This window comes from Streptomyces sp. NPDC058371, assembly GCF_042723265.1.
Classification (GTDB): Bacteria; Actinomycetota; Actinomycetes; order Streptomycetales; family Streptomycetaceae; genus Streptomyces.
Genome location: NZ_JBHXJC010000003.1, coordinates 409,815 through 466,314 on the forward strand (window position 1 = coordinate 409,815; position 56,500 = coordinate 466,314).

Here is a 56,500-nt window from a genome sequence, read left to right on the forward strand (position 1 = left end):
CTATATGCGAGGAAGAGGGGAGGGGTTGGTCGGGTGTTTTGGGGTGCGGGGACCACTGGTCCCGCCGGGCCTGAAGGGGGGAGGTGGTTGCTCTCCGGGGAGAACACCCGCTTCCCGTTTTTTTGTGCGTCGGGGGCAGCGGGTCGCATGGCTGCACGGCCGTACGGCTGCCCGGCTGTTCGGTCGTCCGGTCGTCCGGTCGTTCGGTCGTTCGGTCGTCTGAGGGGGCGTCGGTGCGAGGTGCCGGGAGCGGTGGCTGGTTGAGGTGCCGGGTGGGGTGCCTGGTTGGGGTGCCCGGTTGGGATCCCCGAACGGCGTGCTCGGTTGGGCTCCCGGAATGGGGTGGCCGATTGAGGGGTGAAAGGGAGTGCCCGGTTGAGGAGGTGAAAGGGAGTGCCGGGTCGGGGGGTTGGGTTGAGGTGCCGGGTCGGGGTGTCAGGTTGGGGTGCCTGAAAGGGACGGCTGAATGGGGTGCCGATATGGCGTGCCCGAATGGCGTGCCCGAATGGGGCGCCGGGAGGGGATCGCGGAATGGGGGAGTCGTCCGGCGTAACTTCCCGGCGTGACTTCCCGGGGTGGCGGCCTGGTGTAGCCGTCCGGCGATGTCGAATGCGGTGCTCCAAAGGCCCGTTGTGAGTGGCGGCGCGCGCTCATAGGCTGGATCTCGATTCAGACGGAATGGTGTTTCTCCCGTTTGATGTCATGCCCTTTCTCATACGGCGGTCCACGGATCGCCCGGGGGATATGGAGAACAGAGTGGCAAATTCACTGACCCATCGATTGTCAGGCTTCGGCGCCGCCGATGCCGTTGTCTTCGACGACCGCACCTACAGCTATGAGCAATTGCTCGGCATGGTCGCCGAATGGCAGGACCTGCTGGACGCGAACAACGTGCGGGCCGGCGAGGTGGTGACCCTGGAAGGGGCCTACTCGCCGAAGGCCTGCGCCGGCATGATCGCGCTGATCGAGCGCGGTGTCGTGGTCGTACCGCTGACCACGCTGCCCGACGCCAAGCGCGCGGAGTTCCTCGACGTCGCCGAGGTCGAGGTCACCATCACGGTCGACCACGACGGTGCGGACGTCATCCGGCGCACCGGCCGCTCGGCGGAGCACGCCCTGTACGAGCAGCTGCGCGCGGCCGGCCGTCCCGGACTCGTCCTGTTCAGCTCCGGCACCACCGGTCGCAGCAAGGCGTCGGTGCTGGACTTCAGCAAGGTACTGGCCCGGTACGGCGAGGGTGGGAAGGCCCACCGGATCCTGTCGTTCCTCAGCCTCGACCACATCGGCGGCATCAACACCCTGCTGCACACGCTGACCCAGGGCGGCACCGTGGTCACCGTCGGGGAACGCACCCCCGACTCGGTGTTCGCCGCGATCGCCCGGCACGACGTGCAGATCCTGCCGACCACGCCGACGTTCCTGAACATGGTGCTGATCTCCGGTGTCCTGGAGCGCTACGACACCTCGGCGCTGCGGCTCGTCACGTACGGCACCGAGCCGATGCCCGAGCGCACCCTGCGCCGGCTCGCCGGGCAACTGCCGGACGTACGGCTGAAGCAGACGTACGGCCTGTCCGAACTCGGCATCCTGCCCACGAAGTCCCGGGGCGACGCGACCCTGTGGGTCAAGCTCGGCAACTCCGGCTTCGAGCACAAGATCATCGACGATGTGCTGTGGATCCGCTCGGACATGGCGATGCTGGGCTATCTGAACGCGCCCGCGCCCTTCGACGACGAGGGGTTCTTCAACACCCAGGACGTGGTGGAGACCGACGGCGACTGGATCCGGATCCTCGGCCGCCGCTCGGAGATCATCAACGTGGGCGGCGAGAAGGTCTACCCCAGCGAGGTCGAGAGCATCGTCCTGGAGGTACCCGGCATCGCCGAGGTCACCGTCAGCGGCCGCCCGAGCCATGTCACGGGCATGGTGGTCAAGGCGACCGTGCAGCTCGCCGACGGGGTCGAGGAGGACGCGCGCTCGGTGTCACGGCGGGTGCGCGAGCACTGCCGTACCAAGCTGGAGGGCTTCAAGGTCCCCGCGCTGGTCGAGGTGTCCACCGAGCAGCACCACTCGGACCGCTTCAAGAAGACCCGGGCACTGGCATGAGCGGCCCGCAGCAGGAGCCCGTCGGCACCGGCGATGTCAGTGGGGCGCAGCAGGAGACCGTCGCCACCGGCGATAGCAGCGGGTCGCAGCAGGAAGCCGCTCGCACCGCCGTCATCAGCGGTCAGGAGCAGGAGACCGCTCGCACCGCCGTCATCAGCGGCGGCAGCCGTGGCCTCGGCCGGCTGCTGGTGGAGCGGCTGCTGGCCGACGGCTGGCAGGTCGCCACCTTCAGCCGGTCCGCGAACGACTTCGTCAAGGACACGGTGGCCGAACGGCCCGACCACTTCATCTGGGAGTCCGTCGACCTCGTCGACCGTAAGGCGCTGCGCACGTTCGTGAACTCGGTGGCCCGCCGGTTCGGCGGGATCGACCTGCTGGTCAACAACGCGGCCGTGCTGAACCGGCAGGAACTGTTCCTGACCACCTCGGCCCGTCAGGTCGACACCCTGCTTGCCAGCAACCTGGCCGCACCGATCGCCCTCGCCCAGGCCTGCGCCCGGGTCATGAGCGGCTCGGGCGGCGGCCAGATCATCAACGTGTCGTCCATCAACGCCGTACGCGGTTTCCGCGGGGTGGCCGTCTATTCCGCGACCAAGGCGGGGCTCGACGGATTCAGCAGAAGTCTGGCCCGGGAACTCGGCCCGCTGAACATCCGGGTCAATTCCATTGTGCCGGGCTTCTTCGACAGCGACATGACGACCGAAGTGACCGAGCAGAACCGGGAGCGCATCGCGCGCCGTACACCGCTCGGCAGGCTCGCAGACGTCGAGGAGATTGCCAACGCCGTCCTGTTCCTCGCTTCTCCCCAGTCCTCTTTCATCACCGGACAGACGCTCGTCGTCGACGGAGGCATCACATGCTAGACACCACCGCCATCAAGGCCATTGTGCTGGAGCACATTTCCGAACTCCTCAAGGAGGCGGACGTCGAGCACGGTGAATTCACCGGCGCCGAGGCGCTCAACGCGATCGGTCTCAGTTCGCTGCTGCTCGCCCGTCTGATCATCCAGCTGGAGATCGACCTCGACGTGGACCCGTTCGCCGAGGAGGACCTGGTGATCTCCGACATCCGCACCGTCGACGAACTCGTCGAGGCCTACGCCAGGGCGCTGAGCGCCTCCATCGCGGTCTGACGGCCGTCCCCACACCGTTGAAAGGAGTGCAAGCGATGTCGGACACGACCGTGGAACGAGGCGTGGACCGCGCGTCCGTGGTGGTGGTCGGGGACCGCTTCACGGAGTTCCTGGCCCTGCGCGGCACCATCGCCGCGAGCGACCTGCTGGCCCGGCTGCGCACCGGGGACATCCCCGGGGAGCTCACCGTCTCGGTCGGACAGGGGCTCAGCGCCGACCAGTTGAGCGAGCTGTCCGTGCTCGCCGCGATGAACCGCGGCAGCGTCTTCATACGCCAGGGTGAGGTGCCGGCTCATGTCGAGCAGCGGCTCACCCACAAGCACGACGCGAAGAACGTCCTGATCGGACCGGTCGAGGAGACGGGCGACGGCGGATACCGCGCCGCTCTCCTGCTCGACCAGCGGGTCGAGGTGCTCGCGGACCACCTCACCGGGCTGCACATTCCCGCCGTCACCCTGCTGGAGGCCGCCCGCCAGACGTGGACGGTGGTGACCGAGCAGTTCCTGCTCGACGACGAACCGCCGGCCCGGTTCGTGATCAGCTCGGTCGACTCGGCCTTCCACCGGTTCGTCTTCCCGCTGCCGGCGACCGTCGAGTACCGGCTGCGCGGACGGGAGCGCACCCCGGTCGGACAGGCCATCGCCTTCACCGTCTCGGTCCGCCAGGGCGGGGAGATCGCCGCGGAGTTCACCGTGGAGATCCGAGTCATCCCGCAGCGGTTCGCCGAGAAGCAGGAGCTCATGGCCGCGCGTGCGGCGGTGCGCCAGGGGCTGGCCGCCGCGGAGGCCGTCGCCGCGGAACCGGTCCTGGCCGGCGCCGCCGCGGGGCGGTGACCGCCGTGCTGTGGACCGTCCACTGCACCGACGGGCCCGGCGCCGCCGAGCGCCGCCGGGCCCTGCGCGCCGAGCACTCCGCCCGCCTCGGCACCGCCGTCCCGCGGCCCCTGCTGTACGGGCCGTTGCTCGCCGACGACGGTGAGCGCCAGGTCGGCAGCCTGTTCGTCCTGCACGCGCCGGACCGGGCGACCGTCCGGGCGTGGGTCGACGCCGATCCGTTCCTGACGGGCGGTGTCTGGCAGGACGTACGCATCAATGTGCTGCGGCTGTCGGATCGTTCACCCGTACGCATCCCGGAGGCGTCGCCGGTCACGGATCCGGTCCAGGCCGCCGTCACGGATCCGGTCCGCTGACGCCGACGCCCTCGGCGATCCCGCGTCCTGATCCCACTCGGCGCAGCCCCGTTCCCGCGCCGCAGATTCCTCAGAATGCCCAACCCCTCAGCTTTCCCAGAATCCACAGAAGGGTTTACGAACCATGTCCGCACGTCTTCTGCTCGTCACCGAAGTGCCCGTCCGGCCCGCCGACGCGGAGCAGGCCGCCAAGGCCTGGCTCGGGCAGCACACGGCCCGCCCGTCCGGCGCCCGGCTCTACCGGTCCGCCGAGGGAACCGACACCCTCCTCGAACTGCGCCCGCTCGCCGGCCTGGAGGAGCTGATCGCGCTGCGCGAGGAGTGGCGCGAGCTGTGGGACGCCGTCGCGCCGTACGCGGCCGGTGACTTCCGGCGCCAGGTCCAGGAGTTCGTCGAAGCCCCCAAGGACACCGACGACGACCTGCCCGCCACCCCCTACGTCCAGCTGCGCCGCGTCGAGGTCAAGCCGCCGGTGCTCGCCGACTACCGCGAGTGGCGCGACCGGACGATCTTCGAGACGGTGCGCGCGGCTCCCGAGTCGGAGATATTCCTCGCGTACCACTCGCTGCTCAGCACCGAGCCCGGCGTGCTCTTCGTGGCCGGCTTCAGCTGCGAACCCACCCAGCACAACGGCGTGTTCAAGACCCCGGCGTACGAGTCGATCCTCGAAGAGGTGCGCGAGAAGTACATCGTCCCCGTGGGCGGCCAGGGCGGTCTGTTCACCAAGACGTACGCGCGCGTCGAGGACTGATGCCAGATGCGCTCGAACACCTATGAACTCAGCCTGACCACCCAGGGACCGACCTATCCGCCCAGCGAGGTGATGGACCCCGACGGCAACTTCGTGGTCATCGGGCGCGTCAACCGGCCCGGCCCGGACGGGTCCGTCACCTCCGAGTGGGGACGCGCCATCGTGTCCCCCGACAGCCCGATGCCCCCGCACGGCGAGAACACCCCGTACCGCATCGTGCGCGAACTGCCGGAGCAACTCGCCCCCGCGGACCGTGACATGGTGCTGCACACCCTGCCGCTGCCGCTGCCCATCAACAACTACCCGATGCTGTTCGCCCCCGAGCAGTCCCCGCAGGCCAACTCCCTGCGCCGGCCCAGCTATCCCTTCCACGAGGTGCCGATCCCCGACTTCCGCCCCGAGGACGGGCGGCGGGTCACGGAGCCGGTGACGCTCGGACAGTGGGTCCAGGCGCAGGGCTGGCTGGAGGTGGCGCTGACCGACAACGGCCGCGCCGCGGAATTCCGTTTCGAATTCTCCGGTCTCGTACCCGACAGCATGTACACCGTGATGTCGCTGCGCGAGAACGACCTCGCACCGGCTCCGGTCGGTCCTTCCCGACCCGGACCGCTCGGCGTGCCGAATGTCTTCATGGCGGACGCCGGCGGCAAGGGGAATTACCGTGCGACGCTGCCCAACCCCTTTCCGGCGAAAGGCGCGCCCGGCCCCAAGCGCATTGTCAATGTGGTGCTGCTGTGGATGAGTTATCAGCAGAACTACGGCGGTGCGATCGGCTTCTTCGGGCTCGGCGGGGACATCCATGCCCAGCTCAAGCTGCAGACGCCGAGTTTCCACGAGTTCGTCACGACCGCCGGCTGACGTCGCCGCGCCGGGTGAGGTGGCCGCGCCGGGTGGGGTAGCCGACCGGCCACCCCACCCGGGCAGGCCATTCGGCCACACCCATTGGACAGCCTTTCCGGGGTGCCCGCCCGGGGTACTTGAATTCGGCGTTGTACGCCACCCGCCGCCCAACTACCGTGAAATAGCCGACAGGTGGCGCGGAATTTCCAGCAACTCTCTCATCGGACCGAGAACACTCGGAGGTACTGCCATGCCTGTCATTCACGTCACTGTCTGGAAGCAGAGCGACGAAGCCGCGAAGCAGCTGATCGAGGAGATCACGGCGACCACCCAGAAGGTCCTGGGGCTGCCGCTCGACAAGATCACCGTCTATCTGACCGAAGTACCCGCGAACCGCTGGGGCGAGGCCGGCGCACTCGGCTCCGACCCGGACTTCGCGGAGCTCAGCAGACGGCGCTGACCGCCCGGCCCACCCGCTCCGCTCCCCCCACGAAAGAGGAATGAAGACCATGACAGACACAGTCGCCGAGGTTCCCGCCCTCGCCGGACCGCAGCGCCGGATCGGTGCCGAGGGGCCGCTCGTCGGAGCGATCGGCCTGGGATGCATGGGGATGAGCGGCGGGTACTACGGCCCCGCCGACGACACCCGCTCCATCGAGGTGATCCAGGCCGCTCTCGACGCCGGCACGACGCTCATCGACACCGCCGACATGTACGGCGTCGGCCACAACGAGGAACTGGTCGGCAAGGCCGTCCGCGGCCGCCGCGACGAGGTGACCCTGGCGACGAAGTTCGGCATCCGCCTGGCCGACGGCAAGCGCTGGAACGACAGCGGCCCCGCCTACGCCCGGCAGGCCGTCGAGGCCTCGCTGCGCCGCCTCGGCGTCGACACCATCGACCTGTACTACGTCCACCGGCTCGACGGCACGACCCCCATCGAGGACACCGTCGGCGCACTCGCCGAGTTCGTCGCCGAGGGCAAGATCCGCCACATCGGGCTGAGCGAGGTGAGCGCGGCCAACCTGCGCCGGGCGCACGCCGTGCACCCCATCGCGGCCGTCCAGAGCGAGTTCTCGCTGTGGACCCGCAACGTGATCGGCGACGGGGTGCTGGGCGCCGCCCGCGAGCTGGGCGTCGGCCTGGTCGCGTACTCGCCGCTCGGCCGCGGCTTCCTCACCGGTGCCGTACGCACCCTGGACACCCTGCCCGCGGACGACTTCCGGCGCGGCAACCCGCGCTTCGCCGACGGCGGCCTGGAGGGGAACCTGCCCCTGCTGGACCAGGTCGGCGAGATCGCCGACGCGCACGGTGCCACGCCCGGACAGGTCGCGCTGGCCTGGGTGCTCGCCCAGGGCGAGGACATCGTGCCGATCCCCGGCACCAAGCGCCTGACCTACCTCGCGCAGAACACCGCCGCCGCGGCCGTCGAGCTCAAGGCTGACGAACTCGCCGCGCTCGACGAGGCGTTCCGTGCCGAGCACGTGGTGGGCGAGCGGTACCCGGCCGCGATCATGCCGGCCACCAAGTAACCCGCCTCCCCCCCACCGGCCCTCGCCTTCCCGGTCCCGGCGCTTCAGTCCCGTACCCCCGCCCGTATGCCGGCCCCCGGCACGTCCGTCCCGTACGCCCCCGCCCCTGTGCGGCCCCCGGCACGTCCGTCCCGTACACCCCGGCCGTACGGCCCACGCAGTTCCGTTCAGTTCTGCTCTGCCCAGTCACCCCACGAAGGGAATCCCATGTCCACCGAGGCCGCACCGGTCGTCAGCGAGCGAGAAGCGCACGGCGCGGAGGTGATGCGCACGCTGGGGATCGACCCCGACGCCGTCATCGCCGGTGTCGCGCCCCTCGACGAGCGCTTCGGGCACACCGTCGTCGAGTACATCTTCGGCGACATCGTCGGACGCCCCGAACTCGACCTGCGCACCCGCCAGTTGGCCACCCTGGCCATCCTCACCACGCTCGGCGGCTGTGAGCCCCAGCTGGAGACACATCTGCGCGCCACGCTGCGCGCCGGTGCCACCCGGGCCGAGATCGTCGCGCTGCTCACCCACGTCACCGCCTACGCCGGCATCCCCCGCGTGATGAACGCGCTGAACGTGGCCAAGCGGGTCCTGCCGCCGGCCGACGCCGCCTAGCCGTCCTCCCCTTCTTCTCGTGTCTCTTCCGTCTCTTCCGTCTCTTCCGTCCCCTCTTCCTTCCGCTCCCTTCTGCCGTCCTTCCACCTCCTCGAAGCCTTGGAGAACCCAGTGACCACCTCACCCACGGAAATCCGGGCGACGCTCGACGAAGCGCCCGCCCGCGCGTCCGCCGGTGTCGCACCCGCCGCCGGACAGGACCCCTCGGCCCGCAGCGCGCTCGTGCGCTGGCTGTCCGTCCTGACCCTCGGTCTCGGTGTCTTCGCCATCGTCACCTCCGAACTGCTGCCGGTCGGCCTGCTGCCGCCCATCGCCAAGGACGTCGGCGTCTCGAACGGTGTCGCGGGCCTGACCGTGACCCTGTACGGAGCCGTCGCCGCGCTCACCGCGGTGCCGCTCACCGTGCTGTTCGGCCGCATCGACCGCCGCTGGCTGATCACCGGCCTGATGTCGGTCGTCGTGGCCGGCAACATCGTCACCGCCATCGCCCCGAACTACACCGTGCTCATCGCCGCCCGCATCCTGATGGGCTTCGCCCACGGTGTGTTCTGGTCGACGGTGCCCGGCACCACCGTCCGTCTCGTCCCCGAGCGGCACTCCGTGAAGGCCACGGCGATCGTGCTGTCCGGCATCTCCATCGCCTCGGTGCTCGGCGTCCCGCTCGGCACCTTCCTGGGCCAGCAGACGCACTGGCAGGTCGCGTTCTACGCCATGGCCGGACTCGGCGCCCTCGTCATGCTGGGTGCACTGACCCTGCTGCCGAAGCTGCCCTCCCAGGGACGCGCCGACGTCCGCGCACTGCCCGCCCTGCTGCGCCACCGTCCGCTGGCCACGGCGCTGCTCGTCACCACGCTGACCATGATCGGCCACTACCTGGCCTTCACGTTCGTCGCCCCGTACCTGGAGGACGAGACGGGCATCGACTCCGGCCTGATCAGCGTCCTGCTGCTGGTCTTCGGCATCGCCGGCGTGCTCGGCAACTTCGTGGCCGGCGCCACCGTCGCCCGCTCGCTGCGCAAGTCCCTGCTCGGCGCGGTCGGTGCGATGGCCGCGGCGCTGATCGTCTTCGCCGCCCTGAAGGACGTCTCGTACGTCGCCTACCCCGTGCTCATCGTGTGGGGTCTGGCCTACGCGGCCCTGCCGGTCTGCCTGCAGACCTGGGTGATGCAGTCCGCCAAGGGGCAGACCGACTCCGCCTCCTCGCTCTACATCACCTCGTTCAACGGCTCGATCGCGCTCGGCTCGCTGCTGGGCGGCCTGGTCGTCGACAACATCGGCCTGGCCAGTGTCACCTGGATCGCCGGCGGGTTCGCCGTGGCCGCGCTCATCGCGGCGGCCGTCGGCAATCAGCGCTCGGACGCGTAGCCCGACGCACCTGGGCCCGTGCCGCTCCGTCTGTACGACCGGCACGGGCCTGTGGTGTGCCCGCCCACCCCGCACGCCCGCGCTTCCGGGTACGTCCGCGCCCCCTGAGTACGTCCGCGCCCCCTACGTACGTCTGCACCCCTGCGTACGCCGTCGGTTTCGAGTACGCCGTCGCTCTCGCGTACGCCTGCACCACCCGCGCGTGTCCACAGCAGCCGCGCGCGTCTTCACCCGCACGCCCGGCGTGCACTCCCGTACCCCCGCGTGCCGAAACCTGTGCACGCCCCGCGCCTGCCCACATATGCGCTTACGCCCGCGTGACGAAGCGCATGCACGCCCTGTGCCCGCCCACTCGCGTCGGGCGTGAACAAGTCTGCACGCGCCCCCAACTACCCACGTGCGCCCGCGTGACGAAGCCCGCGCCCGCCCCCCGTACTACCGAAGCCCAGCCCGACCAGACCAGCCCAACCAGCCCGACCAGGCCGGACAGACCGAGGACCGACAGGAGACCCGCCGTGCCGCACCCGACGCCGTTCCAGCCCGACCACCACGACCACCACGATCACTCGGACCACCAGGACCACTCGGCCCGTCAGGACCACCAGGACCTTCCGGCCCACTCGGCCCACTCGGCCCATCCGGCCCGCCCCGACCACTCCGTCCGTATCGAGCCAGCAGTCCGCCCCGATCACCAGGTTCTCGAAAAACCCGCCGCCGTGGCCGCGTCCCCGCCCCGGACGCTCGGGGTCGTCGGTGGTGGAGCGGCGGCGACGGCGCTGCTGTGGTCGCTGGCCGAGCGGGCCGAGCGGTCGCCGGCGATACGCCGTGAACTGCCGGACAGCGTGCTGGTCTTCGAACGGTCGCGGACCACGGGCCCAGGCTCCGTCTACCGCGACGACCTGCTGTCCGCGCGTATCAACCGAGAGGCCGCCGCGATGTCGGTGTCGGCCACCGACCCGGGGCACTTCGCCCGGTGGCGGGCGGGAGAAGGGCCGGGTCCCGGGGCGGCCCTGGACGAGGCGTCCGGGACGTTCCCGGCGCGGAGCACCTTCGGCACGTATCTGGGGACGCAGTTCACCACGGCCGTGCACCGGCTGCGCGCCCTCGGGACCCGGGTGGACGTCGTCCACGACGAGGTCGTCAACCTGCTCGCGGCGCCCGACGAGCCGATCCAGCTGCTGACCCGGGACCGGCAGACGTGGGCCGTCGGCCGGCTCGTGCTGGCCATGGGGGCGCCCCCGCAGCCCGATCTGTACAACCTGGAGGGCACCCCCGGTTACCACCGTGACCCGTTCCCGCTGACCCGGCTGGTCCGGTCCGTGCCCGCCGACGCGTCGGTGGCCGTGCTCGGCACCGGCCTCACCGCCGTAGACATCGCGGTGGCGCTGACCGAGGCGGGCCTGCGCCGTCCCCTGCACCTGCTCTCCCGCACCGGCATGCTGCCCCGGGTGCGCGCCGAGCTGCCCGCGGTCCGGCCGGTCCACTTCACCGCGGAGCACCTGACCCGGCTCGCCGCGGCCCGTGGCGGGCTCGAACTCCACGACCTGGCCGAGCTGTTGCAGCGCGACGCGGAGGGGCTGCCGCCGCTCGCCGACGTACTGGAGCGAGCCCGGCGCTGCGACGATCCGGCCGGGGCCCTGCGGCGCCAACTGGCGGGCGCGGACGCGGACATCGCCGCCTGGCAGCAGGTGCTCGCGGCAACCAACCCGGCCGTCGAGACGGCCTGGCGGCTGCTGAGTCCGGCTGCGCGCCGGCTCCTGCACGAGCGTTACCACCGGCCGTTGATGAACCTGCGCAACCCCATGCCACGGGTCAACGCGCACAAGCTGAGCACCCTCCTGGACAGCGGCGCGCTGCGGGTGAGCGGCGGCCTGCGTCACGTCGGCGCCTACTCGGACGGCACCCACTACGCCGTACTCAGCGAGGGCACACGCGCCGAACCGGACCCGTACATACAGGAGTTCGACGTCGTCATCAGCGCCATCGGACCCGACCCGGGGGTGGACGGACTGCGGGCCATGCCGCTCACCGCGGCCCTGATCAACCAGGGCCTGGCCACCCCGCACCGCTTCGGCGGTGTCACCGTCACCGACGACCACGAGCTCGTCAGCGCCGCCGGCACCCCCGACGCGCGCATCCACGCCCTCGGCAACCTCACGGCCGGCAGCTTCTACTACACCAGCTCCATGGAGATGGTCGCCCGCCAGGCCGAGCGCATGGCCCGGCTGCTGCTGCCCGCGGCCCGTCCGGCCCGCGCCCCCCTGGAGGTGGCGGCGTGAGCCCCGGTGTCCGGACCGTATCGGTCGCGCCGATCGCCGTACTCGTCGCGCTGGTGTGTCTGCCCCAGCTGGCCGTGGGCATGTACGTCCCCGCGCTGCCGCGGATGGCCACCGACCTCGGTTCCACGGAGGCGGCGATCCAGCAGACGCTGGTCGCGTACATGGCCGGGTACGCGCTCAGCATGCTCTGCGCGGGACTGCTCGCCGACCGCTACGGGCGGCGCCCGGTGCTGCTCGGCGGGCTGGCCCTGTTCACCGTGGTCACCTGCGGTTCGCTGGTCGCGGACCAGGTCTGGCAGCTCGACGTGCTGCGCTTTCTGCAGGCGCTGGGCGGGTGCGCGGGCACCGTGGTGGCCCGCCTGATCGTCAAGGACGTCATGGAGCCGCGCCGCCGGGTGGCCGCGCTGACGTACCTCTCCACCGGGCTCGCGATCACGCCGGCCGTGTCGCCGCTGCTCGGCGGGGTGCTCGTGGCGTCGGGTTCGTGGCGCTCGTGTTTCGCGGTGATGCTGGTGGCCGGCGTGCTGATGTTCGCCGCCGTGGCCCGGGCCGTGCCGGAGACCCTGCGGCGCGAGACGGCCGTACCGCTCTCCACGGGCCATGTCCTGCGCGGCTGCCGCGAGATCCTGCGCAACCGCCCGTTCCGGGCCGCCGCCATCACCATCAGCCTCGCCTGGTGCGGCTACTTCGTCTTCACCCTGTTGTCCTCCCTGCTGCTGCAGGGCCGGATGGGCATGGGCCCGATCGGGTTCGCGACGGCGTACGGATGCGTGGTGCTCGGTTACGTGGCCGGCAGCACCGCGGCCCGGCGGGCGGTGGGCCGCTGGACGACCGTACGGACCATGCGGACCGCCGCCGTCTGGGCGGGCTGCGCGGCGGCGGGACTGGTCGCGCTGGCCGCCGCGCTGCCGGCCAGCCCGGTGGCGTTCACGGCCGGGATGGCCGCGGTGATGGTGGGCGTGGGGGCCGTCTTCCCCACCGCACAGGCCAGCTCCCTGGAGGCGGTCGGCGCCCACGCGGGACTCGCCTCGGGCCTGTTCTTCGCCATGCAGATGGCCTCCGGCGCGCTCTACGGCCAACTCGCGTCCCTGGTCCACCACCCCGGCGCCGTACCGTCCGCCCTCCTCATCGCCGCACCCTGCTGGGCCCTGGCCGGCTACGCGCTGCTGTCCCGCGGGGGACCGGCGGCGTCGGGGACGGGCGGGGTGGCCGCCTCCGCCGCGAAGGCGCCCTCGCCGGCACGGCGGCTGCGGGCGGGCGCGTGATCACGCGCCCGCGCCCGGTGGCGCGTCCGGCGCTGCGGCTGTTCCTGTTCCACCACGCGGGCGGCTCCGCCCGGTTCTACGCGGACTGGGCGACGGCGGACTTCCCGGACGACTGGGAGGTCTGCCTGCTCGACGCACCCGGCAGGGGACAGGCGGCCGACGCCCCGCCCGCGCGGACCCTCGGCGAACTCGCCGACTTCTGCCGGGCGGGGCTGCTGCCGTGGCTCGACCGTCCGTACGCCTTCTTCGGCCACAGCATGGGCGCCCTGGCCGCGTACGAGACGGCCCACCGCCTCGCCGAACACGGCGACCCGGGGCCCCGCTGGCTCGGCGTCTCGGCCTGCCCCGCCCCCACCCGGACCGCGGCCGGGCCGGGCGACCGGCATCTGCTCGACGACGACGCCCTGCGCGCCTGGGCCCGCCGGGCCGGCGGAACTCCGCCGGAAATCCTCGAACACCGCACGGTATGGCGGATGTTCGCCGGCCTGCTGCGCAGCGACCTCCACCTGGTCGACACCTGGCGGGCAGCCCCGGGCCCGAACCCACCCCGCCCGCCCCTCCCCACCCCCCTCACCGCCTACGGCGGCACCGACGACCCCACGACGCCCCCCGCCCACCTCACCGCCTGGCACTCCACGACCCACCACTGGCAGGGCCGCCACCTCTTCCCCGGCGGCCATTTCTACCTCCGGCAACACCGTCCCGAGGTGGTACGGGCAGTGATCGAGGCCTGCACGGCGGTGCCGGTGGCCGAGGCGGTCCCGGACGTCCCGGCGGTCCCGCGGCCGGACCGGTCAGGATTCGAGAAGCGCCGGAGACCGGGCCGCAGCTAGCGTGAGTGCCGTGGACGTGAGCAGGTGCGGGCCGGGGTCGGCGCTGGGGCCGGGGGCTTCTTCGGGCGGAGCGAAGGGTGGACCGTACGTGCTGTGCGAGGCTGGGCGGATCGAGCCGGGCGATGCCGACGGAGACCGCGAAGGCGGGCCCGTCCGACAGATGGAGACACGATGAGCAGGGCCACGAGGACGGACACGCAGTCGCCTGCGCCGCATGCCGCCGACACGCAGTCGGCTGAGCCGCTCGTCGCCGACACGCAGTCGCAGTCGTCTGCGCCGCACGTCGCCGATACCCACGACCTGATCCGCGTGCACGGGGCGCGGGAGAACAACCTCAAGGACGTCAGCATCGAGATCCCGAAGCGCCGCCTGACGGTGTTCACCGGCGTCTCCGGCTCGGGCAAGAGCTCGCTGGTGTTCAACACGATCGCCGCCGAGTCGCAGCGGCTGATCAACGAGACCTACAGCGCCTTCGTACAGGGCTTCATGCCCACGCTCGCGCGGCCCGAGGTCGACGTACTCGACGGCGTGACCACCGCGATCACCGTCGACCAGCAGCGGATGGGCGCCGACCCCCGCTCCACGGTCGGCACCGCCACCGACGCCAACGCGATGCTGCGGATCCTGTTCAGCCGGCTCGGCACGCCGCACATCGGCCCGCCCAGCGCGTACTCCTTCAACACCGCCTCGGTCCGGGCGAGCGGCGCGATCACCGTGGAGCGCGGTGCCAAGAAGACGGTGAAGGCGACCTTCAACCGCACCGGCGGCATGTGTACGCGCTGCGAGGGCCGGGGCAGGGTCTCCGACATCGACCTCACCCAGCTCTACGACGACTCCAAGTCGCTCGCCGAGGGCGCGTTCACCATTCCCGGCTGGAAGTCGGACAGCCAGTGGACCGTGCAGGTCTACGCCCAGTCCGGCTTCGTCGACCCGGACAAGCCGATCCGCGAGTACACCAAGAAGGAGTTGCAGGACTTCCTCTACGGGGAGCCGGTCAAGGTCAAGGTGAACGGCGTCAACCTCACCTACGAAGGGCTCATCCCCAAGATCCAGAAGTCGTTCCTGTCCAAGGACAAGGAGGCGCTGCAGCCGCACATCCGGGCGTTCGTGGAGCGGGCGGTCACCTTCACCACCTGCCCCGAGTGCGAGGGCACCCGGCTCAGCGAGGGGGCCCGGTCGTCGAAGATCAAGAAGATCAGCATCGCCGACGCCTGCGCGATGGAGATCCGCGATCTGACCGAATGGGTCCGCGGTCTCGACGAGCAGTCGGTGGCGCCGCTGCTCTCCGCGCTCCAGCAGACCCTCGACTCGTTCGTGGAGATCGGCCTCGGCTACCTCTCGCTCGACCGGCCGGCGGGCACGCTGTCCGGCGGTGAGGCGCAGCGCGTCAAGATGATCCGCCACCTCGGCTCCTCGCTCACCGACGTCACGTACGTCTTCGACGAGCCCACCGCGGGCCTGCACCCCCATGACATCCAGCGGATGAACGGCCTGCTGCTGCGGCTGCGGGACAAGGGCAACACGGTGCTCGTCGTGGAGCACAAGCCGGAGGTCATCGCGATCGCCGACCACGTCGTCGACCTCGGCCCCGGGGCGGGCACGGGAGGCGGCACGGTCTGCTTCGAGGGCACCGTCGAGGGCCTGCGCACCGCCGGCACCGTCACCGGCCGGCATTTCGACGACCGGTCCGCCGTCAAGGAGACGGTACGGAAGCCCACCGGCACCCTGGAGATCCGCGGAGCGACGGCGAACAACCTGCGGGGCGTGGACGTCGACATCCCGCTCGGCGTGCTCGCGGTCGTCACGGGCGTCGCCGGCTCCGGCAAGAGCTCGCTCGTGCACGGTTCGATCCCCGCCGGCGCGGGCGTGGTGTCGGTCGACCAGGGAGCGATCAAGGGCTCCCGGCGCAGCAACCCGGCGACGTACACCGGACTGCTCGACCCGATCCGCAAGGCGTTCGCGAAGACCAACGGTGTGAAGCCGGCCCTGTTCAGCGCCAACTCCGAGGGCGCCTGCCCCACTTGCAACGGCGCCGGGGTCGTCTACACCGACCTGGCGATGATGGCCGGCGTCGCCACGCCCTGCGAGGAGTGCGAGGGGAAGCGGTTCCAGGCAGCGGTCCTCGACTACCACCTCGGCGGCCGCGACATCAGCGAGGTGCTCGCGATGCCGGTGACCGAGGCCGAGGAGTTCTTCGGCTCGGGCGAGGCGCACACGCCGGCCGCGCAGCGCATCCTCGGCCGGCTCGCCGACGTCGGGCTCGGCTACCTCAGCCTCGGCCAGCCGCTCACCACCCTGTCCGGCGGCGAGCGCCAGCGGCTCAAGCTGGCCACGCACATGTCAGAGAAGGGCGGCGTCTACGTCCTCGACGAGCCGACCAACGGCCTGCACCTCGCCGACGTCGAGCAGCTGCTCGCCCTGCTGGACCGGCTCGTCGACTCCGGGAAGTCGGTCATCGTCGTCGAGCACCACCAGGCGGTCATGGCCCACGCCGACTGGATCATCGACCTCGGCCCCGGCGCCGGCCACGACGGCGGCCGCATCGTCTTCGAAGGCACCCCGGCCGACCTCGTCACCGCCCGCTCGACGCTCACGGGGGAGCATTTGGCGGCGTACGTGGGCTGACCGGAGTCCTGGCGGAGGGGGGAGCCGAGGCACACGGCCGGTCGGCGGGAACTCTTGCCGCTGCTTACCCGGTCGGCCCTGCTCGGGACTACAGGACTTCGACCGCCTTGCGGGCGAGCTTCTTGAGGACGGCGTCGTCCAGACCGGCTTCGATGCCCTGGAACGTGATGACGGCGTCCCCCTTGCGGATCAGGTAGATGCCGCTGTCCCCGCCGACGCCCTGGGTGCCGGCGCCGAACTCGTCGGTCAGTTTGCCGCGGTTGCGGCTTTCGACGTTCTTCCACTCCGACGTGGACTCGGGCGGACCGATGCGGCCGACGGACACAAACCTCTGCCGGCCGCTCTCCGTCGGCAAGTGGTAGGTGCAGATGGTGGGATCAGGCTTGCTGACGGCTTCCGGCGAGTTCACGTCGAGCATGAGATCGTCTGCCTTGACCGGCTTGCCGACGATCTTCTCGACGTCGCTTGCCGTCAGCTTGGCGCAGACCTCGCCGTCGGCAAAAGATGTGCCGTCGGTCTCTGAAGGCGAAGCCGGGGCTGTCGACTTGGGCGGTGCCGTGCTCGGCGCGGACTCTGTGGACGTGTTGGTGTTCTGCTTGCTGCCGGAAGGCGAGCCGGAGCCACTGCCGCAGGCAGCTGCCAGAAGGGCCAGCGCGACGGTTGCCACGCTGGTTGTTGCCTTGCGCAGTGATCGCATGGATCACTCCATTCCTCAGGCAGAGGCTGTCTCGTAACCGTCGAGCGGAGCCGGGCGCGAGGTTCGAGACTCTGTGGCTGCTGTGCGGATGCTGTCGATACTGTCAGGGGTTGGGCCGGCCGCACCGGCGGTTGCCACATCCGGAGGGCGGTACGTTGCGCGGGGTCCCGTCCTCGGCGACGTAGGCCAGGCGGGTCACGTCAACGGGCCGGCATCTCCTGGCCGATCGGGCGGTTCAGAACCTGATGACCTCGTTCGGCTGCATGGTTCGGTTCCTCCTGTTCAGCGCAGTTGCTCGGCCAGCCCGAAGATGATGCCCTCCGGGCCGCGGACGTAGCAGAGCAGATAGCTGTCCTCGAACCGGGCGATCTCGCCGACCAGTTCGGCGCCGTGAGGGCGCAGGCGGGCAACGGTGTCCTCGATGTCGTCGACGGCGAACATGACGCGGTGCGTGCCCAGGATGTTGTGCGGCCGGTTGCGCGGCCCGTCGCTGATCGCCGCGGGGCTGCGGTACTTCGCCAGCTCGAGCCGGCTGTGACCGTCCGGGGTCCGGACCATCGCGATGTCACAGTGGACGCCGTCGAGTCCGGTGCACTGGTCGGCGACGAGGCCCTCGACCGCCGCCCTGCCCTCCAGCTCCATACCGAGTTCCACGAAGAACGCGATGGCGGCATCCATGTCCTCGACGACGATGCCGACGTTGTCCATCCGCTGAATCGCCATGCCGGTTTCTCCTTCTTCCTCGTACGGCCGGTGGTGGCCGCTGATGTCCCTGGGACGGATCCGGTGGCACGTTCTCGACATCCCAGACCGCCGAACTCCGAAAGATTCTGGCTCGCGCCTCCGATCAATTCACGGTGCCGGGTCACCCTCGGCGGGGGAGTTCCTCGTGCCGCTCGCCCTCGCCGCACCCGTCCGGGCCCCGCCGCGCGGCGCCGGCGCGAGCTGGGGGCGGCGCTGACCCCCGGCGGGCCCGAGCATCCGTGGACGGGAATGCAGATCGGCGCCGGAGGCTCTGGCCAGGGCGCCGCGGGGGTCAGGAGCCCGTTGCCGCCGGCCGCACGCCGAGGACGTCGAGCATCGCCCGGGTGGCCGGGCTGGGGTTGAACCGGCTCCACGCCAGGTACTCGACGCGATGCGGCCCGTCGACCACGGGGACCAACGCCAGCCCGGGATCGCCGGCGGCCAGCGGCCGGATGAAGGCCGACGGCAGCAGCGCGACACCGAGCCCGCGCGCGATCAGCCGGGTGATCAGCTCGACGACACCGGCCTCGTACGCGACGTCGCGGACGAGGCCCACGGCGGCGAACGCCTGATCGGACTGGGCCCGGGCAGGCGTCCCGTCCACGAAGTCCACGAAGGTCTCGTCGGCGATCTCCGGCAACGTGACCCGGGAAGCGCCCGCCAGCCGATGCCCGGCCGGCACCACCAGTACGTGCTCGTCGTGGTCGAGAACGATGGTCTCCACCCCGGACGGCCGTCCGCCCTCCGGCAGGCCGAGGAAGGCGATGTCCAGGTCGCCGTTCCGGATCGCCGCCACCAGGTCGTCGCTGCGTCCGGAACGGAGAGCGACCCGGACGTCCGGGTGCTGAGCCCGGTACCGCTGCAACAACTCCGGTACGTCGACGGCAGCCGTGGTCACGATCACGCCGACGGCGAGCCGACCACGTACCACGCCCGTCGCGGCGGCGGCGTCGGCGACCGCGCGGTCGGCGGCGGCCAGGCACTCGCGCGCACCGACCAGAAACGCCGCTCCGGCACTGGTCAGCTCGACGCGGCGGCTGGATCGGGCGAACAGCTTGACCCCGAGCTCCCGTTCCAGCCCGGCGATGCGGTGACTCAGCGACGACTGCACCACGGAGCAACGCTCCGCGGCACGAGTGAAGTTGCGGGTTTCGGCGACGGCGACGACGTATCGCATCTGCTGGAGATCCACCCAGTCATCGTTCTGGTTCATGGCTGGCATGACAAGCATGCGTTGGAATCATGATGCGTTACGCCGAGACTTCCCCCCATGCCTACCTCGACCAAGCGGTCACCGGGTCCGCCGCGAACCGCGCACACGCGCCGGGCGACAACCGTCGCGCTGACCGCACTCGCTCCCGCGGCCTGGGGCACCACGTACGCCGTGACCACGGAACTGCTACCGCCCGGGCATCCGCTGTTCGCCGGGCTGGTGCGCGCCCTGCCCGCCGGACTGATCGCGCTGGCGCTCGCCCCGGTGCTCCCGCGCGGGAACTGGTGGTGGAAGGCCGCCGTCCTCGGCGCGCTCAACATCGGCGCCCTGTTCCCCCTGCTGTTCGTGGCCGCCGAACGACTCCCCGGCGGCGTCGCCGCCACCCTGAGCGCCACCCAGCCGCTGATGGTCGCCGGGTTGGCCGTCGCGGTGGTCCACGACCGGCCGACGGTCTGGCGACTGGCCTGGGGTGTGGTCGGCGTGGTCGGCGTCGGACTCGTCGTGCTCGGACCGCAGGCCCGGTTGGACGGCGTCGGAGTGCTCGCCGGTCTCGGCGGTACGGCGGGCATGGCCGGCGGGATCGTCCTCACCAAGCGCTGGGGCCGTCCCGCGGGGGTCGGCCCACTGACCCTGGCCGGCTGGCAACTGGCCGCCGGCGGGCTGCTGTTGCTCCCGCTCACCATCGCGATCGAGGGGTCGCCACCGCGGATCGACGCCGGAGCTGTCGTCGGCTTCGTGTGGCTCGGCAGCGTGGGCGGGCTGATCGCCTCCACGCTGTGGTTCCGCGGGATCGGCAGGCTGCCGGTCGGCGCGTCCGCACCCCTGGTGCTGCTGTCGCCGTTGGTCGCGACCGTCGTCGGCATCGTGCTGGGCGAGTCACTGAGCCTGCTGCAGACCCTTGGCTTCGTCCTCGCTCTGGCCGCGTTGCTCGCCGCGCAGCTCCATGCGCCGAGGGTGTTCGGCCGCGGGGCGGCGCGCGGCGGGCCATCGGAGGCCCAGATGCGCGAGGTCCCACTGGGCGAAGACCGGATCGCGGGAGGGCGGAGCCGATGAAGACAGCCCCGATGACGACAGGCCCGATGACGACAGGCGTGACGGGGGCAGCTGCGACCGGGACGGATCCGATGAAGACGACGGCTACAGCTACAACGCGGGCGGGTTCGATGAAGACAGCTGCAACGAGGGCCGGTTCGATGGAGACAGCAGTCGGTCCGAGTGCGGGCAGGACGATCGCGGTGCTGGGCGCCGGCGGGATGGTCGGCAGCCGGGTGATCGCCGAGGCCGGTGCGCGCGGACACGAGGTGCTCGCCCTGTCCCGGAAGCCGGCGAGCGAGGACCCGAAGGTGAGACTGATCGCGGTCGACGCGAACGACTCGGGCGCCGTACGCGAGGCACTTGCCGGCTCCGCCTCGTACGCCGCCGCGGACGCCGTCGTACTGGCCGTGCGGACCAACCCGGTCGACCAGGAGTTCTTGACCGGCGCCACTCGTACGGTGCTGGACATCGCCGCACAGCTGGGGATACGTGTCCTCGTGGTCGGCGGCGCCGGGGCGTTGCGCAGCCCGTGTGACCAGGAGCTGCTGGTCGCCGACAACCCCGAGTACGTGCCCGCCGAGTTCAAGACCGTCGCCGCCGCCGGGGTTGCCCAACTGCGCACCTGCCAGGCCCATCCCGACGCCGACTGGGTCTACCTGAGCCCCCCGGCCCTCCTCGAGCCCGGCGAACGGACCGGCGACTACCGGCGCGGCACCGACACCCTGCTCACCGACGCCGCCGGCCACTCCCGGATCAGCGCCGAGGACCTGGCCGTAGCCGTGGTCGACGAACTCGAGAACCCGGGCCGCGAACGGCACATCACGGTCGCCGCGGTCGCCCACGAGGACGAACGCCCGCCGGTTTGAGTCGGCGCACCACCGTCCTGACCCTGCACGGGAGCACTGGCCGGGATCCAGCACGGGAGCACCGGCCGGGATCCAGTACGAGAGCACCGGCGGGGTCCCGTACGAGAGCACCGGCGGGGTCCCGTACGCGAGCACCGGCCGGGGCATTGGTCACGGAATGGCCACCTCTCTGACATGCCCCACACATGTGGTCTTGCGGGGCACTACGGTCACTCCACCCGAAACGCCTTGGGGGACGAGATGACCAACCCGTACACCGGCCCGATACCTCCGGCGCCACCGCGCCCGCCCGACGCCCGGCCGCTCCGCAAGCGCGTACTCGTATGGGTCGGAGGCGCGGCGCTGTTCATCGCGGGCGGGGTCATCGGTTCCGCCGCGGACGACGGGCAACAGCCCGTCGAGGCCAAGGTCAAGCCCGCGACGACCATCACGGCGACGGTCGAAAGCGCGCCCGAGCCGGGCCCGACCGTCACCGAGACCGTCAAGGCCAAGACGAAGCCCGTCCCGACGGTCACCGTCACTAAGACCGCCACCGCCAAGGCCGCCGACACCCGAAGCGGCAGTGGCGGCGGGAGCGACAGCACCGGCACGTGCACGATCGTCTCGAACGCGGGCAACTGCTACTCGGCGGGCCAGTTCTGCCGGAACAGCGACCACGGGGCCATCACCACCACCGACAGCGGTACGAAGATCAAGTGCGCGTACAGCTCGAACGCGTGGCGTTGGACGTACGTCTGACGCTGATGCGCCGGGCCGCCCCCTCGGTGCCACGGCCCGGATGCGCGCCTCGCGGTCGATCCCGCACCCGTGCACACGGGGTTTCGGGCGGCGGAAGGATCAGAGGGCGGGAACGCCCTCGGCCGGGTTCGCCAGCTCGACCACGTCGCGCCGGGTGTACATGTCCCAGTACTCCGCAGCGAGGTCGTCGGGGTCGACGACCGGGATTTCGGTACCCTCCGGCACATCGAAGGGCATGTCGCCGGCGGCGATGGCCCGGTGGCCGTCGCTCCGCGCGATCACGGCGCCGATGGTCAGGGTTCCCAGGAACCCCCTCCAGGGCCGGCCCTGCGTTCGCGGCCTGCTGCTGACGGCGAAGGCCTGCGTGTGTGGTGGGGTTGTTGAAACAACAGCGTGGTGAACCTTTGGCCAACGCCGTACGCTCCCCCTGATCAATCAGAGATTTCGTGGGGGGACATACATGCGCACAGCCATGCGGACTGCCCTGCTCGGCACCAGCGTCGTGCTGGTCGCCACAGCAATCGGGGCCACCGCCGCCCAGGCGGAAGACGGCGGCTCGGGCAACATCACGATCGACAAGGTCGTCGTCAACGGCGGCAAGCCGGTCGTGGTCGGTACCACCAAGGCGGTGTCCGCCAAGGTTGCCGTGACCGCGTCGGACGATTCGGGCATCGCCGAGACCACGTACATCAGCGCGTTCGGCCCGACGCCGAACTTCGCGCAGATCTGGTACGACGACGGCGAGATCACGTGCGTCAAGGCGAGCGCCACCACGTCGACGTGCACGGGCACGCTGACCTTCGACCCGGAGGCGTCGACCGGCTTCGTCGACAACAGCGCCGCGGCCACCTGGGACCTCGGCACGCTGGTCTCCGCCAATGACTCCGACTACATCCACCGGGACGCGGCCACCACGTTCAAGGTGCAGCGCTACTCGAAGCTGACGGTCAACGCCGCGCCGGAGCCGGTGAAGAAGGGCAAGACCATCACGGTCACCGGCAAGCTCTCCCGGGCCAGTTGGGACGACAACAAGTACCACGGCTACACGAACCAGTCGGTGAAGCTGCAGTTCCGCAAGAAGGGCAGCAGCACCTACACCACGCTGAAGACGATCAAGTCCAACTCGGCGGGCAACCTCAAGACGACCGTCACCGCCTCCACCGACGGCTACTTCCGCTACAGCTTCGCGGGCACGTCGACGACTCCGGCGGTCAACGCGGCCGGCGACCTCGTCGACGTCCAGTAGCCACGTACTGAGGGCGTATCTGAGACCTGCCGCTGACGCGCAAGACCACCGATCCGGCCACAGGCGGCCGTCACACCAAGCCTGTTGAGTCTCAGCGAATGCCCAGTAGGGGCGCCGTCCGCACCGGGATGGCGCCCCTGCTCGTATGCCGGTGAGCCCCGGAACCTGTGGCCTCAGGCCTGTCGGTGTCGAGTCTCCGCTTCCTCTGCGCCACAGCTCAGATGGCGTCGACCTGCCAGGCGATCACGCCGGTCGCACCCGTGGTTCCGTCACCGTTGATGCGGACTGGCCTGTGCCCCGTGATCCGCTGGTGGACCAGCGACTGATCGCACGCGACCGTGGCCTTCTGGCCCGTGCACCTGCCGGTCTGTACAGCAGCAAGGATCGCCTGAGCCTGCTCGGTAACCTTCTTCTCGGACGGGCCAGTTGTCGTCGCCGAGACGCTTGGCGCAGGGGATTTCGACACCGCCGCAGCCGTTGCCGGTGGCGGTTCGGTACCTCTTCCAGCTCGTCTTGTAGCCCCAGGAGCCGTACTGCATGTGACCGTACTTCTTCCCGGGTACGTTCTGGCTGTAGGTGTGACCAGGGAAAACGGACACGCTGTCGGCGACCTTGACGGAGATCGTGGTCTTGGCCTTCGCGAGGATCGCCCCGGCTGAGAACGCGACGCTGCCCGAGACCTCGAAGGTGATGGTGCCGCTCTTGGCCGCGGACACCGTCGTGGTCCCACCTTTCCGGTGGACCGCCCCGTGGCGATCGAGCACTCGGACAGTATGCGTAGGTCATGCACGTGACAATCGAATGATCCACTCCCTGAGGTGAACTCGAGGAAGGCTCACCGCCCCCCGCCCAGGAGCGGAGTGGAACGGCCGCGAACGGGGCTGGTCTGCCGGCTTCACGCCGTCGCGCCGAACCCGGCTGAACGCGGCCGAACACGGCCTTGGGAATCAAGATGGCTGCTGGATGCGCTGCTGGATGCGCGGCGGCGTGCGGCCGTGCGGTCGCCCCGCCGGAAGCGCTCCGTGTGGGACCCTGCAGGGCATCGGGCCCCGCCCCGGCCCGTACGGAACCTTCCTGCGGCGCACCCCAACCCGCCCGCGGCAGCGGACGAGGACGCGGAGAAGGACACCGGATGAGCGCACGTTTCGAGGAGATCGACTGGCGGCCGACCCCCATGGGTGAGATCAGCCTGCGGCGTCGGCGGGACCCGGCGTCGGGGGAGGACGTGTACGAGGTGAAGCTCGATGACGAGTACCTGATGTCCAGTCTCTTCACCGCGGGCGAAGTCGAGTTGGCCCGGCTCGGCCTGGCGGCACTGCCCGACGGCCCGCTCGATGTCGTCGTGGGCGGCCTCGGCCTCGGTTACACGGCCCGGACGGCGCTGGACGATCCGCGGGTGCGCTCGCTGATCGTCGTCGACGCCCTGGCCGAGGTGATCGACTGGCACCGGCGCGGGCTCGTACCGCTGGGCGCGGGACTGGCGTCGGACCCCCGGTGCCGGCTGGTGCGCGGGGACTTCTTCGCGATGGCCGCGGGGAGCGCGGCGGCGGGCGGACCGGTGCCTGCGGACGGCTCGGCGGCGGGCGGACCGGTGTCTGCCGAAGGTGCGGCGGCGGGCGGACCGGTGCCTGCGGACGGCCCGGCGGCGGGCGAACCGGTGTCTGCCGACGGTACGACGGCGGGTGGGGAGGTAGGCGGACCGGTGTCTGCGGAGGGTACGGCCCGCGGCGCCGGTGCCGCCCCGCGCGGGCTGGATCCCGAGACTCCCGGCCGCCGTTTCCACGCGATCCTGCTGGACGTCGACCACTCACCGCGCCATGTGCTGCACCCCGGCCATGCCGCGCTCTACCGCCACGCCGGTCTGACCGCTCTGGCCGAACTGCTGCATCCCGGGGGCGTGTTCGCGCTGTGGTCGAACGACCCGCCGGACGAGGAGTTCGGCGCGGTACTCGCGGGGGTCTTCACGGAGACCGCTGCGCACGTGGTCGATTTCGACAATCCGCTCCAGGGCGGGACCGCGGCCAACACTGTCTACGTCGCCCGCAGGCACGGCGGCTGAGGACGCCTGGGCAGGGCAGCGGCCGCCAACGCGTCTCCGTACCCCCCGCTCCAACCCGCGGAACGCCGGCTTGTCCGGCGGGCCGGCTCCCGCCGCCGCAACGGCGTCAGGCGACCTGGCGGCCGCCCACTCGCCCCACCGGCGTCAGGTGATCTGGCCCGCCGCCCACTCGGCCCACTCGCGGCGCATGGCGTTGAACCGCAGGCCGTACTCCAAGGAGATCCGGCCGTAGACCGAAAGGCTGCCGGCATCCCAGTCGACGGACTCCTCCAGCCGACGCAGACTCTGGTACCCCTCGTCGGACAGCTCGACGAGCTCGGTGAGGTAGCCGCGTGCCTGCTCGGGCGTCAGCACTCCGAGGAAGAACACCCGCAGAAGAATGTCGCTACGGGTGTTCCGCTGCGGCGTGGTCTCGGTCAGCCAGTGCCGCAGTTCGGCCAGCCCTTCGTCGGTGAGGGCGTACTCCTTGCGGCCCCGCGGACCCTCGGCCGTCACCTTGATCAGCCCGGTGCCCGCCAGCTTGGTCAGCTCGGTGTAGATCTGGCTCTGGGTCGCCGGCCAGGCGGTGGCCAGCGACGTCTCGAACAGTTTCAGCAGGTCGTAGCCGCTGGCGGGACGCTCGGAGAGGAGCCCGAGCAGCGCGTGTCGAAGACTCATGCTCCGCAGTCTACATTCCACTATTGACATGTCGAGAGTGGACCTTCTAGTTTTTACATGTCGGAACTGGAACGCTGAAGCGGAGACCTGCAATGTCCTACCTGCGCACCTTCCTCCCCTGGATCGTCTTCGCTGTGCTGCCCTCGGGGAGCTGGCAGTGGGCGGCGCTGGCCGCCCTGGTGGTCGCAGTGGCCGTGATCGTCCAGCAGATACGGGCAGGTGTCGGACTCGACGCGCTGATCATCGAGGTCGGCTCCGCGGTCTTCTTCGCCGTACTGGCCGTCATCGCCTTCGCCAACCCGGACTCGGGCGTGCACGACTATTCGGCGGCGCTGTCGGCGGGCACGCTGGCGGTCATCGCCGGGGTCTCACTGGCCATCGGCAAGCCGTTCACGCTGGGCATCGCCAAGGGCTCCACCCCCCGCGAGGTCTGGGGGCTCAAGCCGTTCATCCAGACCAACGTCATCATCACCGCTGTCTGGACCGCGGCCTTCGCCCTGACCGCTGTCGTGCTCGCCCTCGTGGCGCACGCCGGAAACGCCCACTCGACCACCGCCACGGTCATCCAGATCGCCGGCTTCGCCGTCCCGATGATTTTCACCGTCCGCTACGTCGCCCACGTCCAGGCCAAGGCCGGTGTCCGATGACCTCCGCGCGACAGGCCCAGCCTCACCCGGCGGGCAGCTGCGCCCCGGTAGCCGAAGAACCCGCCACGTACGACCCGTCGGTCACCGATCATCGTGTGCCGGGTCGGCAGCGGTAGCCAGGAGACCTGTTCGGACGGGCTCGCGGTGAACAGGATCAGGAGCAGGGCGCCCGCTACGGCCGCCGCCGACGTCGCCGTCCAGCGGGCCCGCACCTCGCGCGGGACCCGCGTCCGGATCAGGGGCGCCGCGTGCGCGGGCAGGATCATAAGCGCCGGCCAGTTCAGCAGCCCGCACAGCAGGATCGCGTCGGCGTAGGCAGCCCACCGTGCTCTTCTGCCACGGCCCTTGAGTACCGTTTCGAGTACGGTCACCGGCAGCGGCGTCGAGGTCACGGCTACGGCCATTACCAGTGCGTACGGGCGCCCCCGGGCCTGCCGACCGGCCGGCAGACGGTCGGGGGTGGGCGGTTCGGCTCCTTCGGAGGCCGAACCGCCCGTACCCTTCGTTGATGTCCACGGCGTTACATAGCGGGCGCCGAACACTGGAGGCAACACCTCGTGCTTATTGCTCAGCGTCCATCTCTGACCGAAGAGGTCGTCGACGAGTTCCGTTCCCGGTTCGTGATCGAGCCGCTGGAGCCGGGCTTCGGTTACACCCTCGGCAACTCCCTGCGTCGTACTCTCCTCTCCTCGATCCCTGGTGCGGCTGTCACCAGCATCCGGATCGACGGCGTTCTGCACGAGTTCACCACCGTGCCGGGCGTCAAGGAGGACGTCACCGACCTGATCCTCAACATCAAGCAGCTGGTCGTCTCCTCGGAGCACGACGAGCCGGTCGTGATGTACCTGCGCAAGCAGGGCCCGGGTCTGGTCACCGCCGCCGACATCGCGCCCCCGGCCGGTGTCGAGGTGCACAACCCCGACCTCGTCCTCGCCACGCTCAACGGCAAGGGCAAGCTGGAGATGGAGCTGACCGTCGAGCGCGGTCGCGGCTACGTCTCCGCCGTGCAGAACAAGCAGGTGGGCCAGGAGATCGGGCGCATCCCGGTCGACTCGATCTACTCGCCGGTGCTGAAGGTCACGTACAAGGTAGAGGCGACCCGTGTCGAGCAGCGCACCGACTTCGACAAGCTGATCGTCGACGTCGAGACGAAGCAGGCCATGCGTCCGCGTGACGCCATGGCGTCGGCCGGTAAGACCCTGGTCGAGCTGTTCGGTCTGGCGCGCGAGCTCAACATCGACGCCGAGGGCATCGACATGGGCCCGTCCCCCACGGACGCCGCCCTCGCCGCTGACATGGCGCTGCCGATCGAGGAGCTCGAACTCACCGTCCGCTCCTACAACTGCCTCAAGCGCGAGGGCGTCCACTCGGTGGGTGAGCTCCTGGCGCGCTCCGAGGCCGACCTGCTGGACATCCGTAACTTCGGTGCGAAGTCCATCGACGAGGTCAAGGCGAAGCTGGCCGGCCTGGGTCTGGGCCTCAAGGACAGCCCGCCCGGATTCGACCCGACCGCCGCTGCCCTCGGCGCGGACGACGACGTGGACGCGGGTTTCGTGGAGACCGAGCAGTACTGAACACTGCGCCGGGTCGCGGAGGAGCCGGGAAGTCAGAGGGGTCGGCGATGAGCAAGCCGCCCGCCCCCGGCTCCCCGAGCGCTCAACGGCAGAGACACAGAGGCCCGAGCTCGATCAAGATGGCGAAGGCATCCGCCATCTCTGGGTGGCCTTGCCTTCTGTCCCCCTGATTGGGCCCGCCTCGAATGCCGCCTGGGATCTCGTCTCCCGTTTGTCCCCGTCTGCCCACAAGGGCATGAAGCAGCCCCCTCGGAGATCACTCCGAGGGGGCTGCTTCATGCTCTGACGCAGTCAGAAGGCGTGCCCCAGGCAGGATTCGAACCTGCTACACCCGCTTTCGGAGAGAGGGTGGGTGCCTTGCTGTCGGCCTGCGCCTTCGCCGGCCGGGCCGGCGAGCCCGAGTGCGCCCGCCGAAGTGCGTGGCGTCGACGGCTTGTTGGCGAGAGACGGCGCCCGAGGACAGGACGATGTCCCCTGCTTGGAAGCTGCGATCATTTACTTGGGAGCTGCGATCACTTGCGGCTGGTTCGGGCGTTGACCTGGGCGAAAAGCCGGATCGCGGTCCGGTCGGCCGCCCTTACCGTGATTCCCCGCTGTTCTCCGCCTGAGCCGGTGCGGTTGTGGTGCGGTCCTGCTGGTGTGCGGCGCGTGCCGGCGTAAGCGGAGCAGGCGTCGAGTCGTTCTTGCCGGAGCTTGTCACGGCGGGCGAACTGGTTGCTTCTGTCGGTGGTGCGGTGCTGAAACGCCGGCGTGAGGCCCGAGCCGAGCACGCTCCGAGCACGTTCCGAGGACCGCCATGGCACTGGCGATGACGGTCTCCACGGTGGGGTGCCGGCTGTGTGCCCGGGCTTTCACTCGCGTTCAGGTGCGACCGGCCGCCGGTGCCGGGACGGCTTCGGGTCGCGCCTGAACGGCCGTGAACGGGACCGAACGAGACGGGAACTGAAACGGCCGCACCTTCCACCGCAGCACCGCAGCCGGCCGGCGGGTGGCTGCCCAAACCACCGCTAGGCAGCCTTGGACGGCTCCGCACGCGTGCCCGGGGCGGGCTCCTCCGCGTCCTCGAACCCGAAGGCCTCGTCCTCTCCGAAGTCCGGGGCCTGGAAGGGTGTTGTCGTCGGAGGCGGCGATACCGCGGTGGAACGGCGGGGCAGCCCTTCCGGGGCGGAGAACAGCGACGTCGGGTCGATGAGAGGTCTGCCTTTCGTTACAGCTACCTGATGGGGTTGTGCCCGCTGTGACCGGGCACAACGGTCCTAGAGCTTGGTCATCTTGCTGTACGGGCTCAAGACCCGCATCTGAACCGAGCCGAAATCCACGAGTGCCGCGATTCCGTCCTCGATGCTCACAACCCGGCCGAGGCCGTACACGTCATGTGTGACCTGCTCGCCCAAGGCGAAGCGCTTGGAAGCCGGTGTGACGGGGGCTTTGAAGGGGCTGGTAGGCAGATGACGCTTCGGTGCCGCAGGCTTTGTCATAGCTCAGTATGAGCCTACGTGTAACCCGCTCGGTGTGGTCGTCGGCACAGATCCGAATGATAACAACCGCATCACGCTCCTGACCTGGTGTTTCTCAACCGGTGCGGTCCCTGCAACTGTCACGGTTGTGCCAAGAACCTCAGTCAAGGACAGTCAGCCACGAGCACGCCGATCGATCCGACGCGCGTACGCCCCGGTGTCCCCACCCACTACCGGCCGGTGCCGTCGACCAGGACAAGCCGCGACAGCCGTCCGTCCTGGACCATCGCTGACCGTCTCGGTGCCATGATCCGCAACGCTGGCGGAGACGCCTCCGACTGTGACGGCGACGACTGAATCCGACGTAGTGGCACACGAGTGGCACGGCGCCAGAAACGCCAAAGGGCCAGCCTGGGAGGAAACCTCTCCTGAGCCGGCCCTTCTGTCTGTGCCCCGGGCAGGATCCGAACCTGCGACACCCGCTTTTCAGGAGTTCGGTCCGAGCGCGGCCCGGCAGGGTCCTTGTCCGATCGGGGCGTACGTGCCGGGTCGGGCGGATCCAGCAGGAGATCTGCGATGCGGGGGCCAGTGCTGATGCGCTGGCGGCTGTGGTGAACCGGGTCCTGGAATTGCGGGCTCAGGTCGGTGACTTGACGGTACGGCCGCGGCAGCCGGATGCGGCGGGCAGGGAGTTCGCGGACCGCGTACTGCCGGAGGCGGCGAAGCGTCTGACCGGCGGGGAGAGCGTCGAGGAGCCGGCGGCCGACCTCGCCGCCCAGGTTAAAGATCAAGTTAGGCGGTGAAAAGGGCGTTGCGTTTCGTACCGGCCGTTCCGATGATTGCCGAAGGAGCGGTCCGGATGAACGCTCCGTCGAAGCCATTCTCTGAGAAGAACACGCCCCACGCGGGCAGGACGCTCTCTAGGTGACCGCTGTCGGGATGGGCGACAGGCTCGGGAGTGGGCTCGACGCGGTGTTGGATGATGAACGGCCCGCCGACCGACTGCCGCAGTAGGTCTGTCCAAGCGCGTTCTTCGGTTTCCCAGCCTGCTACAACGCCTCGGCCCCCTTGCCCCGCGTTCGGCTTTAGGACCAGTTCCCTCCGGTGCGCTACCGCGAAGCGCATGAGATCGACGCGTTCGTCCTCGAACTCGCTTGCGCCTTCGCGCAGGAGACGGGTCCAGGGGACCATGCGGTCGATCAATTCTCGCTCAGTGCGGGAGAAGGCGTTCCGGTAACGCTGGTCGGACAGGAGGGCTATAGCAGCTTTATTTTGGGAGAGGTGGCTTGTGGGCGCCGTGTGCAGGACAAGGCCGCCCTCCTCAGATACCTGGCAGACCATCTCGTACGTTGCCTGGGCAACTGCGTCGCCGACGAGTTGGTCCACCATGAAGTAGCGCAGCATGAGATCGATCGGCCTCCCGTCAAGGTACACCCGGCCGTTCTTACGCTCCAGCTGGCTTAGTTCGCCGAAGGCCAGATCCACCCCGTACTGCTTCAGCGACGCTTGGATGGAACGGAAGGTGTTCTCCCAGGTCGAGATTGTGCCGTCCGCCTCCACAGCGGCGATGAAGGGTTCTCGGCCTTCCGATACTGCAGAGGCGGCGTGGCGCAGCAGATCTGCTCTGGAGGCCATGGTGTCCGTGAAACTGAGACCGAACTCCTCCGCGAATCCGGCGAACGGGTCCGAGTTCATGAGGGCGTGCTGCACTTGCGATATGTCCGCACCACCCAGTCCGGTGTTGACGTTGAATTCCAGTAGCTTGAACTGCGGTCCCACTCGGTATAGGTCTGCGCGCCCGGAGGTGGGGGGCGTCGCGTGGGGCAGGCGGCCGACCAGGGCTGTGCGCTCCTCATCCAATCCGATGGCCGAACAGTAGGCGTTGAGGTTCGCATCGAACAGTCGGCTGGGGAGCGATACGACGATGTCGAACAGCTCTCTAAGGTCGATCCCCAGGGTTTCCATGGCGTTCCGGTCGGCGAAGAAGGGCCGGGGTGTCATGTCGTACGCGGTACGGATGAAAGAGGGTATCGAAGCGGTCGACATCACCCTCCGGAATCGCACGTCGTTCTGACAGCGTCTGTTGAACTCGTCTGTCACTCGATCTGCTGACCTGCGTTCTACCGCCATGCTCACTCTCCGTCGTCAGATTCTTTGTGGCGCAAGCTTCGTTTGTGGCCTGTACAGCCGATCTGTCGCTCTGGCGTGATGGAGGCGGTGATTTTGTTCTTGACCTCGGTGAGCCGGTCGACGAACTCGTGTGCGTTCGCGCCGTGAACGGCGGTGATTGCGAGTGCGTGTTGTCCAGGAACGCCTCTATATGGGCTGCGCCGCTGAACCAGGGTATGCAGCTGAGGACATGGCGGTTGAACGCGAGGAGTACTTCACGGTCCGGACTTTCGTCCTGTCGCGCCGGGCACCGGCAAAGCGAGCGCCGTTGCCGGGGAGCACGAGTTCCTCGGCGAGGATGTCCGCCCTGTCCACGGCGACGCTGGAGGGCGTGGTGTAAACGGAGACGACAGCCATCGTGCCTTCTCGATCAGTTCGGTGTCGAATATTCCGTCGACGACGCAGAACCCGTTCTCACGGTAGAAATCTACCTGACTATCACTGAGGATGCCGGCCACCGAGTAAACCTTTCCTCGTCGCGCCCTTGCGGATAACGAAGATCCTTGCGGTTCAATTCCTACACGTCACGGCCACGTGCCGCAAGGCATTCAATGCCGGCCGGAGAGGCGGTTACGCCATGGGATACGCACTTTTCTGCCGGGCTTCTGCCGCTGATGCATTTCTTCGCCAAGGGATTGTGCGGATTCAAAGTGTTGCTTCCCCGCAAGCCCTTAGAGGCCCAACGGCTCTGCCTGATCCCGGCCCCGGCCTCCCCCGGACCAGCCGGCCTGACCGCTCCTGCGGCGCACCGGAATTCAATCGGGTCGACGGCAGCTCGCCCCCGGTCCCGGAGTCCATGAGGAGGATCGCGCCCGACGTCGGTCAGCAACGCCGGCAGCTCAAACCGGAGTCCGTGCGTCCCCCTCGGCCACCAGCCTCGGGGCCGTTGCCGCCATGGGCGACTCGGCGGGATCGGGGGCGATCTCAAGCCTGACCGCCGCCCGTGCGGCGGCGATGGTGCGCAGCACCGTCGCCCGGTCCGGGCCGTGGACCGAGGCGCTGACCGGGATGCACATGTTGTGGTCAGTGACCGGTACGGGATCGCCGGGCTCGAACCCGACGAGTACGTCGGCGACGCCGGGCAGCGCCCGCAGCTCGTCCAGCCCGTGCACGGCCAGCAGCGTGCCGGGGGCGTCGTCGTTGCGGACAACGACGGAGCCCAGCACGGCGCGGAATCCGTGATCCCCGTCGACCACGTTCGGACGGCGGCCGAGGTAGCACTCCACGGCCTCGTGGAAGGGTCGCAGATCGGAATGTCTGGACCACATCGGCACCGCGGGTCCGCCGGAGAAGCGGGCGGCAAGCTCGATCAGGTACACGTCGTCGCTGTCGGCGTCGCACTTGACCTCGATGTGGCCCGGCCCCACGCGGAGACCGAACGCGTCGAGCACCTGCCGGCAGAACCGCTCCACCGGACCGTGGTCCGGGTGACTGTCGTCAATCTGGACGATGTCCCACAGCGGGAAGTCGTAGTCCCGGTCGTCGGGCCGGCGGTACTCCCAGATGTCGATCAGCCTGTGCTCGCCGCCCGCGCTGCAGAAATTGACTGCGTACTCCCGGCCACGCACATACCGCTCCACCATCCATTCGGTGACCGGCGCGCCGAACAGGTCCGTCCACGTCCGGTCCAGCTTGGCCAGGTCCGCCTCGCCGCTGAGGACCAGGACGCCTGCCGACCCGGTTCCCATCGTCTGCTTCACGATGACGGGGAAGCCGATGTCCCGCGCAGCTTCCGCCGCCTCGCCGAGGGAACCGACCAGCCGGTACTCGGGGACGCGCACCCCCGCGTCGGTGGCCCTCGCCCGCATCGCCGCCTTGTTCCGCCTCGCCCATCCCAGACCCGGCTCGTTCCCCGGCAGACCGAACCGCGCGGCGATCTCGTCGGCCACGTGGAGACTGGAACCGTTGGCGGGGACCACCGCCCGGACGTCGTAGCCGGCTGCGCGGATGCTGCGGACGGCGTCATCGACGTCGTCCGCGCGCAGCGACATCGCGTCGCCGGGGTCGGCCTGCCGGTCTGCGGCCGGGGACAGACCGGTGAACAGGGAAAGCACATCGAAACCGAGGTCTCGTATGGCGATCCGGTAGTCGCGTCCGTTTCCCGACGCGGTGGGGTCGATCAGCAGGACGACGGGGTCTCTCGAGGTCACGGCATCTCTTCTCGGGCCAGGAGGGTGAAGGTCGGTACGGGCGAGGGGGGAGCTTCCCCGTGCGCGGGACCGGGTCTGTCCGGCGGATCAGGACCGTTGCGGGCGACGGTGCCGCAACGCGACACCGTCAGGATCCGAGGGCCCAGGGGGCGGCTGGCGCGCGGCCATGGCGTTCGCCGCCTCCCACACCATGTCCTCACCAGGGTGACCCCTGTCGATCTCGGCGACCGCGGCCATCAGCTCGAAGACGTCGACGTTCGCTGCCTCGGCGCACCGGCTGATCATTGGGAAGAAGCTGGAGTGCATCCGGGTGATGCCCCCGATGAGCCGGCATCCACCGGATGGCCGGTGGCGCGGGTTACGTACCCGGCCAGCGCGGCCCGCAACGCCATCGCGTTCCGATCCGGGTAGCGGTTGAGGCCACCAGTGATCGAAAGCACCGCTCCGTCGTGGCCCGCACCAGCGGCTTCGGCAGCGGGAAGGGGTTCTCGTCAACGTTCAGGCGCACCAGAACATCCCGTTCGGGAGCGCCGTAGGGGGGTCTTTCCGCGCAGCTCGTCCCGTACGGGCAGATCGTCGATGCGGGTCACCGGGAGTCCACCTTCTTGTCGGGGCGGTCGAGGAAGTCGAGGACGAGAGGGCCGACGAGGTCGAGACGCTCCTCGAAATAGGCGTGCCGGGCGCCCTGGATCAGCTCCAGGCGGGCGCCGGGGATGCGGGCTGCCAGCAGCGGTGCATTGGCGGCGGGGTTGAGCAGGTCGTCGGTGCCGTGCAGCACCAGGGTCGGGGCGGCGATGCCGGGCAGCTCGTCCCACGCGTCATGCCGGTCGCTGGCGGTCAGGTGTCCGCGCCGTGCGTGCCTCGGCATGTCCGGATCACCGAGGGTGTGGTACGGGCCGGGATGGGCGGCGAGCCAGGCAGGGGTGTACATCAGCTCCAGCAGGGCCCGGCGTGTCTGGGCCGGATCGGACCAGCTCAGGGACCTGCGGACCTCGGTGCCACGCTCGACGGCGTGACGGCCGCCGGGCGAGGTGCAGCCGAGCACCAGGGCACGTACCCGCTCGGGTCGACGGGCGGCCAACCGTTGCGCGACCCGCCCGCCCATGGAGGTGCCGTACACGTCCGCCCGGTCCACCGCCAGCTCATCGAGGACGGCGGTGAGGTCATCGGCGAACCCCTCGGTGGAGTAGGGCCCGTGCGGCTTGTCGCTCTCCCCCGTGCCCCGGTAATCGATCGTGAGGGTGCTCCGCCCGGTGAAGCCGTCGCGGACGCCGTCCCACCAGTGATGGTTGTTCGCCTGGCCGGCGAGGAGGACGAGTACAGGGCCGTCGCCTTGGAGTTGGTACGCGATGCGAGCTCCGTCCGCAGCCTCGGCGTACGGCACGGTGGCTCCTTTCGTGTGACGTGGTCGGCGATCCGCCATGGCGAGCATCTCAGTCCGCCAGCAGGCGTCACAAGGCGGGACGGGCCGGCGAGGGAGGCAGCTTCGACCACCGGCCCCTCCCCTCTGCCGCCTTCCTGCCGCCCTCTCCTTCTGCGGCCCTTCCGGGGGACCGAGCCTCTTCCGCCTCCCGGAGGTGACATGACGGAAAGCTCAACGTGAGGCGTTTCGAGCACTTCCTGCTGCCTGTGGCGAGGAGCCGCTTGCGGCGGCTTTCGCGGATCTGGGCCGAGGGCGGCTCCCGCGGCCACCTCCAGGACTGAGCACCTCGGACTCGTTCTCGACGTCGTCCGCCGGAGCGACGACGTCAGTGACTTTGAGGAAGCTCCGCTGCAGCACCAACAGGATCACCGCGTCGTGAGGCCGTCCTCGTCCTTCACCACGCATCAGCGTGGTGTTGGAGAACGTTCATTGGTTGAATTCGAAATAAGCATTTTCTGTGCATTCTCCGAGCCTCTGATTATTTACCTGGCCTTGATGATCTTGGGCCCATGTCTTGGTTTCGGCGTGGCTATCTTTACTGCTGGCGGGCCGCTTCCTCCGGAACCGGTCTTTATTTCCGGCATATAGCCAGTAGGTGGGCGTGATGTAATATCTGCCGCCGGTTCGATCATTTTCGACTTGTGGAAGTGGGGAGATGTCCGGATGGCCGGACCTAATCTGCTGTCGACCCTTGAGTGGCGTACGGAATTAAACGCCAATCGGATGGCCTTTACGTTCGCCAGACATCCGGACTCGATGGATGATTGCGACACCGTTTCTTATTCCGAACTGGATTTGCTCGCGCATCGAACGTCGGCATGGCTCGAAGAGCGGACCGAACCGGGCGATCGAGTACGGCTCACTGTTGACGGACTGTGGGCCGCGTGCCTCGACTCGTGCGCCGTCTCAGCCGGGCCGCCGCGCTGTCACGAGCCACACCGCGGCCTTGAGCGGACGCCGCGATCCGTCTCGTACGGGCGCAGAGTGTCCGGGTCGGCGCGCGGGAGAGGGCGCAGTCGACGGCGTCTCCGACGTCACGGCCCCACACCGTCTCCGGAGCGACCGGCGTCACGGTCCCCTCGCCCCAGCGCGTGAGCGACGGGGAAGGGGAACGGCATCAGCTCGGCGCACCCGGAGTCCGCGTCACCCTCCCCACGCCGGCACGCGCGCGTGCCGCTCGTCGGCGGGCGCCTCGCCGCGTGCCACGGTCTCCGCGAGCGCGTGGTCCCCGGTGGCATGCAGCAGCATGCTGTGCGCGCGCACACAGCAGGGGCAGCGATTGGCGACCGACACCCCGAGGGAGCGAGTTCGCGCATCCGCCCCACGGGGACTCATGTGACGCCGGCGTCCCGTCCGCGGTGCGGACCCCCTCCGCACCGTCCCCCACGAGAAGTGCGCCGTGCGTTTGCTTCCTCTGCAGCGCGATCACAGCGCGTGGCTGTTGACGCTTTGACGCAGGTTTTCCGTCGGCGGTCGGACGCAATACGACCCACATGCCGAACGGATTCCGCGTATTGGTTCTGCCGGATCGACTAAACCGAGTTAGGTGATCATGAACCCGGATTTCTACTCGAGGGTTGCCGACGAGTTCGGCGAATATACCAGCGGGGGGCTGCGTGCTGACGTCTTCCCGGACGGTGATCCGGAGGCTGCGTTTGACGAGCTGGCGAGGGGCCTGGGCGGTCCGGATGGCCGGCTGGTCGATGTCGGCTGCGCCGATGGGCGAAGCCTGCTGAGGATCGCCCCGGCGTTCGGAAGCGTGCTCGGCATCGACATGTCGGCGCCGATGCTGGAGTCCGCCGAGCGGAAGCGTGAGGAGACGGGGCTGGGGCACGTCAGGTTCGAGCGGCGTGATGCTTCCCGTACTGGCCTTCCTGACGGTGAGGCCGACGTGCTCACGTCCCGGCGAGGGCCGTTGTTCCCGGGCGAGTTCCGCAGGGTGCTCAAGCCCGGCGGTCATCTGATCTACATGGGCATCGGCGAGACGGACGTCCGCGAGCTGAAGGAGGTCTTCGGCCGGGGCCAGCTCTACGGCCGCTGGGACGGCAGACCGGTGATGGACGACGTGGTGGCGGAGCTCACCGGGGCAGGTTTCACGGTGGTGCTGGAGAAGGCCTTCAGGACCGAGGAGTTCTACCACTCGCCGGTCGAACTCGACCGGTTCCTGCGCCAGGTGCCGATCTTCGAGGACTACGACACGGCGGCGGACCGGGCCGCGTTCGAGCGCTATGTGGCATCGGCCCGCAGTGATCGCGGTGTCCGGCTCGACCGGCACTGGTTCGTGGTCCAGGCGAGGAGGGCGATATGACGGTCTTCGACGAACTCGAGTCCGAGGTCCGCAGCTACAGCCGGCTGTGGCCGGTCGTGTTCGACCGGGCGCAGGGCAGTCGGCTGTTCTCCGAGGACGGTCGGCCCTACCTGGACTTCTTCGCCGGCGCGGGCGCGCTCAACTACGGGCACAACAACGCCTTCCTCAAGCAGGCCCTGGTGGACTACATCGTCCGCGACGGGGTCTCCCACGCGCTGGACATGTCCACCGTTGCCAAGCGGGACTTCCTGGAGACCTTCCAGGACGTCGTCCTGACGCCGCGAGAGCTGCGGTACAAGGTGGCGTTCCCCGGCCCGGGCGGTGCGAACGCGGTCGAGGCGGCGCTGAAGCTCGCCCGGCGGGTGACCGGACGGCAGTCGGTGGTGAGCTTCACCAACTCGTACCACGGGATGACCCTGGGAGCCCTCGCGGTCAGCGGCAACGTGACGAAGCGCGCGGCCGCCGGCGTGGCCCTGACCCTGACGACCGCGATTCCCTACGACGGCTATCCGGGCATCGGGGAGAGCGGCCCGCACCATCTCGACCGGCTGCTGTCGGACCCGGGCAGCGGGCTGGACCGGCCCGCCGCCGTCATCGTGGAGACCGTCCAGGGCGAGGGCGGGCTGCAGGCCGCCGACGCGGACTGGCTGCGCGACCTCGCGGCCGTGTGCAAGCGGCACGAGGTGCTGCTCATCGTGGACGACGTCCAGATGGGCTGCGGCCGCACCGGGTCGTTCTTCAGCTTCGAGGACGCCGGGATCACCCCCGACATGGTGTGTCTGTCCAAGTCCATAGGCGGGTTCGGCCTCCCGCTGGCCCTCACCCTCATCCGGCCGGAGCTGGACGTCTGGAAACCGGGCGACCACAACGGGACGTTCCGCGGTGTCAGCGGGTCCTTCGTGACCGGAGCGCAGGCACTGCGCTCCTACTGGAGCGACGGGACGCTGGAGAAGTCCACCCGCGCCCGCGGGGAGCGGATCGCGGCGGCCCTGGGCGCCATCGCCGCCGAGCACCCCGAGGCGGGCCTGGAGGTCCGGGGAAGGGGGCTCGCGTCCGGGCTGCGGTTCGCCACGCCCGGCGCGGCCCGCGAGGTATGCGTCGCGGCCTTCGAGAACGGCCTGCTCATGGAGACGTCCGGTGCGGCCGCCGACGTGGTGAAGCTGCTGCCCCCGCTGACCATCAGCGACGACGACCTGGACGAAGGTCTCGACATCATCCGTACCTGCGTGGTCCCGGTACTCGAGCGGAGCAAGTGAGAGGTCACGGCTGTGTCAGGCAAAATTCCCGAAGTCGACCTCGAGGCGTGGCACAGGGCGTCCGACGCCGAACGCGCCCTGATCGCCGCGGAGTTGGACGCCGCGCTGCGCGACACCGGCATGTTCCTCGCGTCCGGGCACGGTGTGCCGCAAGCCGTGATCGACGACTTCCGGGCCACGGCGAGGCGGTTCTTCGCTCTGCCGAAGAAGGTCAAGTCCCAGTACGCCATCGAGGCCGCGTACGACGGCGGGTGGCTGGAGATGCATCCCCCCGGCGGGGTCGGGGTGCCGGTGAGCGAGGGCGAACAGGCCCCGAGCGCGCCGGACCTGCACGAGTCGTTCTACGCGGGGCCAGGTCACCGTACCGGCGACGAGCGGCGCGACCGGTTCAACTATCCGGCGAACCGCTGGCCGGTCGAGCTGCCGGAGTTGCGGGCGGCCGCGGAGGCGTACACGTCGCACATGGTGCGGGTGGTTGAGGCGGTCAACGAGGTGCTCGCCGTCACGCTGGGGCTGCCCGAGGGCTTCTTCACCTCGCGGGCGCGGAAGGCGACTTGGACGCAGAACGCCAGTTGGTACCCGTCGTATTCGAGCATCGGGGAGGTCGCTCGCGGTCAGTTCCGCAACGGCCCGCACACCGACCTGGGTACGGTCACGCTGCTGAGCCGTCAGCAGGGTGTGGGCGGGTTGCAGGCGTGGAACGAGGAGCAGGGCTGGTTCCCGCCGCCGTACGGCCCGGACTCGCTCGTCGTCAATCTCGGTGACCTGATGGAGCAGTGGACCGACGGTCGCTGGCGCGCGCTGAAGCACCGGGTGCTGCCGCCCAGCCCGGCGGCTCCGGACGAGGAACTGCTCTCGCTGGTCTTCTTCTTCGAGACCGACCCCGACACGTTGATCGAGCCGTTGGCCGCTCCGGTCGGTGGCGGCCGGGGGCTGTCGCCGGCGTACGCGCGGCGGAGCGTCCTGGAGAAGCTCGGTGTCTCGCCCGACTCCATTCCGGGGGCCGAAGCATGAGCAGAATCGTTACTGTCGTGTCCGGTGGGATCGACTCGGTCACCATGGCGCACCACCTCTCAGCCGAGGGTCACGACCTTCAGGTGCTGGCCGTCGACTACGGTCAACGCCACCGCAAGGAACTCGAATTCGCCGCCGCTGCCGCAGAGCGGCTCGGTGCGCCGTACGAAGAGGTCGATCTGCGCTCGCTGCGGAGCGTCATGCGCGGATCGTCGCTGACGGATCCCTCCGTGGCCGTGCCCCGCCCGGACCGGCCGGTCGGCGGGAACCCGAACATCGTGCCGAACCGCAACGCCGTACTGCTGTCGGTGGCCTTCGCGCTGGCGGTCACCGTGCGGGCGGACGCCGTCGCCTTCGGCGTCATGGCCGAGGACGTCGGCCCCTCCGACACCTCCCCGGAGTTCCTGCGGCTGTTCCTCGCAATGGAGCGAGTGGCGACCAAGGGCTCGCTCCCGCCCGAGGTCGAACTGCTCGCTCCGCTCATCGAACTGCCGAAGACCGGAGTCGTCGCCCTCGGCGAGAAGCTCGGCGTGCCCTGGGACCAGACGTGGACCTGCTTCCGCGGCGAGGACATCCACTGCGGCGCGTGCGCGGCGTGCGTGGAGCGGCGCGGAGCCTTCGCGGACCTCGGCATCACGGACCCGATGGTCTACCGCGAAGCGCGGACACCGCGGTGACCGCTGCCGGCCGCCGCACCGGTGGCCCCGACACGGAAGGAGGCGGTGCCGCGTGGAACCGGAACTCGTAGTCAACGAGATCTTCGGCCCGACCGTCCAGGGCGAGGGCCGCTCCCTCGGCCGCAGGTGCGCGTTCCTGCGGCTCGGCGGCTGCAACCTGTCGTGCTCGTGGTGCGACACGCCCTACACCTGGGACTGGACGGGAGCGGGCGACTCCGGGGTCGCGTACGACCCCCGCGAGGAGCTGCACCGCCGTCCCGTCCTCGAGGTCGCCGAGGAACTCCTCGCGTTCGGCGTCGACTTGATCGTCATCTCCGGCGGCGAGCCGCTCGGCCAGCAGAACCGACTGGTCCCGCTGGTCGAACTGCTCACGGCGCGCGGCCTGGAGATCGAGATCGAGACCAACGGCACGCACGCCGCCGACCCGGCCCTGGTGGCCGCCAAAGTCCGCTTCAACGTCTCGCCGAAACTGGCCCACTCGGGCGACCCGGTCCATCGGCGGATCGTGCCCGACGCGCTGAAAAGCCTCGCGGCGACGGACGGCACCACGTTCAAGTTCGTCTGCCGCGACACCGGCGACCTGGACGAAGTGGCCGGGCTGGTCGAGGAGTTCGGCCTCGACCAGGTCTGGATCATGCCGAAGGGCCAGACCGGCGCCGAGGTGGGCCGGCACATGGCCGAGCTGGCCGACGCGGTGATCGCACGGGGCTGGAACCTCACCACACGCCTGCACACCTTGTTGTGGGGCGACACGCGTGCTGTCTGAACGCGTGGCCGCATCAAGCGAGAAGGACGAATCGGAGATATGACGCTGCGCATCACGAAGAAGTTCGAGTTCTCCGCCAGCCACCGGCTCTCCGGCCTGGCCGAGGGACACCAGTGCGCCCGGCTGCACGGCCACAACTACGTCGTCGAGCTGGAACTGAGCGCCGATCTCACGGAACTGACGCCGACGGGATTCGTCCGTGATTACGGCGAATTGGCCCCCTTCAAGTCATGGCTCGACCAGACGCTCGACCACCGTCACCTCAACGACCTGGTGGGCACCAACCCCACCGCCGAGAACCTCGCGGTGTGGCTCTACGAGCGCTGGTCCAAGGAGTTCCCGGAGCTGACCTCCGTGCGTATCTCCGAAACCCCCAAGACCTGGGCCGAGTACCGGCCCTGAAACGCCGGCCGGCTGCCCGGAGCAGCCGCCCGTTCATCGGAATCGAGCAACGGCCGTGCCGGTCGGACTGGAGAGGTGCCTGAATGTCTGTGACGACGTGGGTGCAGGATGATGACGTCGACTCGGAGGAGCCGCGAGAGGAAGACCCATTGGTCGGACTCGCCCGGCAACTCCTCAAGGAGATAGGGGAGGACCCCGACCGCGACGGGCTGCGCGACACACCGGCGCGGTTCGCCCGCTGGTGGCGTGAGTTCATCAACTACGAGCCGGGGTCGGTCGGCACCCTGTTCGAGTCGGTCGGCACCCAGCAGCTGGTGGTCGTCTCCGACATCCAGGTCTGGTCCCTGTGCGAGCACCACCTGTTGCCGTTCAACTGCTCGGTGACGATCGCCTACCGGCCTACCGACCGGCTGCTGGGCCTGTCGAAGTTCGCCCGGATCGCCCATCGGCACGCGCACAAGCTCCAGGTGCAGGAGCGGCTGGTCTCCGAGATCGCCGAGGCCGTCACCGCGCTCAGCGGGGCGGAGGACGTGGCCGTCATCGCCAAGGGCGAGCACCTGTGCATGACGATGCGCGGCATCAAGGCGGCCGCCCAGATGACCTCGACGGCCTATCGCGGGGCCTTCGGCGGGGATGCCGGGCTGCGGGCCGAGATGTTCAACCTGCTACGCCCCTGAAAGCGATCCGCACCCTTGAGACCTATCCGGGGCCGCTGCCATGGCCCCGTACCTGGTCGCTGCCGCGGCCCAAAGGAGCATGTGCCATGGAAACACCATCGGTGTCAGGAATCGGCCGGATCTCCACTCGGCCCTCGGAGCGGGAAACGCCGATGACCCTGCTCCGCGAACCGGCCGTCGCCGCCGGTGAATCGACCACACAGAACATTCCGATCGGATTCCGGCAGGGCGGGGCCGACGACTGCGGAACGGGGGCCGCGCCCTTCGGCCGTCGCCTGCGCGACCTGCGGTTGCGGAGCGGACTGTCCCAGAAGCAGCTGGCGCGGTCCAGCACGCTCAGCGTGCGAGCGATACGCGACCTGGAGAACGGGAGGGTGCGGCACCCCCGGGCGGACTCCCTGCGCCTGCTCGCCGACGCCCTCGGTGTCACCGCCCGGCAAATGAGCCGGCTGGCGAACGACCACTCGCTCGGGCTCCTCACGGGGGCCGCCGAGCCGGCCGTGAGCGGCCCGCTCATCGGTCGGGAGCAGGAGGTGGCGGCGCTGACGACGATGCTCGGCGCCGAGCACCACCGCCTGATCACGATCACCGGGATCGAGGGCGTCGGCAAGACCCGGCTCGCACTGGAGGTGGCGCACGCACTGGAGGCGGCCGAGCAGTCGACGGTCCTCTGGCTGCCCCTCGACGACGACCGACTCCGCGGCGGAAAGCCCCCGTTGGGGGCCCCGGAGCAGCCCCCGTGGATGCGCGAGGACGTGCACCGCGGGCCCGACGTCCGGCGGCGCCTGGCCGAGACCATCGGGGAGTCGAACAGCCTCCTTGTCCTCGACGGTGCCCGGCCCGAGGACGAGTCGGCGGACACCGCGGCCCAACTCCTGGCCGTATGCCCCCGGTTGCGGATTCTCGTCACCACGAGAAACCCGGTCGACATGCCCTACGACACCCTCTTCCCCCTCGCCCCACTGCCGGTGCCCTCGTCCGACACCGAGCCGGCGGACCTGGACACGGTGGCTTCGGTGGCGCTGCTGCTCGCCCAGACGAAGCGCATTCAGCCGGCCTTCCGTCCGAATTCCCAGGTCCTCGCGGACGTCGCCCGGATCTGCCGCGCGCTCGACGGCCTTCCCGCCGCTCTCGAATCCGCCGCCCACTGGAGCCTGATCTACTCCCTGCGGCAGCTCGCCCACCAACTCACCGTCGAGCCGCTCACCGTCGCCCGACGACCCCGCGGCGACCATCAGCGACTGGACGCCTACGCGTCGGTCCAGCACACCGTCGCCACGCTGAGCGGACGCCAACGCGACCTGTTGGCGACCATGTCCCTCAACACGTCCCGTGAGACGGACGGTTACTGGTCGGTTCCGGAGGTGGCGGACGAGATGGGCCTGCCGGCCGCGGACTGCGCCGACGACATCTATCACCTCGTCATCCTCGGCATCCTCCGCCGCGTGGACCGCCACGACGTGGCGATGTTCAAGGTGCTCAACATCGTCGGCATCGCCGGACAGCACGCGATCGCGGGCCGGAACGACCTAGCCGGACAGCACACAGCCGCCTGAACCGGGCATCACCAGAAAGGACTTGACCAGTGCGCCTCTGCACTCTTCGTACCGACACCGGCGACGACGTCGGCATCTCGGTGCCCGGCGGAATCGCCGCGCTCAGCCTCGTCAACGTGACCGCCGGAACCACCTACGGCCCCACCATGCTGGACATCATCCAGAAGGGCGAGGCCGTCGCCCTCGCGGCCACGGTCGCCGCCCTGCCTGACATCGATGTCGCCGCCGTACGGGCCGAGCCGGAGTTCGGGCCGATCTACCGGTACCCCCCGAAGCTGTGGGGTGTGGGCCTGAACTACGTGCGCCACGCCGACGACCTGGACGTACCGCAGCCGACCGACGCCCCCGGCTCCTACCTGCGGCCGCCCTCCACGGTGATCGGCTACGGCGACGACATCCTGCTCCCCAGCCAGTCGCAGCGCGTCACCGCCGAAGCCGAGCTCGGCGTGGTCATCGGCACCACCTGCCGTGACGTGGCACCCGAGGACGCCTCGTCCGTCATCTTCGGCTACACCGCCCTGCTGGACATGACCGCCGAGGACGTGATCCGGGTCAACCCCCGCCACATTCCGTGGGCGAAGGCCTTCGACACCTTCTGCAGCCTCGGCCCCTGGGTCGTCACCCCCGACGAGATCCCGGACCTGTCCGCCGTGCGGATCTCCACCGTCGTCAACGGGAAGACGATCGCGTCCAACCAGGTGTCCGCGATGAAGTACGACCCCTACTGGCAGGTCGGCTACTTCTCCGGCGGCATGCTCCTCGAAGCCGGAACCGTGATCGCCACGGGCACCCCCGGCGCCGGCGTCATCCACGACGGGGACACGGTGGAGGCCCTGGTCGAGGGCGTCGGCGCCCTCCGTAACGCGGTCAAGCTCAAGGCCGCCTAGACCAAGGGGAGTTGAGCGAGGTTGACCTGTGCTCGGTGCCGACGGGATGACGGCACCGAGCACACTCATCGGACGGTCGGGCCGGCATGGCCGGGTGCGTCGTCGTTGCGAATGACGATGCACCCAGCACAGCCTTGAACCCGTGATCCCCGTCGATCATGTTCGGACGCCGGCCGAGGAAGCACTCCACGGCGTCGTGGAACGGCCGTGGATCGGAGTGCGCAGCCACATCGGTACCGCGGGGCCGCCCGAGAACCGGGCCGCGGGCTCGTTCAGGTGGATCTCCTCGTCCCCGTCGCCGGCGCATTTGGCCTCGATGCGGCCCGGTCCATAACGGATGTCGAACGCGGCGAGCACCTGGTTGCAATACCGTTCCACCCGGGCGTGGTCGGGATGGGTGCCGTCGATCTGGACAATGTCCCAGAGGGGAAAATCGCAGTCGCGGTCACCGGGCCGCCGGTATTCCCAGATGTCGATCAGCCGGCGTTCGCCGTCGGCGCTGCGGAATTCACCGCGTACTCACGCCCGCGCACATATTGCTCGACCAGCCATTCGGTGACCGGCTGGTCGAGCCAGTCAACTACCAATTCCTTGGTCGCCTCGTTCAGTTCCGCCGCTTCACCGATGACCAGGACGCCGTAGGACCCCGAGCCCATCGTCTGCTTCACGATGACGGGAGGGGACGACGACCGCAGGTCCAACCCGGCCGCACGGACCTGCCGTACGGCGTCGTCCACGTCGTCGGCGTGCAGCGACAGCTCACCGTCGGAATCGACGGGCAGGGGCGCGGCTGTGGACGGCGGACCTGTGGAGAGCGAGACCACGCGGAAACCCAGATCGTGTACGGCGTCCCTGTACGCGCGTCCGTTCCTGCTGTCGGCCGGGTCGATCAGCAGGACCACCGGGTCCCTCGATTTCCACCAGAACTCCTCTCCGTAGCGGCGACGACTACGACTAGCGCGCGGCCATGGCGTTGGCGGCCTTGAGCACCATGTCCTCCGCGGGGTGGACCCGGTCGATGTCGGCGACCGCGGCCATCAGCTCGAAGACGTCGACGTTCGCGGTCTTCGCACACCTGCTGATCAGCGGAAAGAAGCTGGAGTGCGTGCGGGTGACACCGCCGACGAGCTGGTACGTGCGGTCGTCGTGCAGTCGCTCCAAGGGGCGGACGACGGACTCGCTCAGCTCCGCGAGAGCCCGGAAGTCGTACGTGGTGGCGCTGCCCTGGGTGTGGAGGGTCGCTGCGAACGTCTCGGTGACGGTGTTGCCTGCCCCGCGGCCGATGCCGTCGAGCGTCGTGTCGACGAACCGCGCTCCGCTCATCGCCGCCGCGAGGGCGTTGGCGTTGGCCAGGCTCAGGTTGTCGTGCCCGTGGAAGCCGAGCGGAACCGTCACCGACTGGCCAACCTTCTCGAACAGTTCGGTGATTTCCGACGGCAGGTAACCGCCCACCGAGTCGACGAGGTAGACGGTGTCGGCGCCGTACTCCGCGCACTGGCGGACCGCGTCCGTGACACCGTCGGCGCCGAGTACGTTCGTCTTCATGAGGTTGGCGAACGTCGTGATGCCGAGGTCCTTGGCGAGGGCGATGAAGGCCTCGGCCGGTTCGACGGCGGAGATGTCCACACCGACCCGGACGAATTGCATGCCGGCGGCCACGGCTTGTCTGAGGTGATCCAGCTCGGCGATTCCCGGGATGCAGAACATCCCCCAACTCGCGTTCGTCAGCGTCTCGGACGCGATGCCGAAGCACTGTGCGTCGGAGACAAGGGTGGAATGAGCCGTGTGCTCGGCGGCGTTGAGGCCCATCCCGTGACCCAGCTCGACGAACCGGACACCTGATGCTTCAAGACCGGTCAGAACGCTCTTGATCGTATCTTCGGTGAACTTGAAGTCCACAGCGTAACTACCATCACGGAGCGTACAGTCCAGTATTTCGACTGCTGATGATCGCCCGTCCTTGGCGACCATCGGCGATGTCTCTGACATTGAACACCTCAAGCAGAGAAGTATGGGGAAAACGGTGTTTCGACACTAGCCGAGAAGTGCATATCCGCCAGCGGCAGAATCCCGGCAGAAAAGCGCGGATTGACGCACTCAAATGCCTCCTGGGAAAGTGAGGAATGGCAGGGGAGAAGAAAGGAGGGCAGAGTGTGCCGGTCAGTGGCCGCCGCCCGATCGGAGATCGCCGACAAACGTGTCGAAGCGGGAGCGGTAGGAGCCGAAGCGGACCTGGTCCAGGTCGGGGTCACGCCCGGCGGAGCCGTCGATCTCGATCTCGGAGAACCAGTCGACGTCGGCTGCGAAGCCCGCGCAGTCCACGCGCGACAGCCGGAACCGATCGGCATCCTGGACGAACCCGACCCGGACGTAGGCGAGTCCGAGTTCGGTCGCGACGGACTTCGCGGGGGCGGACAGCCGCTCGGCGAGCGCCCCCTCCAGCCCGGTCGGCTCGCCGTCGACACACACCACCACGTGCTCGACGACGTCCTCGCCGAGCCATGGCTGCACGAGGACGGTCACTTCGGACGCACCCGTCAACTGGCGGAGGGCGGTCAGCCTGCGTTCGCTCTCCGCGACGAAGACCCGGTCACCAGGCCGGCGGACCGCCGGGCACACCGCCGCCGGGAACTCCAACCCTCAGTCGGCCAGACGCAGTCGGTCGCGATGGACCTCGATCTCACGGGTGCACAGCCGCACCGACGGTGGCGTGCGCACCTCGCCGAGGTCGAAACCCAGGAGCGGCACCATCGTGTCGCTCCAGGTGATCGAGTGCACGGCGGGCACGGTGACCATGAACCCGGTGGCTTCGAGAATCCCGATGCCGCTCAACAGGCGCCAGGCGCCAGGCGTCCGGCCCTTGAGCGGAGCCGCTGAGCGAACCGGTGCGGAAGAAGGTGTCGTGCGGGTCCACGCGCACGCCCCGCACCCGCACGACGGCCGCAAAGAGCTCAGTCGTCCAGCACGGCCAGTGCCCGCGCGGGCGCGCCGTCGCCGCCGAGGACGTTGAGCACGCCGACGAACAGCGTGCTCCATCGGTCCGAGACCTCCCGCAGCACGAGGTTCTCCACGATCAGCGTGCCGGCCCCCAGCAGCGTGCGGTGCACGTCGTAGGGGAAGTTCGCCGGGCGCATGCTCATCGGCAGATCGGGGCTGATGGTGTCCATGCCGATGAGGCGAAGCCCTGCGTCCACGACCCATTCCGCCGCGTCGACCGCGAGGTAGGGATGGCTGTCCATATAGGCCGGCTCGCCGTAGCGGTCGTCCCAGCCGGTGCGGATCAGCAGGGCGTCGCCGGGTTCGAGGTCGACGGCGGACTTCAGGTCGGCCGCGGTGATCGGGACGGGCTCGTCCCGCAGTACCTCGATGCAGTACGCCCGGCCGACCAGCGTCGACACCGGCAGCTGGTCGAGCGTGGCACCGTCCTCGACGAAGTGCGACGGGGCGTCCACGTGAGTGCCGATATGGGTCGGAATGTTCAGTCGCATGACCCGCATCCGGTCTTTCGCCCAGGTGCTGGTGGGCGTGAATTCGGGGGCCGGGATCGTGCGCGCGTGCGGCATGCCCGTCTCGAGCGGGCGGGAGAGATCAACTGTGTGTGGCATGCGGTGCCCACTCCTTCGATTCGGGTTAATTGGCTCGTCCGTCTTCCTGCACCCCGTAAATGCGGCGCAGCCTGCGGTGGGAGATGGTCTCCTGGAACGGGCGGCGACCGTGGAGCATCCGCCGGTTGTCCCACAGCAGGCCGACGCCACGTTCGAGCAGCACGGCCTCCGCGTTCACAGCGGCGGCGGCGGAGACCTGGTCGAATTCGTCCATGGCCGCGAGAAGCTGCGGCGGCACCGGAGTTTCCTCGGCGGCGAATGCCTGCTCGATGTACATGCGGACATAACGCAGCTCGTAGCCATTGTCCGTGTGCGTCAGCACGGGCTGCCGTTTGATTTTGACGCCCGCCATCTGGTCCTTCACGTCGAACGGAACGGGCCGGCTCAGTTCGGCGACGTGCGCCGGGTCAATTTGGGTGAGCTGCTGAACCAGGTTTTCGACGTCCATCAGCAGCGTCTCCCCACCCGTCGCGGAGGACAGGCCGAACAGAAACGCGACGTCGGGCAGCTGCGGCAGCAAAGTGCCATCGGTGTGGTAGTTACCCGTTTTGTTCGAGTTCGAGTAATGACTGGTCGCCGCGGCCCCGGCCTTGACCTCGACGGGATAGATGAGTTCACCGGAGCTGTACTGCGGAACCGGGCGGAAAAGCGTCGTGAAAAAGTTCCAGTAGAGGGTGCTGATGTCGTGGTCGCTGAGTCCCTCGGGGGCGACTCGCACGACGGCGCCTCCCGCGTCCTTGCTGATGGCCGCCGCTATGTCGTTCCGCAGCGCCAGAATCTCCGTACTGGCCGTCGAGAAAGTCTCGGTCGGCCACTTGTCCAGAGGTGTGTCCGTGTCTATTTCCCGCGCCAGCAGCGCCGAGACCGCCGCGCCGGGGATCGTGAACTCCGGGATCGTGAATTCTGTTGCCATCGTGACTCTGCCCGTTTCTATGAGGAGATCAGTGCGACTTGGTCTGCGATCAGGTGTCTTTCACGCATCGAGCGGCCACTTCCGGTAATGGCCCGATGGAATGCGCAGCACATCACGCTCGACAAGTTGCCATTCGCTGCGCACAGGCGGTTGCTCGGTCCTGCGACGTTCGCCCATCCGGCTCCGATGGAAGTCGATGACATCGGAGGAGAACCTGAGCCGGCCGGTGTTCAGATAGCGCACCGCACCGTGGACGTCCCGGGCCGTCAGTACATCGCCGCGGTTGTAGACGCTGGGCGAGAAGGGCACGTCCAGGAAGCCGCGCGCGAACGCCTTCACCACACCGTCCGTGAGGCTGCCGTCGCCGGCCAGCAGGACACTCTCGAGGATCTGGTCCACCTCGGCCCGCAGGACGGTGGCCTCCTCGCGGACCGTCCGCTCGTCCACCTCGATGTTGTGCGCCTCCGACGCGCCCAGCAGGCTCAGCTGCAAGCCCTCCTGGTTGTCGGAGACCGAGGGAATGGTGGTTGCCTCGACCGGTGTCTTCACGATCAGCCGCGAGGCCCCGGACAGCCGACCCGTGGCGGCCGAGGCCACGATCAACTGCGTCGCCCGCGCCCGGTCCTGCGGAAACGCCGCCATGTGCTGGTGGAACACGACGTTTACCTGAACTCCCGGATATCCCAGGTTGGCCAGATATTTCTGGCCCAGTTCGCGCAGGACCCTGATCGCCGCGATGTCCTGGGACCGATTTCCCTGTTCGGCGTATCCGAGCGAAACCGATCCCACACCCTGGGCGGCCGCCAGCATCGCCTCGATCACGTTGACGACGATCGCCAGACTCGGCGGGATCAGGACCGCGGTGAGGGTGCCGAAGAATTCACGGTCGATGACCACGCCGAACTTCTCGCGGTAGAGACCGACCAGCCGGTCGACGTACTGCCACCTTCTGAGCGACTGGGCCAGTGAGTAGTCCTTGAAATAGGGAATGTTGTAAGTGATCGCGCCACCCTCGAAACCGGTGACGCCACCGGCGCACGAGATCTCGGCGAGAAGTCGCGGGTCACGTGTGCTGTGGCGGGTCTGGAGCGGTGTCCGTACCTCCGAGATCACCTGCCGGAGTACGTCGACCCCGTGATTCACCATGGGAAAACCATTGAGCGTGGAAGCACCGCGTTCCCGGCTCTCCGCGATCGCGTCCCCGGCCTTCTGGTATTCGTTGTTCCTGGTGAGCGAATCGATCTGGTAGGACAGCACGTCCGCACCGGCCCGACGCAGGGCCACGAAGGCCGTGCGCTGCTCGGCGGCGACTGCCACGCCCGAGCGCGGCTGCACCAGGAACGGCCGTTCTCCCCGGGGGCGCGGTGAGTGCGCGTGAGCGAACGACGGCTGGCGGAGGAGGAAGGCCGCGTTGTCCGCCAAGTCCCTTGCCCGTGCGCCGGTCGGCCAGGATTCCAGGACCTCGGGTCGCTGCCGTCGCACCTCGTCCAGGGTGAGCCGCTGGTCGGGCGGCGCCGTGCCCGGCTCGGTGGGCCAGGGGGCGGCGGCCGGTTTGCCGCGCACCACCGGAGGCCTGGTCAGCAGGTCCTCGGTCAGCACCGAGAGAACCGTGGGAATGTCGACGTACGTCGGAAAGACTCGTCGAAAGCCCAGCCGGCGCGCTTCACCGCGTATTCGTTCGGAACTTCCCACGTCCAGGTTTCCACCGGCATACCAGAGCGTATCGATGTCGGGATATCTGAGCATGAGGTCCGGAAACTGCTTCAGATAGTGGCGCAGATGACCGTCCATGCACGAAACCATTACGACATCAGCGTCCGCCGCATGCCGGAAAAAGTCGTCGAGGTTGTTCTGCGTGCCCATGAAATCGACCGCATGGCCGGCCTCGGTGATGGCGTGCTTCAGCAGTGTGAGACCCACCGAATGAGCGTCGGCGCCGATCCCACCGAGCACGATCGACCGTGGCGTCGGCAATGTCTCTGACATTGAATACCTCGAGCGGAGAAGTGCGGGGCAAGTGTGGTGTCGACACTAGCCAGGAAGTGCACATGTATCAGCGGCAGAAGCCCGGCAGAAGAGTGCGCATTGAGTGGCACAACTGCCTCTCGGAACGACGGGGCATGCCTTGCGGCGAGTGATGGGTGACGTGTACGAATTGGATCGTAAGGATCTGCGGGAGCTGCAACGTTAGGTTGGGAAGGATAATTCGATGGGCGGCATACTCAGCAACAGTCAGGTTGATTTCTACCGTGCGAACGGATTCTGCGTCGTCGACGGAATATTCGACACCGAGCTGATCGAGAAGGCGCGATCCGTCGTCGACGACCTGCTCTCCTCCGCCGACCTCGCCAGTGTGGCCGAGGCGGAACCGGAGGACGGTTCCAAGGCTCGCCGCATCTGGGCTCCGACCTCGCGGGACGAGCTCTTCGCCGGCATCGCGGAGGACCCCCGGCTCCTCGACGCGGTGGAGCAACTGATCGGTTCCGACATCGTGCTCCAGTACTCGAAGCTCAATGTGAAGCCGCCAATCGTGGGCAGCGTCGTCGAGTGGCACCAGGACTTCGCGTTCTACCCCCACACCAACACCGACCTGGTCGCCACGCTGATCTATCTCGACGACGCGACGCGGGAGAACGCCTGTCTGCGGGTCGTCGCCGGTTCGCACCGGCACGGCCTGATCCCGCACGAGGCGGACGGCTATTTCGTCGGCAAGGTCTCGTCACCGGCGGACGCGGGCCTGAACGACCTGGCGATCGTCGACTGCGAAGGCCCCGCGGGATCGGTGGTGTTCATCCACCCGCTGCTCCTGCACTCGTCGGAGAAGAACCTCTCCGACCTGTACCGCCGCGTCTTCATCCCGTCCTACCGCGCTGCCGACGCCCTTCCCGTCTACTACGGCCCGCACGCCGCGCACAACGAGCCGACGGCGAAGCTCGTGCGCGGCAGTGCCTCCAGGGCCGTACGCAGCGAGGCCGGCCAGTGGCGACTCCCCATCGCGGCGGCGGAGTTCAACTCGCTGTACCAGGTCCAGGAGGGCTCACACGTGAGTGACGGGACGAAGTTGTCCACCGGCTACTTCTCCCACGAATACGACACGAAGGACACGGCGGGCTCCACGATGTGAGCCCCCTCCGGCGTGCGGACACCGCCGTCGGCCTGACCTGACCCCCGCATCCGGACGAGAAGCGACATGGAGCATCATGACCAGCCCGCTGAGCGGCACACCCGCTGTCGTGCTGATGGACCCCTGTGGGCCGAGCATGGGTTTCAAACCCCAGGTGGCCGAGCGCGGAATGGCCGTTGTCTCCGTCTACACCATGCCCCGAGAGCACATCCAGGCCAGGTACCCCGACCACACCGTCGGTGACACGGTCACTCTCTACGCCACGGAACTCGACGAGATCCGGGCGCGACTGGCCGAACTGGGCGCCGACATCCGCGCGGTGGTGCCCGCCAACGACGTGGCCGTCGACAAGGCGGACACGCTGGCCGAGGAGTTCGGCCTGCCCGGCAACGGCGCGCGGCTGGCCCTCGCCCGCCGGGACAAGTCCGCGATGCGGGAGACGGCCGCGCGCGCGGGAGTCCGTATTCCCCGCTACGAGATGGTCGAGGACGCGGCCGACATCGCCCGGGCCGCGCGCGAGGTGGGCTTCCCCGCCATCGCCAAGCACACGACCGGGGCCGGGTCGCACGGGATCCGGCTGCTGAGCGAGCCGCAGGACGCCGAGGACCTGTCGGCCCTGCACCGGACCGACCACTTCGGACGGCCGGTCGAAGCCTGGTTGGTCGAGCAGTACGTGCGCGGGCGGGAACTGGGCGTGAACTTCTTCTCGCACGATGGCGCGCACCACGTCCTGGACATCTGGGAATACCGGCAACCCGACAACCGGGATTACTCGTTCCCCTACTGGGAGTGGGCGCAGATCTCCCAGGACGACCCCGACTGGCAGACCGCCGTCGACTACGTACGGCAGGTGCTCGACACGTTCGGCGTGCGGATCGGCCCCAGTCACACCGAGATCAAGATGTCGGCCGGCGAGGCCCACCTCATCGAACTGGGAGCCCGGCTGCCCGCCTATCCCATGATCGACGCGTGGATCGCGCACAGCGATCTCGACCCGCATCGCCAGACCCTGGCCGGCCGGCTGGGCGAGGTGCCGAGGATCGCGACCGAGCCGGTGAAGTTCGACAGCTTCTGCGGCGCCAACGCCATTCGCAACGACGGACCGGCCGGTCGTCTGGTGGAGATCCGCGGGCTGGACAAGGTGGAGCGGCTGCCCGGCGTGGACAAGCTGGTGGTGCGCTACCGGCCGGGCGACATGGTGCCGACGACCACCAGCATTCCGACCATTCCGCTCAGGGTGAGTGTCTCCGCGCCGGACCGCCGGTCACTGATCGAGCGCATGGCCGCGGTCCGCGACACCGTGGAACCCGTGATCGAACCGGTCTGCTGATCCCGATGAAGTTCTTGTCCGCGTATCGGGAACTCTTCGCCCTGCCCAAGTTCGGCTCATCCCTGTTCGCGGCTGTCGCGGGCAAGTTGAAGCCCGGTATCTCCTCGGTCGCCCTCCTGCTCGAGGTCGCGCACTATCGGGGCCTCGGCCAGGCGGCCGTGGTCGTCTCCGTGTCCGCGCTGGCCGGAGCCACCGTCCCGCTGCGGGGCCGGCTCATGGACCGCAACGGCTACGCCCGGGTGATGGTTCCTGGGCTCGTGGCGTACCTGGGCGCGCTGACCGTCCTGGTGCTGAACGAAAGCGCACACGGACCGTTCGTCCTCACACTTGGCTGCGCGTTCGTCGCATCGGCGTCGCTTCCCCCCATCTACATCGTGACCCGGCTGATGTGGCGCGCGATGACCACGGGCGAGCTCCGGAGAACGATCCTGTCGCTGGATGCCCTACTGACCGACGTGGGATACATCGTGGGTCCGACCATCGCCGCCCTCCTGGTGGTGGCCGTGGCACCCTGGGCCGGCCTGGCCGCCTCCGCGCTGCTGACCGCCGGCGCGACCCTCCTGCTGCTCACCCGCAAGCTGCCGCACCAGAGCCGACAGCCGCGGTCCGTGGAGCGCCACTGGCTGGGCCCGCTGCGCGACCGGGCGGTGCGCCGGACCATGGTGGCGGTGGTGGCCTTCTTCTTGGCGGTCCGCGCGATCGAACTGGCCTTTCCCGCCTGGGCCCAGCAGCACGACGCACCGGTGATGAGCGGAGTGCTCCTCAGCTGCATGTCCGTGGGAAGCATGGCGGGCGGCCTCGCCCTGGGAGCGTTGCCGGCGGGCAGGTCGAGCCGGGCCACGTTCCCGGTCACGCTGGCCGTGCTGTCCGTGGGCACCCTGCTGGTGGCGGCGGCCAGCTTCATCGGGACGGCGGTCCTGATCCTGGCCGCGGCGGTCATGGGCATCGCGGTGGGCCCCAGTTTCGTGGCCCTGTGGGCGACGGTAGGCGAACTGTCTCCGGAGAACCTGGCCGCGGAGACCCAGTCGTGGATCAGTTCGTTCATGTCCTTGGGCGGATCCGTCGGGGCAGCGCTCGGCGGCCTGGTCATCCAGGCACTGGGACCGGGGGCGCTGCTGCTTCTCGCGGCAGTGGCCCTGGCCCTCGCGTCCGGGCTGGCGCACCTGGCCATCAAATCCACATCAGTGACGTCTGAACAGGTGCCGGGAATCGATACCCATCGCGCCGTGACCACGGAGGTGCAGTGACTCGTCAACGGGTAGCTCTGGTGAGCCATGTGAGTTACGACGCCTACCGCCACGACGACGGCAGCCCCTTCTTCCCTCCGGACGAATTCGACATCACCCTTCTCGCGCGCCCCCGCGACATCGCACAGCTGACTCCCGGCCAGGTGAGCCGCAGCATCCCGGTGGACATCCACCCCTCCGGCGAACTCGCGGGGTCGCTGCCCGAGTTGCTCGGTGACTTCGAGTTCGACTGGGTGGTGGCGACCCAGGAGCGGCTGCTGCTGCCGGCCGCGCGGCTGCGCGAGAGCATGGGCGTCGGCGGTATGGGAACGGAGCACACGCTGCTGCTCCGCGACAAGACGGCGATGAAACGCCACTTCTCGGCGCACGGAATCCGGGTCCCGGAGTTCATGGAAATATCCGAACCCGGCCAGGCGGCAGAATTGCTCGACAAGTTCGGCCAAATCGTCATCAAGCCCGTCCTCGGCTCCTCCTCCTTGGACGTGCACATCGTGCGGGACCAGAGCGAGTTGAAGAGCTTGCAGCAGCAGGGGTTCGCCAGTACGGACCGTTACGAGGCCGAGGAATTCATCGCCGGCCGCCAGTTCCACATCGACAGCGTCGTCAACAACGGTCTGCCGGTTGCCACTTCCGTCTCGCAGTACCTGGACTCGCACGAGGCGTTTCCGCTGAACGGTCAGGTCCGGTCGCACACCCTCGACGACGGGCCGGACCTCGAACTCCTGCTGGAGTTCAACCGCGCGGTGCTGGCGTGCATCACCTGGTTCAGTGGCGTCACACACCTCGAAGTGTTCCTCGACGACCGCGGAAAGCCGGTGTTCTGCGAATTGGGTGGCCGCCCCGGCGGCGCCGGAATAGACACCACATTTCGGTACCGTCATGGGATTTCGCTGCTTTTCGCCAGCATCCTGCCGCAGATCGGACGCACTGTCCCGGACCGAGGACATCAGGCGCCCGTGGATCAGCCCGCGACCGGCTGGTCCATGATCTACCCGCCGAGGCTGGGCCGCTTTCGTGGCTTCGACGCGTCTCCGCGGGCCGAGTGGCTGCTCCGGCTCACGGCGCCCTACCGTCCGGGCGAACTCGTCAGGAGACCCAGGCAGGCGAAGGACGCGATCGCGGTCGCGTCCGTCCGCGGCAAGGACTCACGTGAAGTCGTCGACCGGCTCGCCGAGGTCAAGAGCGAACTCGTCGTCTCCATCACCCCGGAGTGATCGGCCAGGACACGGCTGAGACACCGCCTCACCGAGGTGTCTTCGCTCCCGCCGTCGTTTCTTCCCACACTGCATGGGCCGCCCGCAGAAAGGCGTCGTTGTCCGACGGCGTCCCCACGGAGGCGCGCAGTCGACGCGGTACACCGTGGTCGCGGATCAGGACTCCGTGGTCGAGCTCGCACGGCTCCCCACCGTTGCTCGCAGCGGCGTGTGTGCCATATGTGTGCTGCGAGGGCCCTCCCGCCCGTGGGACGGAAGGGCCTCTGAACAGGCCTTTTGCTGTGCCCCCGGCAGGATTCGAACCTGCGACACCCGCTTCAGGAGTTCGA

Annotated in this window: 56 protein-coding genes; 35 read left to right on the plus strand and 21 right to left on the minus strand. The window is 69.1% G+C overall.

Features of this window, described 5'->3' with window-relative positions:
- The first annotated feature begins 756 nt into the window (after nucleotides 1–756).
- From ACFWM2_RS13320 to ACFWM2_RS13390, 15 genes are all read left to right on the plus strand, one after another.
- Nucleotides 757–2,106: a class I adenylate-forming enzyme family protein gene (locus ACFWM2_RS13320; protein ID WP_383277527.1), complete on the plus strand. Its 1,350-nt coding sequence runs from the start codon at nucleotides 757–759 to the stop codon at nucleotides 2,104–2,106.
- A complete protein-coding gene (locus ACFWM2_RS13325; protein ID WP_383277530.1) occupies nucleotides 2,103–2,969 on the plus strand; it encodes an SDR family NAD(P)-dependent oxidoreductase in 867 nt (288 codons plus the stop codon). The genes ACFWM2_RS13320 and ACFWM2_RS13325 overlap by 4 nt, the downstream gene beginning before the upstream one ends.
- Nucleotides 2,963–3,238 (plus strand): acyl carrier protein, encoded by a 276-nt coding sequence (locus ACFWM2_RS13330; protein WP_383277533.1) that lies wholly within the window; start codon nucleotides 2,963–2,965, stop codon nucleotides 3,236–3,238. Before ACFWM2_RS13325 ends, ACFWM2_RS13330 begins: the two co-directional genes overlap by 7 nt.
- Nucleotides 3,239–3,273: 35 nt before the next feature.
- Nucleotides 3,274–4,071: an AfsA-related hotdog domain-containing protein gene (locus tag ACFWM2_RS13335; RefSeq protein ID WP_383277536.1), complete on the plus strand. Its 798-nt coding sequence runs from the start codon at nucleotides 3,274–3,276 to the stop codon at nucleotides 4,069–4,071.
- Nucleotides 4,072–4,076: 5 nt separating this feature from the next.
- The gene (locus ACFWM2_RS13340; protein ID WP_383277539.1) at nucleotides 4,077–4,427 is read left to right on the plus strand and encodes a YciI family protein; all 351 of its coding nucleotides are present in this window, start codon (nucleotides 4,077–4,079) and stop codon (nucleotides 4,425–4,427) included.
- 124 nt (nucleotides 4,428–4,551) lie between these two features.
- Nucleotides 4,552–5,178: a hypothetical protein gene (locus tag ACFWM2_RS13345; protein WP_383277542.1), complete on the plus strand. Its 627-nt coding sequence runs from the start codon at nucleotides 4,552–4,554 to the stop codon at nucleotides 5,176–5,178.
- Between the two features lie 6 nt (nucleotides 5,179–5,184).
- Nucleotides 5,185–6,036, plus strand: a complete 852-nt coding sequence (locus ACFWM2_RS13350; protein ID WP_383277545.1) for a hypothetical protein — start codon at nucleotides 5,185–5,187, stop codon at nucleotides 6,034–6,036.
- A 232-nt stretch (nucleotides 6,037–6,268) separates the two neighbouring features.
- Nucleotides 6,269–6,478 (plus strand): 4-oxalocrotonate tautomerase family protein, encoded by a 210-nt coding sequence (locus ACFWM2_RS13355; protein ID WP_383277548.1) that lies wholly within the window; start codon nucleotides 6,269–6,271, stop codon nucleotides 6,476–6,478.
- Between the two features lie 49 nt (nucleotides 6,479–6,527).
- On the plus strand, nucleotides 6,528–7,547 hold the full coding sequence (locus tag ACFWM2_RS13360) for an aldo/keto reductase (RefSeq protein ID WP_383277551.1): 1,020 nt from the start codon (nucleotides 6,528–6,530) through the stop codon (nucleotides 7,545–7,547).
- Nucleotides 7,548–7,754: 207 nt separating this feature from the next.
- Complete coding sequence (locus ACFWM2_RS13365; protein ID WP_383277554.1) at nucleotides 7,755–8,153, plus strand: carboxymuconolactone decarboxylase family protein; 399 nt, start codon at nucleotides 7,755–7,757, stop codon at nucleotides 8,151–8,153.
- A gap of 111 nt (nucleotides 8,154–8,264) precedes the next feature.
- Nucleotides 8,265–9,518, plus strand: a complete 1,254-nt coding sequence (locus ACFWM2_RS13370) for an MFS transporter (RefSeq protein ID WP_383277557.1) — start codon at nucleotides 8,265–8,267, stop codon at nucleotides 9,516–9,518.
- A gap of 515 nt (nucleotides 9,519–10,033) precedes the next feature.
- A complete protein-coding gene (locus ACFWM2_RS13375; protein ID WP_383277560.1) occupies nucleotides 10,034–11,797 on the plus strand; it encodes an FAD/NAD(P)-binding protein in 1,764 nt (587 codons plus the stop codon).
- On the plus strand, nucleotides 11,794–13,062 hold the full coding sequence (locus ACFWM2_RS13380) for a multidrug effflux MFS transporter (protein WP_383277563.1): 1,269 nt from the start codon (nucleotides 11,794–11,796) through the stop codon (nucleotides 13,060–13,062). The genes ACFWM2_RS13375 and ACFWM2_RS13380 overlap by 4 nt, the downstream gene beginning before the upstream one ends.
- Entirely contained in the window at nucleotides 13,059–13,895 is an 837-nt protein-coding gene (locus ACFWM2_RS13385) for a thioesterase II family protein (protein WP_383277566.1), read from the plus strand. Before ACFWM2_RS13380 ends, ACFWM2_RS13385 begins: the two co-directional genes overlap by 4 nt.
- A 171-nt stretch (nucleotides 13,896–14,066) precedes the next feature.
- The gene (locus tag ACFWM2_RS13390; RefSeq protein WP_383277568.1) at nucleotides 14,067–16,520 is read left to right on the plus strand and encodes an ATP-binding cassette domain-containing protein; all 2,454 of its coding nucleotides are present in this window, start codon (nucleotides 14,067–14,069) and stop codon (nucleotides 16,518–16,520) included.
- A gap of 88 nt (nucleotides 16,521–16,608) precedes the next feature.
- On the opposite strand, the gene ACFWM2_RS13395 is transcribed toward ACFWM2_RS13390, so the two are convergent.
- The 3 genes from ACFWM2_RS13395 to ACFWM2_RS13405 form a co-directional block, all read right to left on the minus strand.
- Nucleotides 16,609–17,217 (minus strand): hypothetical protein, encoded by a 609-nt coding sequence (locus ACFWM2_RS13395; RefSeq protein WP_383277571.1) that lies wholly within the window; start codon nucleotides 17,215–17,217, stop codon nucleotides 16,609–16,611.
- Between the two features lie 282 nt (nucleotides 17,218–17,499).
- The gene (locus tag ACFWM2_RS13400) at nucleotides 17,500–17,940 is read right to left on the minus strand and encodes a VOC family protein (RefSeq protein ID WP_383277573.1); all 441 of its coding nucleotides are present in this window, start codon (nucleotides 17,938–17,940) and stop codon (nucleotides 17,500–17,502) included.
- Between the two features lie 313 nt (nucleotides 17,941–18,253).
- Nucleotides 18,254–19,153: a LysR family transcriptional regulator gene (locus ACFWM2_RS13405; protein ID WP_383278312.1), complete on the minus strand. Its 900-nt coding sequence runs from the start codon at nucleotides 19,151–19,153 to the stop codon at nucleotides 18,254–18,256.
- A 78-nt stretch (nucleotides 19,154–19,231) separates the two neighbouring features.
- On the opposite strand from ACFWM2_RS13405, the gene ACFWM2_RS13410 reads away from it, so the two are divergent.
- The 3 genes from ACFWM2_RS13410 to ACFWM2_RS13420 all read left to right on the plus strand — a co-directional run bounded on the left by ACFWM2_RS13410 (nucleotide 19,232) and on the right by ACFWM2_RS13420 (nucleotide 21,813).
- The gene (locus ACFWM2_RS13410) at nucleotides 19,232–20,227 is read left to right on the plus strand and encodes an EamA family transporter (RefSeq protein WP_383277575.1); all 996 of its coding nucleotides are present in this window, start codon (nucleotides 19,232–19,234) and stop codon (nucleotides 20,225–20,227) included.
- A gap of 140 nt (nucleotides 20,228–20,367) precedes the next feature.
- Nucleotides 20,368–21,075: an NAD(P)-dependent oxidoreductase gene (locus ACFWM2_RS13415; protein ID WP_383277578.1), complete on the plus strand. Its 708-nt coding sequence runs from the start codon at nucleotides 20,368–20,370 to the stop codon at nucleotides 21,073–21,075.
- Between the two features lie 240 nt (nucleotides 21,076–21,315).
- Entirely contained in the window at nucleotides 21,316–21,813 is a 498-nt protein-coding gene (locus ACFWM2_RS13420; RefSeq protein WP_383277581.1) for a hypothetical protein, read from the plus strand.
- A gap of 99 nt (nucleotides 21,814–21,912) precedes the next feature.
- Here ACFWM2_RS13420 and ACFWM2_RS13425 read toward each other — a convergent pair whose 3' ends face one another.
- Nucleotides 21,913–22,095, minus strand: a complete 183-nt coding sequence (locus ACFWM2_RS13425) for a hypothetical protein (RefSeq protein ID WP_383277584.1) — start codon at nucleotides 22,093–22,095, stop codon at nucleotides 21,913–21,915.
- Between the two features lie 178 nt (nucleotides 22,096–22,273).
- Here ACFWM2_RS13425 and ACFWM2_RS13430 point away from each other — a divergent pair, with 178 nt between their 5' ends.
- Nucleotides 22,274–23,059 carry a calcium-binding protein gene (locus ACFWM2_RS13430; protein ID WP_383277587.1) on the plus strand — a complete coding sequence of 262 codons (786 nt, stop codon included), beginning with the start codon at nucleotides 22,274–22,276 and terminating at the stop codon, nucleotides 23,057–23,059.
- 269 nt (nucleotides 23,060–23,328) lie between these two features.
- Here the strand turns inward: ACFWM2_RS13430 and ACFWM2_RS13435 are convergent, their stop codons facing one another.
- Nucleotides 23,329–23,775, minus strand: coding sequence for a hypothetical protein (locus ACFWM2_RS13435; RefSeq protein ID WP_383277590.1), 447 nt, complete (start codon nucleotides 23,773–23,775; stop codon nucleotides 23,329–23,331).
- A gap of 416 nt (nucleotides 23,776–24,191) precedes the next feature.
- On the opposite strand from ACFWM2_RS13435, the gene ACFWM2_RS13440 reads away from it, so the two are divergent.
- The gene (locus ACFWM2_RS13440) at nucleotides 24,192–25,118 is read left to right on the plus strand and encodes a spermidine synthase (RefSeq protein WP_383277593.1); all 927 of its coding nucleotides are present in this window, start codon (nucleotides 24,192–24,194) and stop codon (nucleotides 25,116–25,118) included.
- Nucleotides 25,119–25,262: 144 nt separating this feature from the next.
- On the opposite strand, the gene ACFWM2_RS13445 is transcribed toward ACFWM2_RS13440, so the two are convergent.
- A complete protein-coding gene (locus tag ACFWM2_RS13445) occupies nucleotides 25,263–25,775 on the minus strand; it encodes a PadR family transcriptional regulator (RefSeq protein ID WP_383277596.1) in 513 nt (170 codons plus the stop codon).
- Nucleotides 25,776–25,867: 92 nt separating this feature from the next.
- Here ACFWM2_RS13445 and ACFWM2_RS13450 point away from each other — a divergent pair, with 92 nt between their 5' ends.
- Entirely contained in the window at nucleotides 25,868–26,422 is a 555-nt protein-coding gene (locus ACFWM2_RS13450; protein ID WP_383277599.1) for a hypothetical protein, read from the plus strand.
- On the opposite strand, the gene ACFWM2_RS13455 is transcribed toward ACFWM2_RS13450, so the two are convergent.
- On the minus strand, nucleotides 26,383–26,826 hold the full coding sequence (locus tag ACFWM2_RS13455) for a hypothetical protein (RefSeq protein WP_383277602.1): 444 nt from the start codon (nucleotides 26,824–26,826) through the stop codon (nucleotides 26,383–26,385). The genes ACFWM2_RS13450 and ACFWM2_RS13455 overlap by 40 nt on opposite strands.
- Before the next feature lie 153 nt (nucleotides 26,827–26,979).
- On the opposite strand from ACFWM2_RS13455, the gene ACFWM2_RS13460 reads away from it, so the two are divergent.
- A complete protein-coding gene (locus ACFWM2_RS13460) occupies nucleotides 26,980–27,996 on the plus strand; it encodes a DNA-directed RNA polymerase subunit alpha (protein ID WP_383277605.1) in 1,017 nt (338 codons plus the stop codon).
- Between the two features lie 1,256 nt (nucleotides 27,997–29,252).
- On the opposite strand, the gene ACFWM2_RS13465 is transcribed toward ACFWM2_RS13460, so the two are convergent.
- From ACFWM2_RS13465 to ACFWM2_RS13490, 6 genes are all read right to left on the minus strand, one after another.
- Nucleotides 29,253–29,474 (minus strand): hypothetical protein, encoded by a 222-nt coding sequence (locus ACFWM2_RS13465; RefSeq protein ID WP_383277608.1) that lies wholly within the window; start codon nucleotides 29,472–29,474, stop codon nucleotides 29,253–29,255.
- Nucleotides 29,475–30,245: 771 nt separating this feature from the next.
- Nucleotides 30,246–31,553 (minus strand): hypothetical protein, encoded by a 1,308-nt coding sequence (locus tag ACFWM2_RS13470; RefSeq protein ID WP_383277610.1) that lies wholly within the window; start codon nucleotides 31,551–31,553, stop codon nucleotides 30,246–30,248.
- A 908-nt stretch (nucleotides 31,554–32,461) separates the two neighbouring features.
- Complete coding sequence (locus ACFWM2_RS13475) at nucleotides 32,462–33,772, minus strand: ATP-grasp domain-containing protein (RefSeq protein WP_383277613.1); 1,311 nt, start codon at nucleotides 33,770–33,772, stop codon at nucleotides 32,462–32,464.
- A gap of 87 nt (nucleotides 33,773–33,859) precedes the next feature.
- Nucleotides 33,860–34,057 (minus strand): hypothetical protein, encoded by a 198-nt coding sequence (locus ACFWM2_RS13480; RefSeq protein ID WP_383277616.1) that lies wholly within the window; start codon nucleotides 34,055–34,057, stop codon nucleotides 33,860–33,862.
- Between the two features lie 301 nt (nucleotides 34,058–34,358).
- The gene (locus tag ACFWM2_RS13485) at nucleotides 34,359–35,156 is read right to left on the minus strand and encodes an alpha/beta fold hydrolase (RefSeq protein WP_383277619.1); all 798 of its coding nucleotides are present in this window, start codon (nucleotides 35,154–35,156) and stop codon (nucleotides 34,359–34,361) included.
- Between the two features lie 1,182 nt (nucleotides 35,157–36,338).
- Nucleotides 36,339–36,458 carry a hypothetical protein gene (locus ACFWM2_RS13490; protein ID WP_383277622.1) on the minus strand — a complete coding sequence of 40 codons (120 nt, stop codon included), beginning with the start codon at nucleotides 36,456–36,458 and terminating at the stop codon, nucleotides 36,339–36,341.
- Between the two features lie 289 nt (nucleotides 36,459–36,747).
- Between ACFWM2_RS13490 and ACFWM2_RS13495 the strand changes: the two genes are divergently transcribed.
- The 9 genes from ACFWM2_RS13495 (at nucleotide 36,748) to ACFWM2_RS13535 (ending at nucleotide 44,738) form a co-directional block, all read left to right on the plus strand.
- A complete protein-coding gene (locus ACFWM2_RS13495; protein ID WP_383278315.1) occupies nucleotides 36,748–37,503 on the plus strand; it encodes a class I SAM-dependent methyltransferase in 756 nt (251 codons plus the stop codon).
- Entirely contained in the window at nucleotides 37,500–38,759 is a 1,260-nt protein-coding gene (ectB, locus tag ACFWM2_RS13500) for a diaminobutyrate--2-oxoglutarate transaminase (RefSeq protein WP_383277624.1), read from the plus strand. Before ACFWM2_RS13495 ends, ectB begins: the two co-directional genes overlap by 4 nt.
- 12 nt (nucleotides 38,760–38,771) lie before the next feature.
- Complete coding sequence (locus ACFWM2_RS13505; protein ID WP_383277627.1) at nucleotides 38,772–39,773, plus strand: isopenicillin N synthase family dioxygenase; 1,002 nt, start codon at nucleotides 38,772–38,774, stop codon at nucleotides 39,771–39,773.
- On the plus strand, nucleotides 39,770–40,450 hold the full coding sequence (locus tag ACFWM2_RS13510) for a 7-cyano-7-deazaguanine synthase (RefSeq protein ID WP_383277630.1): 681 nt from the start codon (nucleotides 39,770–39,772) through the stop codon (nucleotides 40,448–40,450). Before ACFWM2_RS13505 ends, ACFWM2_RS13510 begins: the two co-directional genes overlap by 4 nt.
- A gap of 52 nt (nucleotides 40,451–40,502) precedes the next feature.
- Nucleotides 40,503–41,216 carry a 7-carboxy-7-deazaguanine synthase QueE gene (locus ACFWM2_RS13515; RefSeq protein ID WP_383277633.1) on the plus strand — a complete coding sequence of 238 codons (714 nt, stop codon included), beginning with the start codon at nucleotides 40,503–40,505 and terminating at the stop codon, nucleotides 41,214–41,216.
- Between the two features lie 39 nt (nucleotides 41,217–41,255).
- Complete coding sequence (locus tag ACFWM2_RS13520) at nucleotides 41,256–41,618, plus strand: 6-pyruvoyl tetrahydropterin synthase family protein (protein WP_383277635.1); 363 nt, start codon at nucleotides 41,256–41,258, stop codon at nucleotides 41,616–41,618.
- Nucleotides 41,619–41,701: 83 nt separating this feature from the next.
- Complete coding sequence (gene folE / locus ACFWM2_RS13525; RefSeq protein WP_383277638.1) at nucleotides 41,702–42,295, plus strand: GTP cyclohydrolase I; 594 nt, start codon at nucleotides 41,702–41,704, stop codon at nucleotides 42,293–42,295.
- 86 nt (nucleotides 42,296–42,381) lie between these two features.
- Nucleotides 42,382–43,851, plus strand: a complete 1,470-nt coding sequence (locus ACFWM2_RS13530) for a helix-turn-helix domain-containing protein (RefSeq protein ID WP_383277641.1) — start codon at nucleotides 42,382–42,384, stop codon at nucleotides 43,849–43,851.
- A 29-nt stretch (nucleotides 43,852–43,880) separates the two neighbouring features.
- A complete protein-coding gene (locus ACFWM2_RS13535) occupies nucleotides 43,881–44,738 on the plus strand; it encodes a fumarylacetoacetate hydrolase family protein (protein WP_383277644.1) in 858 nt (285 codons plus the stop codon).
- 156 nt (nucleotides 44,739–44,894) lie between these two features.
- On the opposite strand, the gene ACFWM2_RS13540 is transcribed toward ACFWM2_RS13535, so the two are convergent.
- From ACFWM2_RS13540 to ACFWM2_RS13575, 8 genes are all read right to left on the minus strand, one after another.
- Complete coding sequence (locus ACFWM2_RS13540; protein ID WP_383277647.1) at nucleotides 44,895–45,116, minus strand: hypothetical protein; 222 nt, start codon at nucleotides 45,114–45,116, stop codon at nucleotides 44,895–44,897.
- Nucleotides 45,117–45,214: 98 nt separating this feature from the next.
- A complete protein-coding gene (locus ACFWM2_RS13545; RefSeq protein ID WP_383277650.1) occupies nucleotides 45,215–45,640 on the minus strand; it encodes an ATP-grasp domain-containing protein in 426 nt (141 codons plus the stop codon).
- Between the two features lie 52 nt (nucleotides 45,641–45,692).
- Entirely contained in the window at nucleotides 45,693–46,727 is a 1,035-nt protein-coding gene (locus ACFWM2_RS13550; protein ID WP_383277653.1) for a hypothetical protein, read from the minus strand.
- A gap of 171 nt (nucleotides 46,728–46,898) precedes the next feature.
- Nucleotides 46,899–47,261: a hypothetical protein gene (locus tag ACFWM2_RS13555; protein ID WP_383277656.1), complete on the minus strand. Its 363-nt coding sequence runs from the start codon at nucleotides 47,259–47,261 to the stop codon at nucleotides 46,899–46,901.
- A 117-nt stretch (nucleotides 47,262–47,378) separates the two neighbouring features.
- Nucleotides 47,379–47,570 (minus strand): hypothetical protein, encoded by a 192-nt coding sequence (locus ACFWM2_RS13560; RefSeq protein ID WP_383277659.1) that lies wholly within the window; start codon nucleotides 47,568–47,570, stop codon nucleotides 47,379–47,381.
- A gap of 119 nt (nucleotides 47,571–47,689) precedes the next feature.
- Complete coding sequence (locus ACFWM2_RS13565; protein WP_383277662.1) at nucleotides 47,690–48,343, minus strand: cyclase family protein; 654 nt, start codon at nucleotides 48,341–48,343, stop codon at nucleotides 47,690–47,692.
- A 25-nt stretch (nucleotides 48,344–48,368) separates the two neighbouring features.
- Nucleotides 48,369–49,256 (minus strand): TauD/TfdA family dioxygenase, encoded by an 888-nt coding sequence (locus ACFWM2_RS13570; protein WP_383277665.1) that lies wholly within the window; start codon nucleotides 49,254–49,256, stop codon nucleotides 48,369–48,371.
- A 60-nt stretch (nucleotides 49,257–49,316) separates the two neighbouring features.
- Complete coding sequence (locus tag ACFWM2_RS13575; RefSeq protein WP_383277668.1) at nucleotides 49,317–51,242, minus strand: methylaspartate mutase subunit E; 1,926 nt, start codon at nucleotides 51,240–51,242, stop codon at nucleotides 49,317–49,319.
- A gap of 223 nt (nucleotides 51,243–51,465) precedes the next feature.
- On the opposite strand from ACFWM2_RS13575, the gene ACFWM2_RS13580 reads away from it, so the two are divergent.
- The 4 genes from ACFWM2_RS13580 (at nucleotide 51,466) to ACFWM2_RS13595 (ending at nucleotide 56,171) form a co-directional block, all read left to right on the plus strand.
- On the plus strand, nucleotides 51,466–52,380 hold the full coding sequence (locus ACFWM2_RS13580) for a phytanoyl-CoA dioxygenase family protein (protein ID WP_383277671.1): 915 nt from the start codon (nucleotides 51,466–51,468) through the stop codon (nucleotides 52,378–52,380).
- 76 nt (nucleotides 52,381–52,456) lie between these two features.
- On the plus strand, nucleotides 52,457–53,710 hold the full coding sequence (locus ACFWM2_RS13585; protein WP_383277674.1) for an ATP-grasp domain-containing protein: 1,254 nt from the start codon (nucleotides 52,457–52,459) through the stop codon (nucleotides 53,708–53,710).
- Nucleotides 53,711–53,715: 5 nt separating this feature from the next.
- On the plus strand, nucleotides 53,716–54,957 hold the full coding sequence (locus ACFWM2_RS13590) for an MFS transporter (RefSeq protein ID WP_383277677.1): 1,242 nt from the start codon (nucleotides 53,716–53,718) through the stop codon (nucleotides 54,955–54,957).
- Nucleotides 54,954–56,171 carry an acetyl-CoA carboxylase biotin carboxylase subunit family protein gene (locus tag ACFWM2_RS13595; RefSeq protein ID WP_383277680.1) on the plus strand — a complete coding sequence of 406 codons (1,218 nt, stop codon included), beginning with the start codon at nucleotides 54,954–54,956 and terminating at the stop codon, nucleotides 56,169–56,171. Before ACFWM2_RS13590 ends, ACFWM2_RS13595 begins: the two co-directional genes overlap by 4 nt.
- The last annotated feature ends 329 nt before the right edge of the window (nucleotides 56,172–56,500 follow it).

Coding starts and splice junctions, on each gene's coding strand:
- ACFWM2_RS13325 (WP_383277530.1), top strand. CDS start 2,103: ATGAGCGGCCCGCAGCAGGAGCCCGTCGGCACCGGCGATGTCAGTGGG.
- ACFWM2_RS13330 (WP_383277533.1), top strand. CDS start 2,963: ATGCTAGACACCACCGCCATCAAGGCCATTGTGCTGGAGCACATTTCC.
- ACFWM2_RS13335 (WP_383277536.1), top strand. CDS start 3,274: ATGTCGGACACGACCGTGGAACGAGGCGTGGACCGCGCGTCCGTGGTG.
- ACFWM2_RS13345 (WP_383277542.1), top strand. CDS start 4,552: ATGTCCGCACGTCTTCTGCTCGTCACCGAAGTGCCCGTCCGGCCCGCC.
- ACFWM2_RS13350 (WP_383277545.1), top strand. CDS start 5,185: ATGCGCTCGAACACCTATGAACTCAGCCTGACCACCCAGGGACCGACC.
- ACFWM2_RS13355 (WP_383277548.1), top strand. CDS start 6,269: ATGCCTGTCATTCACGTCACTGTCTGGAAGCAGAGCGACGAAGCCGCG.
- ACFWM2_RS13360 (WP_383277551.1), top strand. CDS start 6,528: ATGACAGACACAGTCGCCGAGGTTCCCGCCCTCGCCGGACCGCAGCGC.
- ACFWM2_RS13365 (WP_383277554.1), top strand. CDS start 7,755: ATGTCCACCGAGGCCGCACCGGTCGTCAGCGAGCGAGAAGCGCACGGC.
- ACFWM2_RS13390 (WP_383277568.1), top strand. CDS start 14,067: ATGAGCAGGGCCACGAGGACGGACACGCAGTCGCCTGCGCCGCATGCC.
- ACFWM2_RS13395 (WP_383277571.1), bottom strand. CDS start 17,217: ATGCGATCACTGCGCAAGGCAACAACCAGCGTGGCAACCGTCGCGCTG.
- ACFWM2_RS13400 (WP_383277573.1), bottom strand. CDS start 17,940: ATGGCGATTCAGCGGATGGACAACGTCGGCATCGTCGTCGAGGACATG.
- ACFWM2_RS13410 (WP_383277575.1), top strand. CDS start 19,232: ATGCCTACCTCGACCAAGCGGTCACCGGGTCCGCCGCGAACCGCGCAC.
- ACFWM2_RS13415 (WP_383277578.1), top strand. CDS start 20,368: ATGGAGACAGCAGTCGGTCCGAGTGCGGGCAGGACGATCGCGGTGCTG.
- ACFWM2_RS13420 (WP_383277581.1), top strand. CDS start 21,316: ATGACCAACCCGTACACCGGCCCGATACCTCCGGCGCCACCGCGCCCG.
- ACFWM2_RS13430 (WP_383277587.1), top strand. CDS start 22,274: ATGCGCACAGCCATGCGGACTGCCCTGCTCGGCACCAGCGTCGTGCTG.
- ACFWM2_RS13440 (WP_383277593.1), top strand. CDS start 24,192: ATGAGCGCACGTTTCGAGGAGATCGACTGGCGGCCGACCCCCATGGGT.
- ACFWM2_RS13445 (WP_383277596.1), bottom strand. CDS start 25,775: ATGAGTCTTCGACACGCGCTGCTCGGGCTCCTCTCCGAGCGTCCCGCC.
- ACFWM2_RS13450 (WP_383277599.1), top strand. CDS start 25,868: ATGTCCTACCTGCGCACCTTCCTCCCCTGGATCGTCTTCGCTGTGCTG.
- ACFWM2_RS13455 (WP_383277602.1), bottom strand. CDS start 26,826: ATGGCCGTAGCCGTGACCTCGACGCCGCTGCCGGTGACCGTACTCGAA.
- ACFWM2_RS13465 (WP_383277608.1), bottom strand. CDS start 29,474: ATGACAAAGCCTGCGGCACCGAAGCGTCATCTGCCTACCAGCCCCTTC.
- ACFWM2_RS13480 (WP_383277616.1), bottom strand. CDS start 34,057: ATGATCAGCCGGTGCGCCGAGGCAGCGAACGTCGACGTCTTCGAGCTG.
- ACFWM2_RS13495 (WP_383278315.1), top strand. CDS start 36,748: ATGAACCCGGATTTCTACTCGAGGGTTGCCGACGAGTTCGGCGAATAT.
- ectB (WP_383277624.1), top strand. CDS start 37,500: ATGACGGTCTTCGACGAACTCGAGTCCGAGGTCCGCAGCTACAGCCGG.
- ACFWM2_RS13510 (WP_383277630.1), top strand. CDS start 39,770: ATGAGCAGAATCGTTACTGTCGTGTCCGGTGGGATCGACTCGGTCACC.
- ACFWM2_RS13520 (WP_383277635.1), top strand. CDS start 41,256: ATGACGCTGCGCATCACGAAGAAGTTCGAGTTCTCCGCCAGCCACCGG.
- folE (WP_383277638.1), top strand. CDS start 41,702: ATGTCTGTGACGACGTGGGTGCAGGATGATGACGTCGACTCGGAGGAG.
- ACFWM2_RS13530 (WP_383277641.1), top strand. CDS start 42,382: ATGGAAACACCATCGGTGTCAGGAATCGGCCGGATCTCCACTCGGCCC.
- ACFWM2_RS13550 (WP_383277653.1), bottom strand. CDS start 46,727: ATGTCAGAGACATCGCCGATGGTCGCCAAGGACGGGCGATCATCAGCA.
- ACFWM2_RS13565 (WP_383277662.1), bottom strand. CDS start 48,343: ATGCCACACACAGTTGATCTCTCCCGCCCGCTCGAGACGGGCATGCCG.
- ACFWM2_RS13570 (WP_383277665.1), bottom strand. CDS start 49,256: ATGGCAACAGAATTCACGATCCCGGAGTTCACGATCCCCGGCGCGGCG.
- ACFWM2_RS13575 (WP_383277668.1), bottom strand. CDS start 51,242: ATGTCAGAGACATTGCCGACGCCACGGTCGATCGTGCTCGGTGGGATC.
- ACFWM2_RS13580 (WP_383277671.1), top strand. CDS start 51,466: ATGGGCGGCATACTCAGCAACAGTCAGGTTGATTTCTACCGTGCGAAC.
- ACFWM2_RS13585 (WP_383277674.1), top strand. CDS start 52,457: ATGACCAGCCCGCTGAGCGGCACACCCGCTGTCGTGCTGATGGACCCC.
- ACFWM2_RS13590 (WP_383277677.1), top strand. CDS start 53,716: ATGAAGTTCTTGTCCGCGTATCGGGAACTCTTCGCCCTGCCCAAGTTC.